The sequence below is a fragment of the Vibrio sp. Y42_MX_L11 genome (assembly GCF_024181785.1).
In the GTDB taxonomy this organism is placed as follows: domain Bacteria; phylum Pseudomonadota; class Gammaproteobacteria; order Enterobacterales; family Vibrionaceae; genus Vibrio; species Vibrio diabolicus.
The window spans coordinates 1-56,807 of sequence record NZ_JAMZAP010000020.1; the positions used below are offsets into that span (position 1 = coordinate 1).

The window sequence follows — 56,807 nt, forward strand, 5'->3', positions numbered from 1 at the left end:
TGAGTGAAATCATCACGGCTGTTGTGACGAAGAGACCGTACCCAAACGTTTTTGATCTATAAACTGCATATGTTTCTTCAGATCTGGTAAGTCAAGATACCTCGGTGAACGCTTACGATTTAGGTCTTGATGTCAATGCGATGGGCGTTTCAGTTAATGATTTGCTTCGCAATACTGAAAGTGTAGTTAAGCAGTTAGATGAGAGTGGTGATGCTGCAACAAAAGCATTAGCGACTAAACTGGTTGCTACAGCGAATGTAGTTTCAGATGTCATTAAAGCGAACCCTACGGCTTCTCCGAAAGCAATTTCAGTAGCAGCCAAAGCTGTAACTGAAGAGGTAATTAAGAAGAACCCAAATTACCCTAAAAATGATTCTGGTGATGTTATTTACGTAGAGGTATCTGAAGAAGATACTAAAGATGTTGTTAACCAGGTTGAAAAAGAGATCGAAGCAGGAAAACCTGTAGATGATTTCAAACCGGTAGTGCCACCGATTCCAGATGCGAAGCCAGGCAAACCAGTTGATCCTGTTGATCCGCCATCAGGTGGTTCAGGCGGTAACTAATTAACTGTACTGATAATTAAAAGGCCTCTTCAGAGGCCTTTTTTGATCCTATTGTACTGTGTTCATCACCTTTTAGTGAGCCCTTTACTGTTTAAGTAAGGCAGGATGTGCGGACGTGATTCGCCAGCTAGTTTACTGGTGACTTCTTGTGACCAAGTGCTTTGTTTTTGATTGCTCGAACGGTTTGCATAGTAGTTTTGCATGGTTTGGTCATAAGCCTGAATATCATCCAAATTTAGGTCTTGATACTGATTTTCATGCACTACGACATGAGCAGGTAGACGTGGCTTAACTTCAGGGGCTTGATCTGGATGACCAAGACACATACCAAATAAAATGGCTGTATTTTTAGGTAAGCCTAGTAACTCGTCGACTTTTTGAGCATTGTTTCGTAAGCCACCAATATACACGCCTCCTAGTCCCATAGACTCTGCCGCAAGTAAGCAGTTTTGTGCCATGATGCCAGAATCAACAGCACCGATAAGTGTTAACTCGGTGAAATCAGCTTGCACATCAGGATTGATACTGGCGTGGCGCTGGTAATCAATGCAAAACACCAAAAACTCAGCAGCGCTTTCAACGTACCCTTGATTCCCCGCATATTGTGCCAATAGCGTACGCTTTTCTTTATCAGTCACGCGGATAATTGAGACGACTTGCAACATACTTGATGAAGACGCCGCAAGGCCAGCTTGTAGAATCGTTTCTAATTGTTCGCTCTCAATAGGTTGTGAGGTGAACTTTCGAATTGATCGGTGATTGAGAATTGTTTGTATCGTATTGTTCATGGTGACTTAACATCCCCTGTACATGTAAAGGCTGAAGCCTCACCTTAGCGATATTTGATGAGTCGGTAAACTATCTCAAAAGAAAAACAATGCTTAGCGCATAAGTGTGAAGATGAATAGAGAATACATCACTCGTTCTGCTTGAGAGCGTATATACTGTTTTTAGAATCAACAATTTAACTGCAGTGGAAAATATGAAAGAACTCATCGTTCATACAGTCACGGTGTTTATGGGCTTCTTTGCGATCATGAACCCCATCGCCAATATTCCTATCTTTTTGAGTTTAACGGCTGATGAGGATAGGGAAACCGTACGTTCCATGGCGCTTCGTTCGGTTTTTATTGCATTTGTCATCATTGCGATATTTTCGATCGCCGGTAAATTAATTTTTGATTTGTTTGGTATCACGCTGTACGCCTTGCGAATAACGGGCGGTATCTTGGTGTTTTTGATCGGTTTTAATATGCTTCAAGGTGATTCGACGCATCAGAAAACTAAAGAGAAAGCGTATTCTCCAGCGCAGCAGCAGGCGGCGTTGAGCATTGCCGTTTCTCCACTTGCAATGCCGATATTAGCAGGGCCTGGAACGATTGCTACCGCGATGAACTTTGCTACGGCGGGTGGTTTTGATCAAACCATTATTACCATCGTTTCTTTTGCTGTGTTGTGTGTTATTACCTATATACTGTTTTTATTTGGAGACAAATTGGTCAAAGCAGTTGGACCGAGTGCTCTGAACGTCGTGACGAAAATGATGGGCTTAATCCTAGCGGTTATCGGTACTCAAATGTTTATTGATGGCGCGGGCGAAGCCTATAAAACAGTTTTCTCATAGGCGTCTCCATCTCGTCTAAATCCACACCTACATTTCTAGCTGGTGTGGATTTTTTGAACTTTAGTTTTCACTTTCTAAGAAAGAAATAAATAGACTTCACCTATTTCAATAATAAGAATATTCAATTGTTTTGATTGCACGAATTTCATTACTCTTTTGGCAAGAATAATGGGGGAAATATGGCAACAAAAGCAATTGTAGTGGAAGGTGGCGCGATGCGAGGTGTCTTCGCAAGCGGAGTGCTAGATGCGTTTTTAGAGCAGAGTTATAAACCGTTTGATTTTGCCATTGGTGTATCTGCTGGCGCATCAAACTTGATTGGTTATTTGACCGACTATCCGCATCGCAGCATTAATGTCATTACTAAGCTGGCAACGAGTAAACGCTTTTTTGATCCGACTCGATTCGTTAAAGGTGGGGATCTCATTGATGTGAAGTGGCTGTTTGAAGAGTCTAATCGTTTGTATCCCGTCGATGAAAATAAACTGTTTAATGGTATTCCTTTTCTGGCAGCGACGACGAATGTAGATACAGGACAGGCAGATTATTATCGCGTGACGCGTGATAATTTTCATCATGCGATTGAAGCGACAACAGCGTTACCCATTGCATACAAGCATACCCCTTGCTTTTCTGGAGGCTGCTATACCGATGGTGGGGTTGCAGATTCTATCCCAGTGCGTGAGGCTTATCGTCGCGGGGCTCGCGACATAACCGTTGTGCTTTCTCACCCGCTGAATTATGCCAAGAAGCCAGTAAAAACCACATGGCTGATGAAGAAGTTATTTGCCGAACATCCTAAAATGGCGGACGCGATGTTAAGACGTGCAGATAACTACAATCAATCGTTGGAATTTATTCGTAACCCTCCACCGGGAACGCATGTCAGAGTGATTGCACCACCAGATAATTTTCCTGTTCAGCGCTTATCAATGCGACAAACCGTTCTATTGGAAGGTTATGAAATGGGGCTGATTGAAGGGCGGGCTCATTTGGCCAATTTGTCAGGTGTTCATGGTTTAGATCGGGAAAACTGCCATTTTTGCGTTTGATAATGAAAGAGCCTCATAGCGAGGCTCTTTTTACTTAACGTTCAAAGGGCGATTTAGTTGACTTTATCCCAAGCCATTTCCCAATGTGAACCAGTTCCTGGTTCGTATTGGTTTGCGCTTTCTTTCCACTGTACACAGTAACCAGAGTATGGGAAAGGTTTACATTGGTAAATGGCACCGTCGCTTGCAAGCACTTTTGTGCCCGCTGTGTAGCTAGATAGCCCTTCAGGGAAGACAAAATCGTACTCGCCAGATGGTGGTGGCGTTACTGACTCTTCTTTTAAGTGAAAGTCGAGCGTTTGCTGATCCACCAAGTTGCCATCTTTGTCTTTAATACGAGTCACGAGCATATGGTGACCAGGCTCTGATTTGGTTAAAGCGAGCGATACAGCCTCCACCGAGCCGTCTTTCATTTCGTCTGCCCAGCTTGCAAGTGGCTCACGGTGGTGATTGTACACGGTGAGTTCTGCGTTTAAATCGCCTTCAGCAGTTAGTGTCAGATCCAACGTTGTCGGTGTTGACTCAATGATATACTCGTCTGCTAAGCCATCTACTGTGAGTGAGTACTCTGGAGCGGGAGTTTCTATCTTGTAGCCGATTTCTACACGCTCAAGGCCGCTATTAGCTTGCAGATACACCGGATTAGTACCATAAACAGGAGTGAATTTATCCTCGGCATACTGTCCAGCTTGCAGTTTAGTTTGCTCTTGGTTGATCTTCGTTGCTAGAGCGTAAGACCAGTTTTTCGCTTTGCCCATGACTGCATCGGTAATTTCTAGCTCGGTTCGATAAGCTATGTTTTCACCCGCCTGATCAAATACGCGCGTATAAACCGAATCTCCAACATTTAAATCCATCGTCGGAATAATTTGACCGCCTTGCGTCCAATCTGGAATGACTGGACTGTCGCCATCAAATTTCACATCGATCACGTTATAAAATGAAGCCGCTGTGTCGCCAACATCCCATACCGCCAGAATGACGTGATACCCCTCGCGCGTAGGCACATTACATTGATGGCTCACCTGTTTTGGAGGTTGAACCATATTGCCGTCGACTACACAGAAAGGAGTCAGATCAAACGAGTCGCGTGATAGTGAGGCATTTGGGTTCCAATCAGGTTTGGTGATGTAATATTTCCAGTCACGCGTCACATGGTTAGCGGTAAATGTCCATTCAAAAGTCTGTGTACCTGATTGAATAGGACGTTTAACCCAGCGGTCGGCAGTTTGTTCATCAAGAGCGGCAGCTAGAGCGGTTTCGGCACTTGCTATTTTTCCATCGCGAGGCCCTGTTTGTGGAAAACCATCAGGGCCTTCAACACTTTGTGGCTCGTATTGAATGGCACCGCAGTTATTATTTTTTTCGTTAGTATCAGGTGTTGGATACTTACATAGTGCCGCGCGACTTGCAGCGACACCATCATTGGTTTCTGATACGTAGCCGTGAGCCGCAGCACTTGAGCTAATGCTTGCAAGTGCTAATGCAAGTACGGATTTGGTTGGGAAGGATTTCATCACATGTCCTCTGTTATGGCTGACAAATTAATGTCACACCTCGGCGCATGCTGAGCACGAAGCAACGCTGCATGAATCCATACTTTGGATAATGTAGTGTTGCAACATGGCAACCCCGCTATCATGAGCATTACTTTTGATGATGGAATGCTGACAGACCGGAAGCTTTGCGTCCCACCCTTTCGAATGGTTTGCCGAAATGTGATTGAGCAGCCAAAATTTAGCTCAAGAATTTACATGTGGAAAAGTAAACGACACTGACATGGAATCATGCTCTCAAATTGAAAGGTAATGGTACGCCAACCTCATTCATATTGTGCTGTTTTGTTTCTAAGGTATTGGTTTCAATGTTGTTTTTGTCTTTTTTATAGTTGGAGTGAATGGGTTGTTAGTTGTTGGGTTGAAGGTGGGAAGGGGCAGTATTAAGGATAGAAGAAGCACCGTTTAAAGGGCGGAATATACCGCCCTCTTAGTCATTTTATTTAGGCATAATGACGGTATCAATAACATGAATGACGCCGTTTTTAGCTTTCACATCGGTTGCCATTACATTTGCATCGTTGACCATGACTTTATCACCCATGGTTTTAATCATCACCTCTTGGCCCTGAACTGTAGCCGCTTTGTCCAGCTTAACAACATCGGCAGCCATCACTTTCCCTGGGACGACGTGATAAGTCAAAATGGATACTAACTTGTCTTTGTTTTCCGGCATTAAGAGCATATCGATTGTACCGTCAGGCAGTTTTGCAAAAGCGTCATCCGTTGGTGCAAAAACAGTAAATGGGCCTTCTCCTTTGAGTGTATCGACTAGATCAGCCGCTTTCACTGCAGCGACAAGTGTATTGAAAGAGCCGTTTTCAGTGGCAACGTCGACAATATCAGCCTTCATCATGCCATGCTCATGAGCCTTGACGGGAAGCATAAAAGATAAAGTCGCCATCAATGTAGCCGTGATAACCAAGATACGTTTAAACATAATGTGTTCCTTACGAGTTGGGGGTACAACGGTTTCCCTAGAGAATGTCTTCGTTTGTACGCATCTAAATGAAAAGATGATCAACGAGCCCTGCTTTCTTTCGATGGCCTCACGTGTCGCGTTAAAATCCGTTTGCCTTCTTGTTTTACATCGGCCCGTTTCCGCCATGCCCATAGACGCTCCCTTGCGTCTTTAGCTGCGCTATTTAGGTCGACAATAGGCGCTAGGTAACGGCTATCCGGTTTCAAGTGGTACATGACGGTTTCCATCTGTGTCATTTTCCAGGGCTCGAACAATAGTGGGGTGGGGACCATTTGCAATTCAGGCACCCATTTATAGATGAACGCGCCATCAGGGTCATGTTCTTGGGCTTGCTTAACCGGGTTGTAAATCCGGATTGTATTGGTCCCAGTTACCCCGGCTTGCATTTGGAATTGTGGGTAATGAATACCAGGCTCAAAGTCGAGGAATAGTTGCGCTAAATGCGTCACGCCAGTTCGCCAATCCATGTTCATGTGATGAGTGAGAAAACTAACCAGCATGGCGCGCATGCGAAAGTTTATATAGCCAGTCTGATGCAAACAGCGCATACAGGCATCGATCAAAGGTATGCCAGTATATCCAGATTTCCATGCTGCTAACTTTTCTTCATCGAAAGTGCTACTTTGTTTAATCAACGATTCGTAAGCCCGGTTAACACAGTAAAACTCCATGTCGTATTCCGACTCGAATTTCTGTATGAAATGGCAGTGCCAATGCAGCCGTGAAGACAACGCAATTAAGCTGCGACGAAACCCAGCAACTTGCCAGTGTTTCAATAGGTACTGATAAACTTCACGCAAGGATATATTACCCCAAGCGAGGTATGGAGAAAGGCGAGTACAGGCTGTACGTGAGGCTGTGGGACTAGAAATGCTTCGATAGTAATCACGACCTCGACGATTGAAAAAATCCTCCAGTGTTTTCCAAGCGAGTTGGCTTCCTCCCGTTTGCATTCCTTTGCATTTTGATAGCCAGGATGAAGGTGGCGAAAACGCGCAGCCGAGTGATTCTGCATCCAATGAATGCAACAAGTTGGTTTGCAGCTCAAGAGGGCTTATGGAGGCTCTCATGACCAAATCCCAATGTTTGTCCCAACCCTGCCGGTCTTTTGCTCCTCTAATAACAGCACCGTGCTCGAACTCAAACCACGTGATGTTCTGCTCATGCAGCCAGTCGGCAATTTGCTTATCGCGCTCAAAGGTGCAATTGAGCCCTATTTCCTGATGAGAAAACACAGCGTTGATTTGATATTGCATTTGAATTGATTGAAAACATGCTAAGGCATCGCCAAACAGAACCGTGATGCGGTGTCCATAGGCTTTGAGCGTCTCATTCATGTCTTGCAATGATTGCCAAATAAATCGCCAGTGACGCTCAGAATAGTGAGGGTTGTTTAACAGCAACGGTTCAACAATATATAAAAGTACCGTTGGGTGCTTTGACGACAATGCTTGTGTTAAGGGCTGGTGGTCAGTCAGTCTTAAATCTCGTTTTAACCACACGACATTGATTGTTTGCATCGGAATCCTCTTTGTTTCCGATGTTGTACGCAAATGATCCGAAGAGATCTCACCTAATGATCGGTTTTGTTCATTAAAACGTAGAGGTTGCTCACAAGGAGGTGAGATATGTCGATACCACTGAGTAAGTTAGAAAAGTTCTTCTACGTAGATAAATTGATCATTCACTCGCTTGATCTCGCATTGTATCAAGCATCTGTCGTAGTTGATGGGAAAGCGCAATTCATCACTGATGACAACGGTATCTTTTTGAGGGCTCATTCCCTTATCGAGATGCAAAAGAAGTGCAAGAATATCAAAGCAAATAAGCAGGTTTTAGTACATCAAAGTGCTTATGATGAGATGGTGGGGCTACCCGAAGGCAAAAGAGACAATCAACTAGAGGTTTTGGTGAGGGATACAAAACTGTATTGAAAGAGTGTTGGTGCATAGTAAAAGCGAGCCACCTTACGGCAGCTCGCTTAAAATAGAATTAGAGTCGAGCTTAGTCTTGTTTACGCTGAGCTTCTTTTTGTGCGTACTTAGCGGCACGTCGAGCTTCTCTTTGCTTGGCACTTTCGCCACCAACATGCTGCTCGCCTCGTTGTTCTGCAAGAACAATTTGTTTTTCACGTTCGCGGAATCGAGCAATTTGTTCTTCTGAGTGCGTGCCGTGACATTTCGGGCAGCTCACGCCTTGCTCGAACAAATTAGACTGTTTGTCTTCTTCAGTGATCGGTAGACGACAAGCGTTACATAAATCGTAATCTGCTTTTTCTAGCTGGTGGTTGACTGCAACACGACCGTCAAACACGTAACAATCGCCTTCCCACATGCTCTCTTCTTGAGGAACTTCTTCAAGATATTTAAGAATGCCGCCTTCTAGATGGTAGACCTCATCAAAGCCCTGTTCTTTCATGTAAGCAGTTGATTTTTCGCAGCGGATACCACCGGTACAGAACATCGCCACTTTCTTATGCTTTTCCGGGTCCATGTTTTCTTTTACATAGTCTGGGAATTCACGAAAGGTTTCAGTATTTGGGTTTACAGCGCCTTTGAATGTGCCGATCTCGATTTCGTAATCATTACGTGTATCGACAACAAACACTTCAGGATCAGCAATAAGATCGTTCCACTCTTGAGGTTTCACGTAAGTACCCACTACGTGGCGAGGGTCGATGCCTTCGACACCCAATGTTACGATCTCTTTTTTCAATTTTACTTTGGTGCGATTGAATGGCTGGGTCTCAGAATACGACTCTTTGTATACGGTGCCTGTCAAACGAGGCTCGTTGTTTAGCCACTCCAGTAGCGTATCAATACCTGCACGATCAGAGGCAACAGTGCCGTTGATGCCCTCACTTGCCAGCAGTAATGTTCCGCGAATATGGTGTTTTTCCATCAACGCAAGTAATGGCTCGCGTAGTTCTTGATAGTTATTCAGCTCAACAAACTTGTACAGCGCACAAACTACATACTGACTCATGAGGTTTCCTTTAAAAATACAGGTGGTCAACGACCTTAAAATTTTAGCGGCACGAAGTATACCTGACTAAATGAGTCGGAAATACGGACAAATTATGCGGATATTATGGCTAGGCAGGATGTAGCGGTGTTTTGATGCGGCAAAGCGTCACGCGGGTAAAATCGCTATGTGTTCAAATTATAAGCATAAATTGTAGAGAACAAGGTAAGTTGAACTCGACACTTTTGGTTTAAATTTGTACTGTGATTCCTTCTTCGGCTCTTCATTAAAGTTGTGCGCAAGAGCTACAAAATAATAATCGGATCAGTTGGCAAGGAAAGGACATGCAGCAGTTTTATATCAGGCGGCTGAGGGAAGAAGATGCTCCCTTGCTCAAACAATTACTCGTTGAACTCGATACATCGCATTATGAAGCTGAACCGAACTTCTATCGTCCACCCAAGGAATTGGCGCAACTAAGAGAATCATATAGCACCTTCGAAAAGTATTTTGACGGGAGCGTGAGCGCTTTTATTGCTTGCTCGCAAAGAAAGGTCGTCGGTTTTATCTCTGGTTCGGTTCGTAACGTTCAGTCGCTGATTTCACCAGAAAAACGCGTTGGCTTTATTAATGAGCTTATTGTTTCAGAGAACCATCGAAACTTAGGAATAGGTTTATCGCTGATGGATAAGATGGAAAGTGATTTGTGTGCTCAAGGAATAGAAGAAATCGGCTTAACCGTGGCGTCATTTAACCATGAAGGTGAGGATTTCTATCATAAAATGGGCTACCGGGTGATGACGAAACGTATGACCAAGCGCGTAAGAGATTCGTAAAAACAAGATGGTAGGAATGAAACGCCTCTTACCTCTAGAAGAGGCGTTTTTATAGTATTTATTTCAAATTAGCGGCGGTTTGATTCCCCATCGCAATTAACTTATCTAAAACGCGCTCACCGTCGGCACGTAAACCGTTGTGCTCGTACTCGTTAGTGATCCACGCTTTTGAGTTTGGGATTAACGCGAGCGTTTCTCGGCTGATATCCATTTCCACAAACATATCATCGGCGTAAACGGCGCAACTGACAGGCACTTTGTTTTGAGCCAGTTGTGTTTGATCGTACAGCGCAGTCCAATCTTCTTTCGCGGCCAATATTTCAGCGGCATCTTTTAGTGGCTTGAGGTTGACGTATTGATCGAACATCCATGGGAAGACCATTTCCCCCGTAAAGTAAAATGGCTTGCCAGGTTCATAATTAAACTCTGAACGGCTTTGGCGAACACGGTGAGCACTCCAATTCGACGCAAAGCCTTGGCAATAAATCGATTCATGCAAAATGGCGTAAATCGGGTTGGTTTGGAAGTTTTGCTGTGCCAACATATCGTTCAAGAGCTCATAACGAAGTTGTTGTTTGCCGTTCACTTCAATCAATGCACTTTCTAGCCAATAGTAAGTTGGCAAGAAAGTATCACTCACACCAAAGTTGATGCCGATTTGCTGAAATTGCTCCACCGTGAAGCGTTGACCATTTGGTAGGTACTCTTCGTTTTCCAGCAAGTGATTCGCAATGTTTTGGCAGAGTTGTTGCGCTTTTGGAAATTGCTGGAAGAACGCTTGGTTTTTCTCCATGGTGCGTTTGAAGGTGGCTTCATACACATCGTCGGCATGACGCGAGACTGATGGCACTCCACCCGTAATATAGCTTTGTAGCAAGCTGTCTGGGAACAAAGACAAATAGGTGAGGGAGCAAAAACCACCAAAGCTTTGACCTAAGATCGCCCATTTTTCGACGCCAAATTGCTCACGAATGTACTCCGCGTCGCGCACGATGTTATCCGCTCGGAAGTGGCTTAAGTACTCGGCCTGCTTCTGCGGCGTGAAATGAGCCAGAGTCTGATGATTAACCATCGAACTATTGCCCGTACCGCGCTGGTCGAGAAGCAAAACTCGGTACTCTTGCAGCGCGCGTTTTACCCAGCCGTTATTGCCGTTTTGACGCGGAGAGGGAAAGCCCGGTCCGCCCTGAAAGTAAACCAACCAAGGTTTGGTCGATTCTTCATCGCCAACTAGGCAAACCGCACGGGCGAAGACTTCAATGGTGCCTTTACTCACGTCTTGGTAATCCAGAGGAACGGTAAAACTGTGGGGAGTGTAATGCAATCCTGCGTCGATAAATGATTGAGCGTTCATTGTTATCTTTATTTCCTTATTGAGGGGTAGCGCTACTTTACTGCGAATGGCGTGAAGAACCAATGCTATTTCCAAATCGCTTCGTCAGTTCTATACCTTGGTCAAATCAATGTAAGTTCAAGAAAATGAAACGATTAGCGACTGGTGCAACTGGTTGAGTGAGCTATGCTCAATAGAGTTGCGACAAAGTGAGAGCATGGAGGAAGTCGGATGAAAGTGTCACTGGCTCGATGGATTATTGTGACTTGTTTAATAAGCGTACCTACTTTTGCCGTTGTTACGCCCAACCCACCTCAATTAAAGGCGAAAGGTTACGTATTAATGGACTTTCAATCCGGTGCCATTATTGCCGAGCATAACGGGCGAGCAGGCCTTGCTCCGGCTAGTTTAACCAAGTTGATGACCGCTTACGTCGTTGGACAAGAAATCAAAGCGGGGCGTTTGAAATGGGATGATGTTGTCACCGTGAGCGAAAACGCGTGGTCGGCCAAGTTTCCCGGATCTTCTAAAATGTTCATCAAACCGAAAGATGAAATTAGTGTTGCGAACTTAATGCGCGGTGTGATCATCCAATCGGGTAATGACGCGTGCGTTGCACTGGCTGAGCACGTTGCTGGCAGTGAACGCGGCTTTGTCGCCTTGATGAATGGTTGGGCTGAGAAGTTAGGGCTGCAAGACACTTATTTTGTAAACTCCCATGGTCTCGATAGCGAAGGCATCCAAACCTCACCCACCGATATGGCAAAACTCATGCAGTCGATCATCAACGATGTTCCCGCTGTGTATGCGCTATATAGTGAGAAAGTCTTCAAGTGGAACGACATTACGCAGTACAACCGCAATAAATTACTGTGGGACAATTCCATTGATGTCGACGGGGGCAAAACCGGTTACACCAGCAATGCGGGATACAGTTTGGTGAGCTCGGCCAAAGAAGGGAAAATGCGGTTGATTTCGGTAGTGATGGGCACGCCAAGTAAACAGGCTCGAACGAGCCAATCCAAGAATTTGCTCAGTTATGGTTTTCGTTTTTATGACACCAAACAAGTTGCCAAACAAGGGCAGGTTGAGTCTAAAGTTCGCGTTTGGAAGGGAAATGCCAATCAAGTTGAGGCTATCTTCGCCAAAGATGCCTATCTCACTCTGCCTCGTTCTATGACGGCTGGGCTTGATAAGAGTGTGGTGTTAAATGAACCGTTGATTGCGCCGATCGCGCAAGGGGATGAGATTGGTAAGGTCGTTTGGAAAAGCGATGACAGTACCGTGGCGAGTTATCCCTTGGTCAGCAGCCAAGCGGTGGAAGAGGGCTCGTGGTTTGGTCAGCTTTGGGACAGTTTGGTGCTGTGGGTGAAATCATTCTTTAGCTAGAATAAAAACGAGCAGAAGTGTCTTTCTGCATTCTTTTGTTGATGACCGCCCAGTCATAACGCTGGGCGGTGTCTTATTTAACGGTTTATTCCGACAAGGTGATGATTGGTAAATCGTCCCAAATCTTACTTTCATCCGATGCGCCGCCTGAGAAGTTCCAAGGGCCTTTGTCTTGTTCTAGCGGACGGTAAGTTGCCGAAAGGCCGTCTAAGTCCCAAGTCGTGACATAGAAGCGGATACCATCGAGCGAATCTGGGCGGCCTAGTGCATCGCTAGCAAAGTCCATCGAAATGGTGTTGTTGGCTTTGTCTACCGTGACCATTGGTGCTGGCGTTACGGCTTCTCCCCATGTCGTCGCATTTGCTCCTTTGGTGTTGTAAATCGAGCTTTGCCAGCCAAAAACAACCGCATTGCGACTCCAGGTTCCGCTCGGCATAGAAGCGTTGATCTTCGGTAGCTCAGACAAGTTGGTTGCCGCTTCTTCCGGTAAATCAATAAAGATGGTGAAACCCACGTGGTCGAAGCCGTTTGGTGGCAACCAAGTGTCGGTGATCTTGTCCATGGTGAAGGTCAAACGTACGTTACTGCCAACGGTAAACACTTCTGCTTTGTTGATCGCGAGCTGGCTGCTGTCTTTGTCGAACGTTGGATCGGTTGGTAGCGAGTAGTTACCGTTGGGACCGCCCATGCCATCTTGCGCATCACCCGCGTCATCAATAGTGTCGTCTGGCGAGCTTGACCAGCTTAGGTTCGAGACAAAATTCACGTCCTCGATGCCTGCTTTTTTCTCGGTGGAATAAATCGCGAAGCGGTGCTGTTGTTCGCCAATAGCAAAGTGACGAGTCGACAGCGTGACGCTAAACTGACCATCAGCGCCTACAGTAATGGCTTGCGCTGTTTCCAAGTTACCATCGACGACAAGGTTCAACTTCTCGTTGGCGTTCGCACTACCCGCGATAACAATATCACCAGTGATGGTTTGTCCTTCCCAATCTTGCGCCAATTGGATGTTGAGGTCTGGCGTATCTACAGATTGGTTGCTGCTTGTTTTTGAGTAAATCACTGCAGACTTGGCTGGTAGCTCAAGGGTTACGTGACCATTTTCATCTGCTATTAACTGTTCTGGAGCTTCTGCCCAGTTCGACATGATTTGTTGTTGGAAGACGGTGCCGCCAACTTGTTCTACATCGAGTTGGTTCATCAACATCGGCGAGTTGGATGTATTCATCACAACCAAGACTTCGTCGTTATCCAACGTTCGAGTAAAGGCGAACACGCCCGCGCCCGCTTTATCGCTGCCAATCACTTTCATTTCGCCGCGTGTCATGACTTTGTTTTCAGTGCGTAGCTTGGCAAGTTCTTGAATAAACAAGTACATCTCACTGTTTTGGTCGAATGAGTCTACGTAGTTGCCATCTTCACGGTAACCGCCAGCAAACATCGCATCACGCGCCGCTGACATCGCTTGCTCTGTACCTTGGTAAATCACAGGAATGCCCGGTACGCTCATCATAGTGATCAGTGCTTGTTTCATGTCATTCACGCTACCTTGCGACAGAAAGCGCGGCATGTCGTGATTATCAATGAAGTTCGGCATGATGTATGGATTCGGGAACATCTCCATCATTTTCTCAAGACGGAAACGCAAATAGTCGGTCGGTTGCCCTGCTGCAAATACGCGCGTCATGGTCGCTTGCAATGGGAAGTTCAGTACCGAGGTTAGCTGTTTCGGCGAGCCACTTTCACCGATGTAAGTCAGCATCTTCTCTTCGCCTTCGGTGTGGTAAGGCGTAGATGTTTCGAATACTTCACCAAAAGTGAGGAAGTTGTTACGACCGGTATCAACCGCTTGCGTCATCACACCATCGTCGGCGTGTAGGAAATCGTTCCAGAAATCGTGTTCAACAAACTTCACCGTATCGATACGGAATCCGTCGACGCCGACTTCGCGAATCCATTTTCGGTAGCTCTCTTTTAGATAAGCGCGTACTTCAGGATCGGACGTATTAAGGTCATCCAAATCAGAGAGCTGCCAGGTTTTTTCTTGTACCGGATCGTTGTGGTCGGTGATGGTTGGCGTCCAGTGGTAGCTGCCTGTGCCCTCTGTTTTACACTCGTTCATGTTGAGTGGGTACGGCAGCTCTTGCCCGGCAGGTAGCGCATTTTTAATCAAACGGAAGCCTTGGCAAGGTAGGCTTGGATCATAACTGTAAGGATCATCGTAGGTAAAGAAGTTGCCTACGTGGTTGGTCACGATGTCCTGAATTAAGAACATGTTACGCGCATGCACTTCGCGTGCTAACGCTTGGTAGCTTTCCATGTCACCAAAGTGTTCATCCACTTTTTGGAAATCGCGCGCCCAGTACCCGTGGTAGCCGCCGTAGTTTTGCTCTGCATCCCACCATTGGTTAGCAACTGGAGGAGTAATCCAGATCGAGGTGGCACCGAGATTTTCGATGTAGCTTAACTTATCGCTCACACCAACGAGGTCGCCGCCGCTGAATTTTTTATCCGACGTCGGATCGAATTCGTTTTGCCCTTGATCATTGAGAGCGCTGTCGCCGTCGTTAAAACGGTCGATCATCAGGAAGTAAATGATTTGATCTTGCCAATCAGGAGATGCCACGTGGCTGCCTGTTTCGACTGGTGTGGTTTCGTCGCTTCCACAGCCAGAAAGAGCAAGAGCGATCGCTAAAGGAAGTATTTTTATTTTATTCATTGGGTTAGGTAGAGTTTCAAACACAGTTTTTGCCTCCGTTATGCAGCAATGCAGAAACGATAAAGCAAAGGTTTGAAATTGAGAGTGTCATTTCACGCCAAAAAAGACGTGAAATGATGTCACGAAGCGGCGATTTTGATCTGACCGACAGTTTTAATTGAGCGGTTGCACAATAGGATATTGTATCGGGTAATGCTCTTTCGCGAGCTCGTTGCCGGATTCATCATAAAGGCGGAAACGGCACTGCTTTGCAGTTTGAGTGAGCGATAATTGCAGCACCCAACACGCATAATGTAGCGAGTGTTTGGTTAAGCGCATTGCGTGAGGTGTGGGGTCATCATCGGCGTAACAGTCAATTCTCGCAACGTTTTCAAGTCGGCATGCCAGTTCGATAAAGAGCGTGTATTGCGCCCCAATATTAATAAGCTGCCGAGTCGGGACAATGTATTCCGTTGCGCCAATTAAAAGCCCTTTAGAAACCACATAGTCACGCTGGTGGTTATTCTCAATGTAACGTTCCCCATCGACTTCATAACACAGGCGAAAGGTAAGGGGATGCGCTACCGGAAGTTCGGTCGTTGCCCAGAGTTCGGTGCCATGACTTAAAAAACGCTCGAAGAAGGCGGGGTAGCGCCGCCATGCGCCATCACGGTCACGGCATTCTACCGAGACCACTTTTTCAAACGCAATATTGTCCACTTCCATCCAGATTTTGCCGACAGGTTGGTCGATGTGGTTATCGTCGAAGGTATTGGCTTTGGCGTAGTACAAGCGGATCGGTTGTTGATTTAGTTGAGTTCGGTTATCCAAACATTGTTGGCGATACTGCATGGGGGAAAACGGATACCAACGACGAAAAGTGCGGTGAAAGTTCGATGGTTCTTCGTAACCAAGTTGATAGGCGATTTGCTGCGTTGTGAGTTGGGTGTCGGCAAGCAAAGTGAGTGCTTGCTTTCTTTTAGCGAAATCAACGCATTGAGAGTAGCTCATTTGCTTTTCTTGCAGTCGACGTTGCAAGGTGCGTTTGGAGACGCCCAGTTGCCTTGCCGCTTGCTCTAACTTGAGCGCGTAATTACTGTTTTTGATGAACAAGGCGTTCAAAACACTCAGTAATTCTGGTTGCTCAATTGGCTGGTGAGAAAGCAGCAAATAAACATGTTTCACCAAATCAAACACGCTTGAACTCGTTTTAGAATCTCGCGTTTCCTCTAGAAAAATATCGGCCGCGAGTGGATTGTTGGCGTGAACTTGTACCTGTATTGATTCGCTTAGCTCAAGCATTTCCAATTGCATTTTGAGCAAGCCAAACACCGACTCCGCCCAATTTGGCATATCGGCCGCTCTACATTCGACTTGCAGATGGATTTGGGCATCACCATGTTGAAATGTGACGTACAAACGGCGGTCGAATAATGAGACACTTTTACTCCACCAAAGCAGCCCTTCTTGGAGGTTAGGCGCTTCTTTCAACATCATGCATTGCAAGGCCACCAACTTCTCAATGTGCCAATATTCGCCGGCAATTCGAAGGTGATTGTGACCGAGCTTTTTGCACAGAAAGGATGTAATAACGTTCTCTTGAGGCAGCATGAGTTGAGTTTGATTGCGAGCAAACATGCATTATTGCTGAAAAGATGAAGAAGTTCAGTGAGAACGCTCAAAGCCTTTCTTATCGTTTTATTTTCAAATTTATTTTGAAAATGTTTTTAATCGAAATCGGTTTTTCCCTTTATCTCATGAGGTTATGCTGTTACACAGCTTAAATTCATTAATTGGAGAACCTCATGGATATCGTACAAGCTGCAAAATCTCGTTACTCAACGAAAGTGTTTGACCCAACGCGCAAGCTACCTCAAGAAAAAATCGATGCAGTTAAAGAGCTGATTCGTTTTAGTCCATCGAGTGTGAACTCTCAACCTTGGCATTTCATTCTGGCAAGCACAGAAGAAGGCAAACAGCGCATCGCTAAAGCGGCGCAAGAGAATTACGCGTTTAACGCGGCGAAGATTCTCAACGCTTCTCACGTATTGGTGTTTTGTGCAAAAACAGGCATCGATAACGACTACATTGAAGCGCTAATGGTGCAAGAAGAAAAAGATGGCCGATTCCCAACTGAAGAAGCGAAAGCGGCTGTGCGCGGTGGTCGTAGCTACTTTGTAAACATGCACCGTTTTGATCTGAAAGATGCGAACCATTGGATGGAGAAACAAGTTTACCTCAACGTGGGTACGTTGCTACTGGGAGCTTCGACGCTAGAAATTGATGCAGTGCCAATTGAAGGGTTTGATCCCAAAGTACTGGATGAAGAATTTGGCTTGCGCGAAAAAGGTTACACCAGCGTTGTGATCGTGCCGCTTGGCTACCACGCGGAAGATGACTTCAACGCGAAAACGCCAAAGTCTCGCTGGGACGCAGAAACCGTATTCACCGAGATCTAATTCGAGCTTACTTGCAGGTGACGTAGGACCCTGTAATCAATATATAAATCGCAAAAGAGTGATAAAACGATGATCCACTTAGTTGCAGAAGTGAAAGCCTATCCAGACAGTAAGGATCAGGTGTCGAATTTGCTTTCTGGTTTACTAGAGCCAACTCGCAAAGAAGAAGGCTGTTGCCAATACGAGTTGTATCTCGACGAAAAAGTTGAAGGCCTATTTATGTTCCAAGAAATTTGGGCATCGCAAGAGGCATTGGATAAGCACTTGCAAAGCCCGCACATGGCGGCGTTTCTTGAAACATTGGAAGAGAACGATTGGGTTGAATATACCCAGATTCGTCCTCTTCGATTTATCGCCTAATGACAGAAGGTTGCCAGCACGTTGGCGCGTTGCTGGCAGCATTTTTGTTGGATAAAGTCGCGGAAAGTCCGAATCGTTGGCGTCAGTAAGCGACGATCGGCGCACACCATGTAGAGCGGCACTGGGCCGCAATCCCACTCTGGTAACACTCGCACTAATCTTCCCTCGATTAAGTCTCGGCTGATGTCCATCAACGATTTATTCGCAATGCCTTTGCCTTTGAGCGCTAACCGATGTGGCAAGTCACTATCGTTGCTCATCAAGTTACCGTTGACCACGACTTGTTCTTTCTCGCCGTCACGCGTGAGCGTCCATTTGTTGTAGACCGAATCCGCGACCATGTAGCACAAGCAGTTGTGTTGCATTAAATCGGCAGGAGAAGTGAGTTCTGGATGTGTAGCTACGTACTCTGGCGATGCACATAAGATCCGTTCGTTTGACCCACACAAAGCCAACACGACCAGATTGGAGTCGGCCGGCTCGCCGTAGCGAATCGCAATATCGACAGGCTTGGTGTACATATCCGTCAAGCTATCGGACAGCTCTAGTTTGATGGAAACATTTGGGTAGAGATCGATGAACTCATCCACCCAATCGAGCAACATATTGCGACCAAAATCGGAGGGCGCAGTAATGTGCAGTTGACCAGATAACTCACCACGCGCACTTGAGATCTGATCCAACCCCTCTTGCAATGTTGCCAATGCTTGCGTGGTTTTGTCTAAAAACAGTTCGCCCTCTGAGGTTAAACGCAGGCTTCGGGTGGAACGCACAAACAGCGGGAAACCGATTTGCCCTTCAAGACGCTTAATCGATGCGCTAATGGCGGCAGGTGTCATGTCCATGCTGTTAGCGGCTTTTGAAAAGCTGCCTTGGCGCGCTGTTTCGACAAAAATATTGAGGTCGTTGAGGGCTTTCATCGTGAAAAGGATGTTTGTGAAGTTTGAGCTACTATAGGGGAGATGAGTAAAGTAATTCAAGCTAAACGCCTTTGAAGGTGAAAACATTAGGTTAAGTGGTCACTTTGAGTTAGATTAGCCCGCCACTTACATCGTTACTGGATCAACAACATGAGCAACGAACAGCCGAATAACCCTCTGCATGGGTTGAGTTTAGAAAAAATCGTCACCCGACTAGTTGAACACTTTGGTTGGAATGGCCTGTATGAGCGCGTTCGAGTGAACTGTTTTAAGAAAGATCCGTCGATCAAATCTTCGCTGAAGTTTTTGCGTAAAACGCAATGGGCAAGAGATAAGGTGGAAGCGCTATATATCGAGACGTTCTGCTGATCACTCTATGGTCTGCAGCAAGCGTTATGTAGATTCTTAGTCTCGCCTTGGCTCGCTATAATGACGTCACTTTTCTTATCGTGTGGGCTTTAAGAGTGGCTCTGCTGTTACGTCTAAAGCGTGATTCAGAATCTACCCTCAGATTGTATTGAGTTTATTCATCGCTCTAGGGTCTGCAGCAAGCGGTAAGTAGATTCTTAGTCTCGCTTTGGCTCGCTAGAATGACGCAGCTTTTCTTATCGCGTAGGCTGGAAGAGTAGCTCTGCTGATACGTCTAAAGCGAGATTCTGGATGACTCGCTTGTGCTCGTCCGGGATGTTTTTTTAGATAGTGTTTTAGAGTCAGAACCTAAACGAGGTTCGTCATTCTGAACAGAGAGGAACGAGCGTGATTCAGAATCTACTCTCAGAATATATTGAGTCCATTCATTGCTCTATGGTCTGCAGCAAGCGGTATGTAGATTCTTCGTCGCGCTTTGGCTTGCTAGAATGACGCAGCTTTTCTTATCGCGTAGGCAGGAAGAGTAGCTCTGCTGTTACATTTAAGGCGAGATTCCGGATGGTCACTTAGGCTTGTCTGGAATAGCTTTTTAGATGGTTTTATAGAGGTCAGAGCTAAACTCGAACCGTCATTCTGAACAGCGAGGAACGAGCGTGATTCAGAATCTACTCTCAGATTGTATTGAGTTTATTCATCGCTCTAGGGTCTGCAGCAAGCGGTAAGTAGATTCTTAGTCTCGCTATGGCTCGCTAGAATGACGCAGCTTTTCTTATCGCGTAAGTTGGAATGGTACCTCAGCATCATTCCCGATAGCGATGAAGAAGCGCTGTCGGGAACCTCGCCTTTAATCTCTCGTTTCTTGCTACTCCAAATGATGCGTACTACCCACGGTTCCTTCCAAGTCTAAAATCGACTGGCGAACGTGATCTGGAATCGCAGCTTTAACGTTGTTCTTAAAATCGAACATCACACCAGTGGCGGTCGCGATGGTCGCAATTTTACCCCACTTCTTACTCAGCACTTGGTACTCCATCGTGATGCGATCTTCTTGCATGTCGATCACGCGCGAGCCGACTAATAACGTGTCTGGGTAAGTGACAGGCAGCTTGTAGCGGCATTGCGTCTCGCTCAGTACTGGTCCAATTTGCGAGGTTTGCAGGTCGACTAGCAGATTAATTTTGTTGAAGTAATCTAAACGCGCCGTCTCGAAGTAGCGAAAATAGACCACGTTATTGACGTGTTGCAGAGCATCCATTTCACCCCATGCGACTTTGATCTCTGTGATAACGGGAAAGTCTTTTAACAGTGTGTCCATTTTTAGTGCTCCTTTTTCATCTGCTTTGCCACAAATTGCGACGCGACTTATCACTTTGAGCATTTATTCTAGATGTAATCATTTAATATGTAATAAAATTGTTTTTAAAATGTGAAATGAAATGGCAGTCTTATTATGTAAACTAGAAACTTTACATAATCGAGTTGAAGGCGTAAGTTTAACTAAGAGTAACCAAATAGGAGGTGTCTCATGACTGAGCTGAAAGGTTTCAATCTAGCCAAGGTGGAAAAACGCATTGACTGGACTGGCGAGCTGTTCAGTTTAAGGGTCTCAGGCGCGCCTCTTACCTTTAAAGCCGGCCAGTTCACCAAGCTTGCTTTGCTTGATGATGAAGGCAAGCTGATAAGTCGTGCTTACTCTGTGGTTAATGCGCCAAGCGAACAGTTCGATTGGTTGGAGTTCCTAATAGTAGCCGACCCTCAAGGACAACTTTCCCCAAGGCTTCAAAAGCTTAAATCTGGTGATAGCATTTATGTCGGTGAGACCGCACATGGTGACTTAATCCTCGACTCTATTCCTAAACAGGCTCATGATCTGTGGCTGCTATCTACAGGTACAGGTATTGGACCGTTTTTATCGCTACTGGATGATATAAACTTACCACCTCATAATGAGCGAATTGTGCTTGTTCATGCGGTTCGCTACGAAAAAGATTTGGTCTACAAATATCTGATTGAGCAACTACAGCAACGATATGAAGGCAGATTAAAGTACATCCCGATAGTCAGTAGGGAAGTGGTGGATGGTCAGTTACAAGGTCGAATTCCTGAACTCATCGAATCGGGTAGACTGTCCAACGCTGCTGATGTGCCATTCTCTGCTCAAAGTAGTTTTGTCATGATGTGTGGGAACCCGCAGATGATCAAAGATACCTTGCCAGTCTTACAAGGGCTTGGGTTGGAAAAGTATCGTCCTAAAACAGGAGGCAATATCATCTATGAGCGTTATTGGTAGCGTTTGGTTAAATTGATATAACCATATTGAAGACATGATGATCACCAATACCAAAGTCGCTCAAGCGTCCTAGCTTGTTCGATCAAAAAAGCCACATGAAGTGGCCTTTTAATATCGATAGAGTTAATCAGACTTATTGTTGATTAACGTACGCTTTAAAGCGAGCTTTGGTTTCTGCGTCTGCTTTTTGGTACCAGAAGTGCAGCATCTCTTCTGCTGTCGAATCTGATTTAACCGCAGTCGCTCTCGCTTGTTTCATATCTTCAGGAATCTTTGCTGGCAGTGTGACTGGTTGAGCAACGGCTGCACCAGCAACAGCGATAGCAGCAACGCCGCCTGTTTTGTTGTAGCTTTCCACTTCACGCACGTAATCACGACCGATTTGCATACCCGGTTTGATCAATTTGTCTTGCTCAACGGCGACGGTGTTGCCTGAATCATCAACCAGTTTCCAATCTAAGTCCTTGATCTTTTCTTCCGCATCGCGAAGGTTGCGGTATTCAGGCATTTGTAGTGTCAGTTCGGCATTGGCAGCGTCAAATCGTGTAACGATAACATCGCTTTCAACACTTAAACGGTCATTACCTTGGTTAAAGTAAGGGGCGAAGCGAAATACGACTTGGTTAACGCCATCAGGTAACGTTAATGTTCTTTCCGAGGCGAAAAAACCACCCGAAAGGTCTGCTTTTTCACCGTTAGCCGCTAATACTGAAACGTTGTCAGGAACACTCACGGTTACATCTGCGAATGCCATGCCACTCATTGCGAGAGCAAGCGCACAAGTTAAAGGCTTGATCAATTTCATTGTTTTTATCCTAAGCAAATTAGTGGTCATCGAGAGTGCATCGTTCATTGCCCGATTGCAACTCCCAAGTGTAAGAAGTATGAAAATTTAACAAGAACGTCATTTTTATCGCATTTATTACGGGGAAACTGTGATCCAAATAGAATCAAACCGCTGCAATAGAGCGGTTTGATATCATAAGTTATAGATTAAATTTCTTTCTAACTTATTGATTTATTATATGCCTGCACAGTGTCCAGGCTCTGATTGGTCATCAGAAGCGTCTTGTTGTTCTGCCATTTCTTCTTGCTGTTGTGCTTTCTCAATGCTCAACCACCAAACAAATAACTCATACCAAATCGCCAGGATAACGGCACCTAAGAACAGACCAACGATGCCGTAGAAAAGCATACCACCGATGGCACCGAGCAGAATCACAGGCATTGGCACGTCGACGCCACGTCCCATTAACATTGGTTTGAACAGGTTTTCAGAAAGAGCTGCAACTACTACCCAGACAGTAAACATGGTGGCTGTCGTTGTATCTTGAGTCATGTACATGAAGCCAATCACTGGTAGTACGGCAAGCAGCGCTGGTAGCTGAGCGATACACAAGATCATCAGAATCAGAGTGAGCAAACCAGCTGCCGGAACGCCAAATACAAAGAAACCAGCACCGATCAACAGGGCTTGAATCGCCGCCACACCGACTACGCCAAGCAGTACGCTTTTAATGGTTGCTGCAATAAGCGTGGTCCAGCTTTTAGCGTTTTCACCAGCGGTACGAATAGCGATGGTTCTTAGCCCTGATGCTGCAGATTCAGAGTACGTCATAAAACCTGCTGCAATCGCAAGTGACAAGATTGAAAGCAGTAAACTGCCCAATACACCGCCAAGTGTGCCTAGCAAAGAAGTGAGAGCGGACTTTATCTGCGGCATAAAGGTTTGAATCGCTTGTTCAAGGTTAGTCGCGAATAGGGTCCACACCTCATAGAGCTTATCACCTACGACAGGCCAATCCGCAACGGAAGGTTTTGGACCTGGGATCTTCACTTGTCCGTTTTGCAATACTTCAAGCGCATGCGTTGCACCATCCACAATAGAACCTGACACCATAACAAGTGGTGTGACTAAGAGTGCAATACCAAGTAAAGCAATCGTCGTGGCTGCCAGCCCTCTGCGACCGCCATATGCACGCTCCAGCTTTTTTGTAAGTGGCATTAAAGCGACGGCTATAATTGCACCCCAAATAACGGGAAGAATGAAGGGTTTGATGATGTCGTACGTAAACATCAGCAAGACGAAGATCAAGCCAATGCGTATTGCTGATTCCACCATATTACTGATGAAAAGCTTACTGTCGATTTTTACCGATTGTTTATCCATTTTTGTTTACCTGATGATCAATGTTAGAACTGACGAGACTTGAAACAACAATCGCCATATAGAACACACCTGTAATGGCCTCTAAATACACCACGACTTGAGCCAATGGCGTTAGAGGGCTGATATCGCCATAACCAAGCGTGGTTAAGGTGACGAAACTAAAATACGCCGCATTAGAGAAATTCTGCCCCCAAGAAATGGCTTCCATCCCAGTGAATGAGGTTGGCGAGAACTCTAGAAGAATGAGATAGGCAATTGCCCACATCAGACCAAGCAGTAAGAAAAGCGCGACTGAGCCAATGACTTTGTTGCTATTGACGTGGCCAGTGAAAAGAATCTGCCTTGCGATGGATTTAAAAGTGCCGAAAAAGAATGCGAAGGTGAGGGCAAGCATCACTACATTCATCTCTCGGATGTTGAAAACGGTCTTGATAACAATCACAAGAACCCAAACGCCAAACAGGGTATAGAGGAAACGAGACCACATTTTGTCGAAGCGAAGGCTGGCAAAACAGACAATGAACGTGAGAACCGTGAACGCCTGCAGTATGTGTTCAATCGTCCCTTCACCTACCACTTGTGCCATTGCACTCCCTAGCAACAAAATCACCAGCGCTAAAGTTAGATAGAAGAAGTTGTTTTCTTCATTAATGTTTTTGAGTTTTTTACCAATGACCATGGTTCTTCTCACTTAGTTACTGTTCATTTTCTGCCGATGAATCTTTCATCACCATGATGGACGCAGAAAGCCCGAATCGAAGATCAACATCTTCTGGAAGTTCTTGGATTGAGATTCGCACCGGAATACGTTGTGCTAAGCGAATCCACTGAAATACAGGGTTCACGTTTGGAAGAAGGTTGTAGCCGACCGTGCCGTCTTTCGGCGCAATACCCCAACCGATAGAGTCAACCGTTGCGTCAATTGGCGTGTCTGGGTGAGACATCAAAGTGACACGTGCTTGGCTACCCGGTTCGATTTGCGCGAGTTGGTTTTCACGGAAGAAACCAAACACCCAGAAACTGTTCTTGTCGATCAGCGCCAGCAGTGGCTGGTTTGCGACCGCTTGCGTACCGTTTCGAATATCGAGGTTAGACACAAAACCATCGACGGTCGCATAAACTTTGGTAAAGCTGAGGTTAAGGCGCGCTGATTTTAATTGCTCTTCTGCAGATTTGATTTGCAGTAGCGATTCTTCGTAAGCGATTTCACGACGAATCAGATCCTTGTGAGAAACCGCGCCGCGGTCTTTGGCGCGAATATCTTTAAGGCGGTCGTATTCGATTTTTTTACCGCGAGAGCTAACAATGGCGCGTTCTAGTGCCACTTCGGCTTGAGACAAAGCAACTTCGTAAGTCGCAGGGTCGATTTCAAACAGTAAATCGCCTGTTTTCACTTCTTGGTTGTCTTGCACCGCGACATTTACAATTGGGCCTGATACACGAGGAGCTACTTTGATGACGTTCGCGCGCACTTGGCCGTCGCGTGTCCAAGGGTTATTAAAATACTCTTCAAATTTTTGATAGCCGAGCCAAGCTGCGCCACCAAGAATGACAAGATTGAGTGCGATTACGAATAGTTTTTTCATCTTGTTTGGCACCTAAAATTGAATATAAAAGCTGTCGATGGCCACCACATAACCGACCATGATGGCAATAAACGTCAGAGACGGAAAAGCAATGAAGCGAGACAGACGTGTCTTGTTCAATATCATCACCGTTATCCACGTTGCCGTGACGGCGAGAAAGAGCACCAGTAACGTGGGAGAAAAGTAAATGTCTCCCCAAGAGAGTTCATGAGGCATTAGAGATCCTCCGTTTTGTTCTCATCACTGGTCTCATCCGGAGTTTCGAGGCGCAAAGGCGGCAATACGCGGTTTTCTTCATTTAAATAACCATCCCAGTCAGTTCGTTCTGTCATTTGCTTGGCAATAGATTCACTGAGGAAGGGTTTGCCTGTTTGGGTTTGCCAGCCGCCGCCCAACGCTTTGTACAGCGCGATCACTTGGTTCGCGACATTGCCTTTAATTTGCGCGTAACTGTCTTCCGCACGGGTCATTTTCTCTACCGAGTTGAGCAGACGTTCAAAAGAGATTTGGCCGTTTTCGTACTGCGTCATGGAGATGTTGAATGCACGAATGGAAGAGTTGACTGATTGCAAACGTAAATCTTTTTGCTGCAAATACAGGTCATACGCTTCGATTGCATTGGTCACTTCATTAACGGCTTGCAGCACTTTTTTGTTGTAGTTGGTCAGCGTTTCTTGGAAGCGAGCATCTTCGAAACGAGTGTTATTTTTCACGCGTCCGTATTGGAAAATATTCCAACTGAACGTTGGGCCAACCACCATGGTGAGCGAATCGCTAAAACTGAAACTGCTGCCATCGGGAACCGTACTGTCGATACCGATGGAACCGAACAGTGAAAAGCTTGGGTAAAGAGCGGTTTCCGCCACGCCAATTTGCGCACTCTGCGCGCGAGCTTGCATCTCAGAGACTTGCAAATCCGGGCGTCGCATCACTAAGTTTGCGTCCACTTGGGTATCCAACAGAGGTGGACGCGGCACAATGGAGCGCTCGTCGGTGCCCGATAACGCCGATTTTCTGCCTGTCGATTTGAACTGCGCTTCATAATCAGAAATTTGCTTATGCATTCCATCTGATTGCAGCAGCTCGTCTACTTCTTCCGGTAATGCACCTAGCAATAACGCCAACGCGGTACGTGATTGTTTCATCGCGACTTCGAGACTCGGTAATGCCGCTTTGGTAGTATAGAGTTGGTTTTTCGCCTGTTGAACGTCCAATTCTGTAACGTTGCCAGAGTCAAACTGAACCTGTGTAATGCGGACGACACGCTCTTGAATTTCGATGTTGCGACGAGACAGCAAAATGCGCTCTTGGAACGTGCGATAGTTAATGTAGTTACGCGCCACTTCGGCGGTGATGGTGACCATGATGTCGTGATACGACGCGATGGATGCGTAATAACCAGCTTCTGCTGATTCGATGCTACGAGCGTATTTTCCCCAAATATCCATTTCCCACGCAGCATCAAACGACAGAGCGGCGTTGTTTACACCCTGATCATTCACGTAGGCACGCGCTAGATTTCCTGACACGGTTTGAACTTGCGGGTATTGCAAGCCAGTCGAAATGCCAAGTAATGAACGCGCTTGAACAATGCGCAGCCCCGCGGCTTCTATGTCTAGGTTTTGCTCATTCGCCAACTCGACTAATTGATTGAGCGTCGGGTCGTTAAACTGCTGCCACCACTGTTGTAATTGTTGCTCGGATTGCTGCGTATCTTTGGCTGCTTTTTGCACCGACCAATCGCTTGGTAATGGCGTTTGCGGTGGGTGGACATAGTCTGGCCCCACAGTGGTACACGCACTGAGCCCGAGCAGGGAAAGTATGGCGAGGCTTGGTTTGGTTAGTTTTGGAAGCATCATATCCCCCACCTTTAAAACCGCTTCTGTTGTAAGTTCACCCAATCGATATCCTCGTAGGTTTGCTTGCAATGCTTGATTGCTTCGAACACGTTCCGTTTTAAATTCAGCAAGATATAAAAACCGGCTATCTCAGAATAAGCGTAGTCAGATAAATCCAACTCACTAAAAAAATCTTCCAGTTTATCTTCGAATGTTTGGTAATCCTGACTGTATTGGTCGAATACGGAGTCGAGTTCTTGTGTTGCTTGGTGGCTGGCTAAAGCGCCCGCCATCAAAGGAATGATGGAATCGCGGTGTTGTTGGCGAAGCTGAGTAATCAGCGGATTGGTCATCAACTTTTTCTCGGCGGCCATTAAGATGTTGATGTGATTACTGAGTACATCACACGCTTTGCTAAACGCGCCAATCGCTTCTGGCGTGGTTTTGTCAAAGTGTTTGTGGTTGATTTTCGAACCCCAGACTTTGAGCTTTTTCGATGAGACATTGAGCGTCACCAAGTGCAAGGCCCGTTTGAGCGGCGTAATAACCGAGCTAGACTGCTGTTGATAGGTAGTGAACAGCTCTCGGGTATGTCGGAAGTAGCGTTCTTTTATGGTCAAAAAGAGGTGTTCTGGTCGTGAGCTAAACGGGAAGTAGTGCGCGAAAATAATCATGAACACCACCATGTAGAACAACAGCATGATCGTCATGAGGATCCCGAAGTGATAAAACATGTTGTTGTCTAAACCGAGAACAAACAAGCCAATCATATAGAAAATCGTCACTGGCCCGTTAAACAGATAAAAGCCGATAAAGGTGTAGATAAAGATAAACAGGCCAAGTTCTAATCCGAGATCCAATTGCGGAAGAATGAAGACGTAAGAAGGCACCGCGAACAAGAAGCCGAAAGTGAACAGCACAAGCAACAAAATCGGGTGCACAGGCACGAACGACAGCAAAGACATAAACATGGTCGAGAAGACCACGAACGAGTAGCCGCCTGGTGGATTGAAATAAATCCAAATCAGCCCTGCAACCCAATAAGTGACAAAGGTTTTGACCGCGGTTTTAAAGTTTTCTGCGTCCCACCATAGAAACTTGCCTTTCGGTTTCGGCAGTGGCACGTCAAAGGAGACATTGTTCGTCACAGAGTCAATGCAGCTAATGCTCTCCGCTAAACGTGACAAGTTTTGATGCATGAGCCCCAAGAGGTGCCCCAGCATAAGCGCAGAGCCTTTCTCTAGGTGCGCTGCGTCTTCAAGCAACGTCTGGTTGTATTCGACTTTGAACTCTTGAGCACGAAAAGCGGGCTCTTTTTCGTCCCAGACTTGTTGGCAGGTATCAAATAGCGCGTCAATTTCCGCAACGGCTTGATCAAAGTTGCTGATGCTTTCACGGTCTTGCTGGTGGCTAAAGTGGCTGTGCGCCGCGACGGTCAATTGTTGCGTTACCTGCTTGTTCAAATGAACCGCCAAGCGCCACTCTTTCATGTAGGCTGACACGTCGCTGCATTCCACACTGACTGTGGCAAAACGCTGTTCGAGCGCATTTTGGGCGGCAAACATCTGCTCGATAAGAGAATCTACGCTAGGTTGTGGCTCTCCTGCTTCTGGATTTTCTTCTCTTTTTTCTTGAGGAGAGACTTGCCCTGCCGATTTTTGCTCGAAATTTTGCAAGATAGCGGTGAACAACGCGCGTTGTGCTTGGTTGAGTTGTTCGATGAGTTGTCTTAGGTTTTGTTCTGTTTTGGTCGGGAATAAGAAAGTCCCCACGAGTGTGTAAACCACCACCCCAAACACCGTCATATAAGCGCGGTCAACGCCATAAAGAAACGCGCCTTCTGCGTCACCGCCATTGGACATCATCAGCGTCATCACACCGGTCAGCATGAGTAACGTTGGATCTTTTTGATAGGCATTACGGAAGTAAAAAATGAAAGAGACCACAACCGACACGCTCAGCATGTACAGCAAGCGGTCTTGAGCAAACAATCCCACCAGTAACAAGCCAACGACGGCGCCAACCAACGTACCGAACACGCGTAAGGTACCTTTGGCGAGTGATTCACGACGACTGCCTGTGGATGCAATCAGCATCACTGTGGTTGCAGCCGTCGATGCTTGCGGCCAACCCATGGCAAACGGGATCAGATAAGCCAGAGTCAGGCTAAGCGATACTTTAATAGCGAATTTTATTTTGTCGTTCATAGTGTCAAAGTTTGCTCAGGCTTATCGTTATAAGTTGATGAATTTCTTATGTGAATAATCAGAATCTTGTTCTGAATAAATTCGGGGGGCGGAATATAGCGGGTGAAAAAGTGTGCTTTGTAAACCCTTTGTCAAAACACAAAGTGCGTATTTGGCTCGATCTCGCGCTAACCCTTGGCGTTATTGACGAAACGGCTAAAACGAGCAAAATCTCGATCTGTGACGATTCTCACTTTTGAAACAAAATCGTCGTGTTGTGTGAGCCAATTCTCACCTTATATCCTTCGCCTGATACTAAAGCAGGCCATTCGTACCATCTGCAATGAGCTTTGCTGCTTTAAAAAGCATAGATGATGAATGGGTATTTGAGAGGGAAAGTTATTATTTTTTATCGGCTTGCCGATTGTTCGCTTGTTTTTTGGATCGAGATAAAAAAACCAAAGCGATACCACCAAGAATGATGCCACTGGTTAAAAGTGTATGCAGTGAAAGAGACTCGTGGAGTACGACGGTACCTAACAGCAAAGCAATGGCTGGCACGGAAAGTTGGCTGACGGCGGCTTGAAGTAAAGAGAGCTTACGCATGACTTGATACCAAAGTGTATAACCAAGGCCAGATGCAATGGCGCCAGACGTGATAGCGAGCAAAATTCCGCTCAGAGAGAGATGGATTGAGGACAGCATCAACGGTGATAGGAGTATGCCAATTATAGATGCAGCGATAAACCCCCATGTGATGCCACTACTTGGAGAAGGCGCTTGCTTGCCGAGCGCAGTAAACGCAGCCCAACAAATGCCAGAAATCAACATGAGAAGTGCAGAACTGATATCGGGGCGAGTGGCAGATGGCAACATTAACCAAACAAAGCCAACAATCGAAAGGCCGATACCGATGATTTCGAGAAACTGAAAGCGCTCACCTTGCCACCAATAGATTGCCAGTAATGTAAGTTGCACGGCACCAAACAAAAGCAAAGCACCGGTTCCTGTCGCCAGTTGTAAGTACGCGAAAGAGAAAAGGGCAGCATAACCAAATAACGCCACGCCAGCAAAAAAGCGAAAGCGAGAAGTTGGCCGATCGGTTTTCCACTGACCTCTCACGACAAGCAATGTGATTAAGGTAATCGCGCCAGATATCAATCGGACGAGAGTGAAGCTTCCTGCATCAATCAACCCTTCGGCCAATGCAAGTCGGCACAATAATGAATTGGCGGCGAACGCCAGCATCGTAATAGCAGTGAGTAAAAAGGTCGACATCCTTGCCCCTTAACGCAGAAATATGGATTGAGTGTAGCGTCAAACGGCCTTTTTCATTAGTTGATAAAGTGATTAGTTATAGCTGTCAGAGCGAGAAAACCATCAAAAATCACCAAAGAAAACCTGACCTTAGCCTGAGTGTTACTGTGGTAGGGATGGTTGTTTGTACAATGACTTGATGGTGTTTTTCAACCATAGCAATTTGGGATTGTACGCATTGCGTTTATGCCAAATCATGGTAAATGGAATCAGTAACTTGTCTTGTTGAGTTTGGTCTAACGGAATTGGCAAGCACACCAAATCGAGATGCAGCTTTTCTGTGTAGCTTTTGCAATAGTGCGGCGCGGTGGTGATCATGTCATGCGTCGGCTGCGCTGCCATAAAAAGGGATTGCTCAAAGTTGGACATCGTCAGCCCGATAGAGCGCTGTAGCCCTAGTTCCGTTAACACTTCATCCAACGCCCAAGTTTCACTTTTTTCCCAAACAATATTGATGTGTTGGTAGCTCAGAAAGGTCTCGAGATTCCACTCTTGCTGTAATGCCGGATGATCTTTATGTAAATACACCATCGGCAGGTCATAAAATAGAATCTCAAAATCCAAGAAATACGGCAGAAGATCCAACGACTCTTTCGATCTCGGGTGACTTTCTCGGCCGGTAAAACCGATATCCGCCTCGCCTCGAATGATGGCGTCGAGTGAATCGTAATCCCAGTTACTGGTTTTTACTTTCGCTTCAGGGTATCGCTGGTGGATAGCGACGATGAGTCTGTCCAGTACCGTGAGCACTAATGGCGACTCAATCGTGATATCAAAACGCACTCCTTTAGGCGTAATATCGCTGCGTTTTTCTGCAATCTGGCTGCCAATTTGCAGCCATTCTGCAAGATCTTGCTCCATGCTTTGCGCCAAGGGCGTTGGCGCAAGACCTTTAGGTGTTTTGACAAACAAAGGATCATCGAACCAATGACGAAGTTTGTTGAGCGACTTACTTACGGTAGAGGGCGTAACGTTCAGCTTTTTCGAGGCTTTCGAGACGCTTTGCTCTTGCAGCAATAATTGCAGAGTGAACAGTAAGTTTAAATCAAGTCGCGCTAGGGATTTCTTCATAATGGGTATCGTGAACAGGCTTTGGAATCAATAGTATTAGAGCAAGGCTGATTACGCTACCTAACACTAAGATAAACACCAACATATTCAGTGCACTAACGCCGATGAAACCCATAAACCAAATATAGAACGCTGAACTACAAACTTGAGCAATGCCCAGTAACGAGCTCGCCACGCCAGCTTGTTGAGAGAATGGGCTGAGCGCTTGGCTCATGGCCACGCCAAAGCCACAAGCGAAACCAGCGCAAATCAGCCCAAGTCCGAATACATAGTAAAGAGATTGTCCATCATGGAAATGGGCAGCACTGAGCACGATGCCTGCACAAGCGAGCAATACTTGAGAGGTGATCATTAAGGTTCGCTGCTTAAAAATCCCCAATGCCAATGGCGCCGAGAACGAAATCAACATACTGATCGTCGCAGTCCCTGCCATGATGGAAGAATAGCCGCCGCGATCAAAACCAAGCATGCTCATCACGACAATTGGTGAAGCGTTAACAAAGGTCAGAATGGTGGTCACTCCAAGTGCAGTAATGATCAGCCTACTGATAAAAAATCGCTCGAAGAAAGTCTCTTGATGGCTCTCTGGCGCTGTCTGTTCTTCACGTTGTTGGCTGGGTAGTGATTCCTTGAGAACAAAAATGGCCAATACACTGACGAGAATGCCCATTCCTGCCATTGTGGTAAACAAACTCGGCCAAGGAAATTTCAGCATAATCAAGTGACCAATCACGGGTGCGATCACTGGGATGATACAGGTGATGCCATTGAGCATCGACAATACTTTCGCGCGGCGTTCATCGTCTAGCGTGTCGCGTAAAATCGCGAACGCGACGACATAGCAAGATCCAGCTCCGATGCCTTGGCAAAAGCGAGCAATCAAGAAAGCGTTTGGTTGCTCAGCCATCCCGCCGAGAAAAGACGCGAGCACGAAGATCATCGCGCCGACGACGGCAACAGGCTTTCGTCCCACAGAGTCTGCAATTTTCCCCGCGAATAACATGGTGGTAGCCATGCCAGCTAAATAGATCGAAAACGCAATATGCAACTGAGATTCACTGGCGTTGAGATCTGACGCAATTTGAGGCAAACCAACAAGATACAAATCAATGGCAGTAGGGTAGAGTAAAACGAGTGCAAAACTACAAAGTAAAAAACGGGACATGGAAACCTCTCTATCGAATGGCGAGGATAATAGAGTGCTAAACGTTTGCCTGCGAGTGGGAAATACGACACTAGGTATTTCTATTTACGACATACCCTGTATGAATTGAGCATAAAAACAACAAGGAAGATTATGATTACTATTGAAAAGTATTCGCCTGAGCGACATGAACAAACTTGCGAACTTAGCGTGCTAGAAGAGCAATCGCAGTTTACGGTCGCGGATGTGGGTGAAATGCTGACACGTCTTGAACCTACAGAACTTCCGCATCTGATTTTGGCAGACGATGACGTGGTTGGTTTTTTTCTGTTCGATGCTGCTTACAGCGAGAAATACGATTTTTGCCCGAAAAACAGCTTAGGCGTGCGTGCTTTGCTGGTGGATCACCGTCATCAAGGCAAAGGCATCGCCAAGCAAGCCATTCAACAGTTTGCCGATTTCGCCAAACGCCATTATCCCGAGTTTGATGCGCTTTATCTCACCGTGAATTGCCGCAACATACCCGCTTATCAGTGTTACTTAAAATCAGGGTTTGAAGATACCAATGAGCTTTACCACGGCGGCCCCGTTGGACCGCAGCACATTATGAGACAACCGCTTTAACTAGAAAAACACCAAGGATGGAAATATGAGAATTGAAATCGACAATTTAGAACGGCCGCAGGTGATTGCGTTGTTGGAAGAGCATTTACAGGACATGTACGCTACATCGCCACCAGAGAGCGTGCATGCGTTAGATGTAAGCAAGTTGAAGTTGCCTTCAATCACGTTTTGGACGGGCTGGGATGGTGAGCAGCTATTGGGATGTGTGGCAATGAGCCAACTAGAAGATGGTCACGCAGAGTTGAAATCGATGCGTACGACGCCGTCGGCGAGAAAACAGGGCGTGGCATCCCGCTTACTCAATCACGTGATTGAGCAAGCGAAACATCAGGGGATACAACGTCTAAGTTTGGAAACTGGGTCGATGGCATTTTTTGAACCCGCGCATCGCCTATATGAAAAACATGGCTTCGCGCACTGCGAGCCGTTTGGCGACTATCAACCTGATCCAAACAGCCGCTTTATGACCCTAACGTTGTAGCCCATCGTGACTAAAAGTTAAAGTAGTAATTAGCTCCTGGCGAGATGAGTGATGCACGCTCACGCGCCAGTTGTTTTCTTCTCTCTCTAATACGCTTCGCGTTGTCTTTATCTAAGTTTGCATCCAATTGATGATCAAGGCGTGATATCTCCGCATCTAACGCATTAATGCGTTGTTGACGCTGATATTCTTGATGGCCTAACTGATAGTTTTTAAGGAAAAGATCGTTAGAGCAAACGCCATAGTAGGTTTTTCCTTCTACACCCACCGTGTAACCATTGTCTGGCGAACAGTAAAGAATGGTGCCTTTATCAAAACCGTCTTGCCACTCAACGTGATTTGGCGTTACGCCTGCTTCGCGACAGTCTTTAATGTATTCGTACAAAATGTTTGGGTTGTTGCCTGAGCGGCCATCTTGGTAGCCGACGCGATACCAATCTGCGGTTTGGCATTGTTCTGGCGACATGCTGCTACAACCAGAAAGTAATGCAAACATGGCAAAGAGAAGCGCAATGCGTTTCATGAAGTGGATTCCTTGTTACTGCGTTAGGTTCGCTGATTATAAATGAACAGTGTTCATTTCCAATAGATAAAATTAATAATTACCGACTTATTGATGCGTTGCGATTGTGAGTTTGTCGGCTTGAAGCAAAAATTTTTTGCTTGTGGAACGAGCGTTGTTCGTCAGTAGTGATGTTACGAATAGAGTGCTTTGCCGTGAAGGTAGAGGCGAGATTAGTGGGGTGGGAATCTCTTCGTAAGCCGCATCTATAAACAGTTGCCTGCGCGAATGTTACTTTTTCTCAGAGATTCCCATATCAAAAGCCCCTCGATCGAGGAGGAACGGGACTTTCGATAATTTTATGCTTAACTTTCAAATGAAAGTTTGTTGCCAAACGCGGATTTCCAGTCTTTATCAAATTGATCGACAGCCGGCTGAACTGCTGGATGAGAAAACATCTGCGCGGCCACATCGACAGGCAAGGTGATCGCTTCAATGCCTAACTTCATCACTTCCATCGCTTGTTGGGTATTCTTAAAACTCGCTGCCAAAATTTTTGCAGGCAGTTGGTTTTGATCCAGTAGCAATTGCAGGTCTGCGACCACTTCTACACCGTTTCCGTTCATCGCATCAATACGGTTCACATAAGGCGCAAGATAGTCAGCGCCGCACAATGCCGCAAGGAAACCTTGCTGAGCAGAGTAAATAGCGGTGGCGAGTACTTGAATTCCCTCTTTTTTCATTAACTTAATTGCCGATAAGCCCGCTTCGGTCGCTGGCACTTTGACGACCATATCATAAGGTAATTCATGGATTTGGCGCGCTTCTTCTACCATGCCTTCTACAGTTGTGCTCACCACTTGAGCATGGAAACGGGGTGTGCCCCCTAACGCTTCTTGCATGCCAGCTAAGGTTTGGTTCAAGCCTTGTTTTGATTTCGCCAAAATACTTGGATTTGTTGTTACCCCTTTCAGAGGTAGGCATTGGTCAAAGCGTTTTACTTCTGCCACGTCAGCAGTATCTAAATAGAGTTCGATCATGGGTTCTACCTTATACAAAATCTTCGTTTTGATGATGGGATCACTATAGATCTGACAATCCGCTGAGATCTTGATTTTGATCAATTGTAATTTCAATTGAAACTATAATAATTTCATAAAGTGAAAAGTTAAGTGCCAATATTTCATCATCAAGTGAAGCTTTCAGCAAAAGAAAAGCGTGAAAAGTAGAAGAGCAAACCAAGAGGCGGACAGTAATGTATTTCAATATTCAGAGGTTCTCGACCCACGATGGTGATGGTATTCGCACCATTCTGTTTCTGAAGGGATGCAGTCTGTCCTGTCCTTGGTGCCAAAACCCAGAAAGCCGCAGTGAAAAGCACTCTCTGCTGTTTGATGAACGCAGTTGTATGGCGGACTGCCAGCTTTGTGTGTCGGCTTATAAGCAAACCGTAAACGGCGACATGGCAAGCGATGGTATCCGACGCATTGACGATCAAATCATCATCAATCGAAAAGCCATGAGCGAAGCGCAGATCATTGCGCTGCGAAACGTATGTCCAACACAAGCGCTCAGCATATGTGGAGAAGAGGCGAAATCGGACGACCTGTTTGAAGTGTTGATGAAAGACAAGCCTTTCTACGATCAAAGCCAAGGTGGCGTGACATTTTCTGGTGGCGAGCCGCTGATGCAGCCAAGTCTTGTGGCAGAACTTGCCGAACGTTTGCATCAAAACCATGTGTCTACGGCGGTGGAGTCGTGCATGCATGTTCCGTGGAAAAACGTAGAAAAAGTCGCGCCGTATATTGATTGCTGGTTAGCGGATCTTAAACACACCGACGAAGAAAAGTTTCTCCGCTGGGCGAAGGGATCGTTAAAACGCATCAAAGACAATTTTAGAAAATTGGCACCAATTGCCAAACGTATTGTTATTCGCGTGCCGGTTGTGCCGGGCTTCAATGACACCATTGATGAGCTCAAAGCGATCATTGACTTCGCTGCTTCTTTAGAAAGCTGTCAAGAACTCCACTTGTTGCCGTATCACACCCTCGGCATCAATAAATACCGTTTGCTCGATATGCCTTACGAGTGTTCTGACAAACCATTAAATAATCCAGAACTGCTAGAAAACGCAATGCAATACGCAAGCGAACATACTCAACTTAACGTGATTGTTAGAGGTTAACCATGGACCTACATACCCTTCCAGAGCGAATCAAAGCCCACAAATCGGCACTGGTCAACATCGTAACGCCGCCTATCTGTACCGAGCGCGCAGAGGCTTACACTCGGGCGTATCAGGCAAATGAAGACAAACCTGTGATTGTGCAACGAGCGCTGGCGCTACAAGAGCACTTACGCACTCGTACCATTTGGATTAAGCACGACGAGCTGATTGTAGGCAACCAAGCGAGCAAAGTACGCGCTGCGCCGATCTTCCCTGAATACACGGTGCGTTGGATTGAAGCGGAAATCGACGAACTGGCCGACCGACCTGGGGCTGGTTTTGCGGTAAGTGAAGAAGACAAACAAAGCATTCACGCCATTACGCCATACTGGCGTGGTAAAACGGTTCAAGATCGCTGTTATGGACTCTTTACCGACGAGCAGCAAGAGATCTTAGCCAGCACCATCATTAAAGCCGAAGGCAACATGACTTCGGGCGACGCGCACCTTGCAGTGGATAACGAAAAAATCCTGAAGATCGGTATGAACGGGCTGCTGGATGAGGTTCGTCAGCATCACGCTAGTAACGACGTGTCGACGTATGAAGGGTTGAAGAAAGAGCAGTTTTATAAGTCCGTCGAAATTGTCTTGCTTGCGATTCAGGAGCACATGGTGAGTTACGCCGATCTCGCTCTGGAAATGGCACAAAACGAAACTCGACCAGAGAGGAAAGCAGAACTGGAGACAATCGCAGAAAACTGTCGTCATGTGGCTTTCCATGCGCCAACCAACTTCTGGCAAGCTCTGCAACTGAGCTATTTTGTGCAGTTGATGCTGCAAATTGAATCGAATGGCCACTCTGTTTCATTCGGTCGGATGGACCAGTTCCTAAACGACTACTATGTGCATGATCTTGAAAGTGGCGCAATGAACAAAGCGTTCGCCCTTGAGCTATTGCAAAGCTGTTGGTTGAAATTGCTTGAAGTAAACAAGATTCGCTCTGGTGCGCACTCAAAAGCGTCGGCAGGTTCTCCGCTGTATCAAAATGTCTGTATCGGTGGCCAAAAGCTGAATGAGAATGGAGAACCTGAAGACGCCGTAAACCCGCTATCTTGGGCGATTTTAGAGTCTTGTGGTCAGCTACGTTCCACGCAACCGAACTTGAGTGTTCGCTATCATGAAGGTCTGAATCAAGAGTTCTTGATGGGCTGTATTGAAGTGATCAAATGTGGATTCGGTATGCCTGCATTCAACAACGATGAAATCGTCATTCCAGAATTCATCAAGCTTGGCGTTGAGAAAGAAGACGCTTACAACTATGCGTCTATTGGCTGTATTGAAACCGCTGTTCCAGGCAAATGGGGTTACCGTTGCACGGGCATGAGCTTCATTAACTTTGCGCGTATTTTACTGGCTGCGCTTAACGAAGGTGTGGATGCAACGACGGGCAAAGCCTTCTTGCCGCATGATAAGTCGTTGGCAAAAGGCAACTTCGAGAGCTTTGAGCAAGTCACCGCTTCTTGGGCGAAGCAAATTCGCTACTACACACGTAAATCGATAGAGATCGATACCGTAGTCGACAGTGTGCTTGAGCAGCAAGCGCAAGATATTTTCTGCTCATCGCTGGTGGATGACTGTTTGGCGCGTGGTAAAACAGTAAAAGAAGGCGGAGCGAAATACGATTGGGTATCTGGCCTGCAAGTGGGCATCGCCAATTTAGGTAACAGTTTGGCGGCGATCAAACATTTGGTGTTTGAAGAAGCGCAAATCAGCCAAACGGAACTGGCAAAAGCATTAGAAGAAGACTTCGATGGTATTGAGAACGAACAACTTCGCCAACGCTTAATCAACTTCGCGCCAAAATACGGCAATGACGACGATTATGTCGACCAATTGCTGGCTGATGCTTACCAAGTTTATATCGATGAGTTGGCGCAATTTGTCAACACACGTCATGGGCGTGGACCAATTGGTGGTGGCTACTACGCGGGAACATCGAGCATCTCTGCCAACGTGCCATTTGGCGCATCCACGATGGCAACACCAGATGGTCGAAAAGCGAAAACGCCACTGGCGGAAGGCGCAAGTCCAGCATCGGGCTCTGACCGTTTGGGACCAACGGCGGTGTACAACTCAGTCGGTAAAATTCAAGCCAATAAAATCTTGGGTGGTGTGCTGCTTAACCAGAAGTTAAGCCCAGCGGCTGTCGCTTCAGAAGGAGATAAGCTCAAGCTATCGATGCTGATTCGCACCTTCTTTAATCACCACAAAGGTTGGCACGTACAGTACAACATTGTCTCTCGTGAAACCTTGCTGGCAGCGAAGAAGAACCCTGAGCAATATCGTGACCTTGTCGTGCGAGTTGCGGGCTATTCAGCTTTCTTTACCGCGCTGTCATCAGACGCGCAGGATGACATCATCGCTCGTACCGAACACGAGTTGTGATGATCTCAACCCCTGTTAATGCAGAAGGCACCGATAGGTGCCTTTTTGTTTACTCTTCAATGGTTATGTCACTAGAACCGGGAAGTTGCGACACAAAACTGGAGCCCATGAGCTTAGAGGGTGTGTATACACCGGCTTCAGGCTTCGTATGTAGCAGGTGTTCTACAATCGCCAGAGATCCCGTTACGGTTAAGCTATAGCCATTGGCCGTTTGTACTCGTGCGGTTTTGCTTTGTCCGAGCTTGTTGCTTGCTTTACCCCATACGTATGTGGGTAATTGGTTTCTTTGCTCCTCATTCGGTCCTTTTACGGTTCTTTCAATACGGCTTTTTATGAGACTTTGTACCCAGGTTATGCCGAGAAGGGGGCGAACCCAATTCGCTCGTTTAGCGTTTTTTATCATGTTTGGCGATCCGGGAATAAAAACATCAATATTCTCAATCCCCGTGGTGTAATAGGCGGTTGAAACATCGCCCCACGGAATGGTCATAGCAAGTTTTTCGCCGTCACCAAAATCAATGTTGCGAACTTTATACGCTAGCGGAACGGTGGTGATTTTTCCGTTAAGCCGCACTTTACCGCCTTGAGCCAAACCTTCGACAGACGTTTTCGCCGTGCCCGGAGAAAAACCAGAGCGAGAGTCAAAACCGAGAGACAGGTGTGTTGCATCTGGTAGCGCAGCTTTCAATGTGGCTGCAATGCAATCCGTTGGAATAACATCAAAACCAACACCGGAGCACAATACGACACCAGCTTCCTTTGCTTGTGATTGCAGCGTTTGTGCAAACTCAAATACAGAGATCTCACCTGTAATATCGAGATAATGTGCGCCTGCTTCTAGGCACGCTTTCATCATCGGTTTTGCTGTCGAAGAAAAGGGGCCTGCGCAGTTTAATACCAGTGAGGAGCCCGAAATATGTTGGATCGCGCTGCTTTTATCCTCAAGAGAAAAAGCAAGACTTTGCAGCCCTAGTTCAGCCGCTAGGCTTTGTACTTTCTCTAAACTTCTACCTGCAAGGATTGGGTGGTGACCCCGTTTTACGGCCTCTCTCGCAATCAGCGCGCCTGTATAACCATTGGCTCCGTATATGATCCAACGATCTGGGGATGATGCCGGTGTGTTATCTTTCATCAAACAGCTCCTATCAATGCCTGCTTAAAGAGGTTTCTGGTCATTGGCTTTTTCTTGTTGAATGGTGGTCAAGCCTTGTTCGAATGTGGTGATTTTAAAATCTGGAAAACGAGTCTGAAACTTATCCGAAACAAAAAGGTTGTCAGATTCGTAGCGAGGCAAAAGCTCGGCTGCATCTCGAATGGTTTGATTAAATCGCCCAGCTAGCCACAATTGCCAGTGCTTGATGACTTTGTATTTCGGTTGAACGTTAAAAACCTTTGCTGCAACAGCGATAAACTCCCGATACGTCAGTCGACGATCATCGCAAGGCAAATGCCAAGTTTGTCCGTAAGCATCGGGCGTATTCCCAATTAGCGCCATCGCTCGGCTTGCGTCTGGCGTATAAATTAAGCTGCGTTTGGTGTCATCATGTAAAAACACTTTTGCGCTCTTTTGGTTAAGTAGATTATCTATAATGGCGGAATTAGTGATGCTTTGTGTTTTCCCCGGGCCGTAAAATTCCGGAGCACGACAGATAACGGCTTCGATTTCTCCTTTATTCATCGATTCTAGCAGCATGTCAGTAATGACCGCACGAATTCGACCTTTTTCTCCATTGGGCTGAAATGGTGCATCTTCTTGTTGAGGCGTATCCGTTTGCGGGTACATGTAGGTATTATCAAAGTAAACAAGCTTTGCTTGATGAGCTTTACATGCGGCGATGACATTACGTATCATTGTTGGCCACTGTTCCACCCACAGTTGGGTATCCATTGGTAGCCCTGCAGTAAGGTAAACGATACTAGAACCTTTTACGGCATCTGATGTTTGTTTCGCGTCGAGCAAGTCCGCTTTTACCAGTTGATCCGTCTCGTTGACTCGATGTGGATTGCGGCTCACCAATCGGATGTCGCTCGTAAAGTCTCGTTTTAGGCTTAATGCCAGCTCACGGCCAATTTGCCCACTTGCACCCAATATCGTTTGCATTCACCAATCTCCTGCTGTGTTGCTTTGATATTCATCCTAAGATTAAAGTTAGGTTTAAGGTCAACCCGCATTTTGAAGATAAATCAGATTAATTTTTATTGAATATAGAAATAAGGAGATGGCAGACCTGAGCTAAGAGCGAATGGTTTTGACAAACTCAATTTAGTGGCAGGTAGGGAACTTGCGAATCTTTAACTCAACATCAAGAGTAAAGCTTCGCTTGTTAACGTTGCTTTGCTTTGGTGACGGCTTTATTTCTATTTGAAGGGTTTTCTTTGGTCAGAATCGTTTGACCAAGCTGAGACATGACGCGTTTTGCATTCATTGCACAGTCCATGTCATCTGGCTTAGCTTCAATCTCTTTAAGTACTTCTTTTAACTTGCTTTTACTCTGCGCAATTTTTCGCTCAAGCTCGTCTAGCTCTTGGACTTTTTGCTGCAAGGTTGTCAACAACTGATGATGATCCCAGTTAGAAAGGTCGGATGGCAGTAACGCACTTAGTTCATCCAAACTGAATCCAGCTTGCTGACCCGTTGTGATCATGTCCAGAATCATTAACGCTTCTTGCGGATACTCGCGGTACCCATTGGCTTTACGGGTCACGGTTTTTAGCAGCCCGATGCGCTCGTAAAATCGAATACGCGAGGGAGCAAGGCCAGTTTTTTGCGCCAGTTCGCCAATTTTCATATCAAGCGTGTCTCATTAGGTGGATAAAATAACCTTACCATTTCTGAATATTCTCGCCAGTTTGGTGCTCGGTCGATTCGTTTCTTGCTTTCTTACCGTTACAGCTTATGCAAAATTTCCACGCATTTCTTTGTGACGTCGTCGTACTCTTTTGTCATGTAAGCGGTGGTGATGGCACCTTCTTTCATGATGCAAATGGCATCGAGTAATGATGTGTTGTCTGATTTGAGATAGCGTTGAATTAGCTCTCGAACCTGTTGTTTATGGTAGCGGCAATACGTTGCGATCTCGCCGCTGTCGTCACTGAATTCGGCGGACGTGTTGATGAAGAAACAGCCGCGAAACTCGCCCAATTTTTCCTCAAAACCATGAAACCAGCCGTTAAGTGCGGTAAACAACTGGTCGATCACGTCTGTGCTCGATTGTGCTGGTGATAGTTTCTCCTCTAGCCACGCCATGAAGATTTGGTGGCGTTGTTCTAGTGCGGCGAGGATGAGCGCTTCTTTGCTTTCAAAATGGCTGTACAGCGTGCGTTTAGCCACGCCAGATACTTTAAGGACTTCATTGATGCCAATGGAGTTGATGCCCTGTTTGTAAAACAGCGACAACGCGGTGTCGATCAATAACTGTTTCTTTTTGTTCATAACTACGTCCTCAAAAAGTTCTACAAACACATATTGACAAAGGTAGACAGGTTTGTCTATTTTAATTTGTAGACAATTCGGTCTACTTTGAGGTGTTTATGAATAATTTAATTTTATCGTTGGTCGCGGGGCTTGGTGCGACATTGGCTATTGGTGTGTTGTCTTACGCCGAGGTGTCTCTTACTGAGGTTGTACTTCTCATGGCGCCATTTGGTGCTACGGCGGTGTTGGTGTTTGGGGTGCCTAGCAGCCCTCTCGCTCAACCAAAAAATGTGATCATTGGTCACTGCATTACGGCATCTATCGGTATTGCGTTTAGCCAATATGTTGAGATCACGCCAATCACCCTCGCGATTGCGACTGGGTTAGGAGTGTCAGCAATGCTGATTACGAAGACAACGCATCCACCTGCGGGCGCAAATCCAATCTTGATCATGGCATCTGGGCAGGGGTGGAGTTTTCTGTTCACGCCCGTATTGATTGGCGCGGTGGTGATTGTGCTGGTTGGTAAGGCGTTGCAGTTGCTACAGAGTCAGTACTTAAACCCTCGTTTGAACGGTCAAAAGACCTAATTGGGTTGCAAGTAAGGCCGCATTAGGGGATGACCTCTTTTGCGGCTTTTTCTTTTCGTGGATGCTTAAAAATAAAATCTGATTCTCTCTTGGTATTCAGTCGTATACATAAAGATGCTAGTTAAATTGGTATACCACTATGAATAAAATTCACCCCAAGAAGCTATTGCACAGCAAATGGACGGCGACGTCACCTAAAAATAAAGAGAAGCACTTTGTCGTAACTGAAATGGAACTGGATGAAGACGGCAATGTTGTGAAATGTGTCATTGAGGCGGTTATGAGTAAACGTGAGCAAGAGATGAACTGGCAAGAGCTGAAAGACCCAGAGCTATGGCGGCAGGGCTGGAAGTAATGCACTTTGTTGAATTTTTTCCTAGGTTTGAAATCGAAAGATGGTACTTAGCTGATAGGCAACGGTTTGTGTATCTGCTACGTTGAGTTTGTTCGCTATCAACTAAAAAGGAATGACTATGATCGATTTCGACAATTCATCAGTGTTTAAGCTTAAGCCCATTGAGGTATCAAAAGTTAGGGAAGATTTTCACAAGTTTCTTATTGATGGCGAGTGGGTATTTGCGGGCTTTAAAACGGTTCGCGACCAAGTGGTGTTTACCAACAAGCGAGTGATTGCGGCGAATGTGCAAGGGAAGACGGGCTCAAAAGTGGATTATACGTCGCTGCCTTATAGCAAGATCAATGCATTTTCTATCGAGACGTCTGGTACTTTTGACTTAGATTGTGAAATTGAGTTCTTCATGAGTGAGGTGGGAAGAGTTCGTTTTGAAATTAAAGGCTCGTTTGATCTGATTTCTTTCAACCGTATGGTTAGTGAGTATGTACTAGCTTAAGGGAATAGAAATGAGAGCTTCATTGAGAGACAAAATAATAGAGGTCTGTGACAAAAAGATCGCAAGCAAAGGTGAGCAGGTTGGGCTCTCATTTTATGCGTTTTTCGCCAACAAAAATGATGATCCAGAACGGTTGATGGAGGCGGCTACGTGGTGGATTCAGACCCATCGGCTCGACCACTTCGAAAAAGCAGTAAAAATCAAATCAATGGTGGAGTCAGGTATCTAAATTAAAAAAAAGAAATAAAGAAAGCAGACAAATGCCAACAACGTCGCGGATAAAACAGGGTAGATAATATAAGAGTCCTGTTTATTGGTTCTTTGAAAGCACAGAGAAACGAGTAAGACGTTGTAGACGACGAGCAGCATACTGATCATGGTCCCACTGTTAAGCGTTAAACTGGACAGCTGAGTTAAGAAAAACGCCAATAAAAGGTAGTCGAAGACAATTAACCATAAAAAGGCTTTCTTCAACAGATCGCGTTTTTTGTTTTCGGAAGGTGTTATGTGCATATAGAACTCAACTAAAAAGTCACAGTAACAGAGGTTTCAGTTAGAAAGGTCACCATCAGGCGAGGTGACCTTTTGAGGTTATAATTCTTGAATATTTACTTCGTTGGTGGCCGTATCACCCGAGTAATTGATGACTTCTTGTCGAATGACTGGTTGGTTAAATTCGGCTTTATCTTTCGCTTTTTGCAGTTCACTTTCTTGGTGGTTACCAAAAAGAGTTTCGAGTACTTTGGCTGCTGGCGTCGTTAAAATGAACAGCTCGATACGGCGGTTTTCGCTTGAATCTGGTTCATCAGGGTTAAGCAGTGCTCTATCCGACATGCCTGTGACCTGCATGACTCGATCATCCGGCATGCCACCTTCAACCAGCGTATTTCTTGCGACATCAGCTCGAGATGCAGATAGCGCCCAGTTTGATTGACGACCAAAGCGTTTTTTAAATGGAATCGCATCCGTATGTCCGCTGATGATCAGTGGGTTGTTCACACGCTGAAATACAGGCGCAAGTGCAAGTAATAAGTCTTCGAAGAAAGGGGTCAGCTCTGCGCCACCACGACTGAACATATGCTGTTTGTAATCATCTTGAAGGACGATTCGTAGGCCTTGTGGGGTCACGGTGACGTTGACATTTCCTTGTGCGTTAATCTGAGCGGTCATTCGTTCAATGACTTTCGCCAACGCTGCAAGTTGCTCCTGAGTATCGAAGTTACCAGGAATCAACGAGTCGATTTCTGGCCCATCGCCGTCACCTCGAAAGTATGAGCTTACCACGTGGTTGGAATTGTGTTTACTTGGCACAGAAGAGTCCTGTGCCAAGTCAATAGGAGAGATACTTTGTGAAGTATCAAATGGATTACCGTAACTCTTGTCGAATACGCTTGAGCTATGTAAGTGGGCGACAATTGCTTTACGCTCTTCTTTGTCTACCACCTGCATAACCCAAAGCACAAGAAACAGCGCCATTAGGGCGATCATGAAGTCAGCAAACGCGACTTTCCACGCGCCGCCATGAGGTTCATCATGGCTGTGTGCTTTGGCACGTTTGAACACTACATGCTCTTGTTTTTGCATTATCCCTCCTGTTCAGCTAACCACTTCTCCATTTGGTTGAATGTTGGTTTGATGTCTAGCTGAATATGTTTACGACCAGCGTCAATGGCGAGCAATGTCGGCTTCTTCGCTACGTAGGCAACCAAGGTTGCGCGTACGCATTCAAAAGCAGTCATATTACGTTTTACTCGCTGAGCCATGGCGTTACTTAGTGGGTCTAAACCACAGTAACAACCGAAAATACCAATGAATGTACCTACGAGAGCTGCTGCAACGTGATAACCAATCATAGCGATTGAGCCATCAATGGCCTGCATGGTGATAATGATGCCACCAACTGCTGCAAGAATACCGAAGCCAGGTAGTGCTTCTGCTGTACGCTGTAGTGAGCGTGAAGGCAAAAGCATTTCGTTTTGGATAGCTTCAATTTCTTGCTCTAGCAGTCCCTCTAATTCATGAGGCGACATTTGTCCCATTGCCATTAAACGTAAATTATCAGTAATGAAAGAAATTAGGCGATGATCCTCAGCAATCGTCGGGTAAGCGAGAAACATAGAGCTCTGTTCTGGCGACTCAATGTGAGAGTCGAGAAACTTATAACCACGGTTGCGCGCTGTCTCAAGCAAGTTATTGAGTAGCGCCATTAATTCCATGTAGTACTCATGCTCTTCTGTCGGGCCTTTGATGGTCGCAGGCACTTGGCGACGCATTTCTTTCAGTACGTGAGGTGGGTTACCGATGATCAAAGAACCAGCAGCAGCGCCAATGATGATAAGGAATTCGGCTGGTTGCCAGATAGCGCCTAAGTTACCGCCGGCCCACATGTATCCACCGAAGACGCACACCAGGATAGTGAGGACTCCAAAAAACTTTTGCATCTTGTGACTCCTAAGAGGACATTAATTGGTTGAGTTGTTTCAGCGCTTGTTTGTGAAGCTGACATATACGAGGTGGTGTCAGATCCAATACCAGAGCTATTTCGTGTAAGTTGAGTTCGTGTTGATAGAACAGAGTAAGCAGCAATTGATCACGCTTCGGCAATTTGCCTAAAGCGCTATCTAAACTGCGACGAATATGTTCATGTTCCATGCCATCATATTGCCCGCCAATATAACTATCACCACTGCTTTCCATCAGTTGGTCAAGGCTTTGCATCTCTCCCGCAAGGGCGGCATTTTGGCGGTTGTAATAGTCCTGCTCATTCGTCCCCAAGGCTTGGATGATTTCTGCATCCGTAGGCATCCGACCTAAAGATCGTGTGAGATCTCGAGTCACGTCGTTGAGTTCGTGAGCCTGTTGGCGAGTTTTACGTGAGCGCCAATCTAACCGGCGTAATTCGTCTAAAATTGCACCTCGAACGCGACACACGGCAAAGGCAGGGAAATGAGGATCGTCAACATCGCCGTATCGGCGTCCAGCTTCAACTAGAGCGATAAGGCCAATTTGCTGCATATCTTCAATACTACAGTGAGAAGTGGCATGAACACGTAGCTGGTTAACGACGCGTTTCACCATAACTTGATGACGTTGCAGCAGTGCATTTTCGTCAATTGGGCGTGATGGCGTCGTCACTTCCTCTTCTGTGGTATAGGTGTCTTGTATATTCATGTCTAACATGGTTGTGCTCCGTTATTGCACAACATATTTAGTCAACAAAACATCGTCGATTTCGCGAACGATGTCTGTCTTAGCAAAAGCCAGTAAAAGCGTTTGTTTTACTTCGTTTTGCAGAATATCGATGGCACCCGCTTGCTGTAACTCATCAAATGTTTTGTCGCTAAACAATTTTAATAATGAGTTTTGTACCATTGGCATGTACTCATCAATGTCTTTGATGCGCTCAGGACGGCGTGTTTCAATTGCTAGTTCTAGCATGACAAAGTGAGTCTGTTTTTTACCTTTCACGGTCAAAACGACTTTGTCTAAAGGATGGAAGCTAGGACCTTTGCTTGTCGGTTCTTCTGTGACTAAAAATGACAATGGAGAATCATCGATCAAGGAACCAGAGTCAGGTGACTCTTGAGCGTGTTTGTTTAAGTACCAGATTCCGCCCATAATCGTGGCGGCCGAAACGAGGGCGCTGGTGATGATCATGGCGATAAACAGGGCGATCATTTGTTGTTTGGTCATAACCTTTTTCCTCGAGGATTAACTAGGCTTGAGTGTTCAGCCAGTGTTCTGAATAGTTTGTTGTTGTAGTTTGGAATGCACCAGATTCTCGTGCTGCGAAAATAGTGGCGTCTTCTTCATTTGTATGTTGGTCATTGCGACTCTGGCTTTGATCAGAGCCCACGTTGACATCGACATGGACGAAGTTCTGCTCTTGCAGTTCTGTGCGTAGACGCTCAGACACTTGCATTAAAGCTTCCCGTGTTGCGGCTGCATTGGCATTGATGTGCACGCTTAGTCGGTCGCCTTCAACACGTACAAGTAAATCCAGCTTACCTAAATCCGGTGGGTCGAGGCGGATTTTGGCTTCTTGTACATTTTGTTGCGCTTGAAGAGTCACACGGTCATGCAGAACTTGCATCATTTGCTCTCCCCATTTCCCAGCACTGGTGTCAACGCGCACAGCCGCCCACTCAGAGCCTTGAGTTTGAATATGACTCGTGGCAACGGCGGTGTTCGGGGCTTGTGGCGTTGGTGTTTGTCCTTGGAGTGGTGAGGCCGTTGGTTGCCCTTGAGCTGGTTGACTCAATAGGGTCTGAAAGTCGGCACTGGAGATTGATAGACGCGAGTTCGATGACATCGGTTGGCTTTGTTGCACCTCTTGTTGCTTTGGAGAGGTGTTTAGAAAGGCGTTATTTGAGTCTTGTATTGTAGACTTAACATCGTTAGCTACCGATAAAGGCGGAGTTTTTCCGAACTGACCCGACTGCTTTTCTGCCATAGTGAGCATACGCTGGGTTAGAGCCTGAGCTTGCATAGCAAGATCAGGTGATTCTGTTGAACCCAGTGTACTTGTCAGGTGAGCATCTGCTTCAGAAGCCGAGTGTTCGTCAGTATCCAAACCATGAGCATGCGCCTTTTCTTCGCTGTCCAAAGCTGGAGCGGTAAGATGAAAACTCGGCACGGTTGAAGCTGAGGCGAAACCTTGGCCGTCATACTGGCTATGCTCCGACATAGGGTTATGAGAAAAACCGTGTACAGCTCTTGCTTGTTTTATGTTGCCTTCATGGCCAGGTGATGCATTGCCGGATATTTGAGTTGAAGGAGATACGATCATTGAGTTAGCTCCATGGTCATCGCTAATTGATAGGCCATAGCGCGCTCTTGATGGTCATTGACCATGTTCATCTCTTTTTCTAACTCGTTCTTCGACTTTTCTAATCTAGCGAATGCATCAGCATGAACGGTTTTGGCACGTTGAATTTCAGGTGCAAGCTTAGGATCCTTCAAAAAAGGTTTGTGACTGATCAATAGCTCTCGCAACTGCAAGTCATAGCGCTTAAGCGCATGCCAATCTGCTGTTTTTGTAGCGAATTGGATGAGCTGAGATAAATGACGAAATCGCTCTGGCGACACTTTATGCTTGTTGTCCAAAATTCATCCAACCTTCACGAATATTACCCATTACACGCTCGACATTAACCAAGCGATTCGCATCGTTCTGCACGCTGGCGTAATAAAGCTCAACTTGGCAGAAGTCATACAGCTGGCGTAAATTTTCAGCAATTTCGCCACCATTCTCATCATCTAGAGCGCTTGTGAGCCCAATTAAGATGTTCATACATTTGTTGATTCCGTTACCTTTCTCCGCCAAGCGATTCGCAGCCAAATGGCCACGAATACGTTCAACTTCATCAAGTAAGCCATCGATCAACATAATGACTAATTGGTGTGGGTTTGCTGCTGCCGCTTGCGCGTTGAGGTCTACTTGCTGGTACGAGTCATAGCCAGAGTCCATAAGCATGAGTTTTTTCTCCTAAAGGCTTAGCCAAACATCGACATGGTTTGGTTCATTTGGGTCATTAACGCGCTCATTTGTGTGAACTGTTTGATGTAGCGTTTGTACGACATATCGTATTTACGCTCTAATGTAGATTGTTTATCTTCTATGCGATCCAAGTTAGCTTGAAGCGCATTTTTACGGGATTTGAATGCGCCTGATGAAAACTTCAGAAATGGATCAATCATCGCGTCCATTGAGTCAAGTAAGGCATCGTCGCCATTAAACATTGCTTCCAAGCCCACGCTGTTATTCTTTTGAACTTCGGCGAATTTTTCGTGGTCGACTTTCATTTTCCCATCACGATCCAAGCTCACACCGATTTCACTCAGACGCATACCACCGTGTTCCCCTCGAACCAAATTAGTTAATTGGCTCTCAATGGAGCGAAGTGTTGGATCACTTGCTAACACTCCACGTTTTTTGTCTTCACTACCTATTTGGGTGTGCTGGTTCATTGCGCCAATAAGAGTGTTATATGCGTCAACAAACTTATCCAATTGCTCTTTAGTTGCTTCGCTGTCAGAGCCTATATCAAGGCCAACAGGTGTTTCACCAGAAGCTTGAGCTTTGGTTAGAGTAATATCTACACCGTCGATTACACCTTCAAATGTATTGCTTGCGTTCGTCAGTTTGAGACCAGAGTCTTTAGCTCCCAACCACATTACAGCATCTTGCGGGGCGCTAATTTGGTTTAGATTTGTGAATGCATCTTCAAACCAGGCTTGGCCAGTACCAGACGCCGATACGTTGATTTGGTTAGCAACACCAGTTTCAGTGCTTGATAACATAAAGTGAGTTTGACCATTTGAGCGAACTAAGGTGGCGTTTACTCCAGGGTTATCGCTGTTGTTGTTGATTGCTTTTGCTAAGTCACTGACTGTTGCTGTGCCATCACCGTCTGAATCAACAGTCGATAGATCTAGCGTCATTGTTTCGCCATTGATCGTGAACTCGAGAGAGCCAGTTGTTGGGACTTCAGTTGTTGCTTCTAGATCAGCAGGCATCCCTGTAGAGACTTGATGAGACGTGGCAACTTGCTCAACAAAAATTTGGTAGTTGCCTGTGAGGGCCTTAGCATCTGCACTGGCTGTAAAGTAACCTTCCTGAGATAGGGTTGCACTGTTCTTAATGATGGTGTTTGTGCTGCTGTTCATTTCGTTTAACGAATTACGAAAGTCTCGTAATGCCGTTTCAACTTTACCTAGAGCGGAAAGTTGCGCTTGATATTTGCTGGCTTGTAGCTGATAGCGCTGTTGAAACGGTTGAACGTCAAAAGTGGCAAATTTAGTAGCCATTGTAATTGGATCTAATGAACTCATGAGGTTACTCCCTCTCTCATATATACGGCTTAAATAGCTTATCTGCTATGCCTTGGTTTAACAGTTCATCGCAAGATGTGTGCCGTATATAAATAGCTATATATAACAATGCTTTGCGATGTATTATTTCATAGAGAGGAAGCTGTGGTTCCACCTTTTGTGTTCCGCTTTCCTCTAGAAAACAAGTAGCGTTTTCCTATAAGACAAGGCGACTCAAGACTCGTAAATGTTTAATAGAATTTCTAAGTGGAGTTGAAAGGGAGGAAGGGACTCAGAATAGATATTTCGGTGTTTACTTCTAATGAATTAAGATAATTCTTACATCGTATTTATATGCTTCCTGTTATCTTTTCATCAAATTGGAGTATCGGAAAGAAAAACAACAATTATGAACGAATTTGCCTTACGACTAATGAAGTGTGCTCGCGAATATGAGCGCTTTATTCACGCTAAATTACTTAGCAAGCAGAGTCTTAATTCTGACGAGTTGGCAAGTATCCAAAAAGAGGCCATATCAAAATTTCCTGAGTTAAAACGCTATCAGTTCGATAATAGTCCTGAGCCAGTGGAACTAGAGTTATTTAACAAAGTGTTAAGGAATATTATGCTGAAAGTAGGTTTTAGATTGCCAGACTCTCATTGGGATAATAATAGTTCTATTTACATCAGGCGATAAAAAAGCCTCAATGATGAGGCTTTCTAGAGCTAATAGCGTTCACTCAACGCTTTTATGTTAGGCGCAATTTCATACCTTAGAATATCTGCAAGTGCAGTGAAGTCATGAACTTCTCGGGCGGTATTTATTCGCGAAAGTATTTCGAGAACAGACGTGCGCTCTGACTGAACGGTGAATAATTTTGTTAGGAGATTTAGACATCTCCCTAACATTAAGTCGCCTGTCAAGTGGTCACCGTATGAGTAAACCTCTGAAGTTTTAATAAAAGTGTCATAAACAGAGTTAATCTCGGTTGCCATATAGTTCCTCCACATTGAAATATTCAGCACCAATAATTTTTGCACCAATACGGCTCTAATTGTAAAACTTGGTCTGTGGTGATGCTGCTATTAGGTTCTCAACACCGCTTCCAAACATGCGGTAGGCTGGTGAGGTTTTGATCATCTCACCATAACCATTCTCTACTCGTGCTGTCATCGTCGCGTTCGGGTCGTCTGGTCTGTTTTCGCGTCCTGAATGGATGATATCTCCAGGGAAACCAAAATCGCATCCGATTAGTGATACTTGGGTAGCACCTTGTAAAAGGGTGAAGTGGATTAGAGGATGGATTACCGAACCAAACGAGTAAGGGCGATATTTAACCGGTAGTTTGCTTGCAAATCTGTCGTATGTGAAGTCACCCAAGTGTAAGTAATACTTCTCGCCATGCCAGTTTTGGAAAATACGGCTAGGCATATGGCTACCAAACACCAAAATAGTATTTTTGGCGATCTCATATGGAATATGTTCGTCACCTAAATTTAAATCTACAGCAAATACGACATCTGGTTTGATGTTATTTTCAATTAAGCACTTGCATGCAGTTGATGCAGCAATAAGCTTGGGACGATTTGGTCGGTTATAGACTGTTTTTAACTCTTCAATATGATGCTGGAGTGATGGGCCAGCACCAATACAAATAGCGTCGTCTACTTGATACATAAGATAATGATCAGAAGAGTTTAGGCGTTTTAAAAGAGGTTCGTTTTCTTTCTCTCTTGTGAGCAGTTCTTCATCGCTATGTCTATAGCTAGCGTTTGCATAGCCGATCAAAACACGGTTTTCTAAGCGGAAATAAAGCCATTGATGAGTATGACGCGAAATGGCTCTGTCGGCATTGAGAATGATACAATCATCCCAAGTAAGGCTCGCGAGTTTTCTACCTATATCGCTTTGGTCTTCTGAGACGATGATCAACGAAACACGAGGATCGGATATCCATTGTTGTGGAACGAGAGAAAGCACCAATTTTGCTAACGGTAGGTTATAAAGATAAACACGAATTGATCGAGCATTTTTATCTTGTGTTAACAGGGATGGGACATTGCCCATACCGATGCCCCAAATATGATAATCGTCGCTAGACGTTAGGCTTCGGTACTGGAAGGCTTCTTCGACCGGGTCATAAGCACTGCTAAGTTGAACTCCGTTGACTTTTAGGGTCATCGCTGCTTTTTCAACTACTTCAAAGTGTAAGTCGCTAAAGTCTGCACTGTCTAAGGCTTTTGCTACGTCAGGCCAACGAGAGCGAATGATATCAATATGTTGAGAATAAACTGGTGTCATAATATTCAGATAGTAAAAAACCCCACCGGATGGGTGGGGTTATAAGCTTCAATGATTAGCGTAGTAGAGACATTGCCATGCCAGGAAGCTGGTTAGTCTTAGAAAGAACTGTTGTACCTGCTTGCATAAGCATTTGGTTCTTAGTCATGTTTGAAGACTCTGTAGCGAAGTCTGCATCAGTGATACGGCCTTTTGCTGCAGAAGTGTTTTCAGTCATGTTACCAAGGTTAGTCATTGTGTGCTCTAGACGGTTGATGTTAGCACCAAACTGAGCACGTGCTGTACCTAGATCTGCTAGCATACCGCCAGAGCTTGAAAGGTTTGCAAGAGCTGTAGAAGCTGCAGCAGCAGTGCTGATGCTTGTCAGGCCTGCAATTGCTGTCGAGATCTCGTTTAGCTGTGTTTTTGCATTTACAGCTAGTTTCTCTGCACCAGTCGCACCAATTTGGTAAGTAACGCTGCTTGCACCAAAACCGCCGCCTTCAGCTAGAAGTTTTTGACCACCAAATGAAGTGTTTTCCATGATGTTGCCTAGCTCAGATGCTAGCTGTTTGAACTCTGCATCCAAAGCTGCACGGTCTTCTTGACTGTTTGAGCCGTTCAAAGATTGTGTTGCTAGGTCGTTCATGCGGTATGTGATGTTTGTCATCTCATCCATTGCACCTTCAGCAGTCTGCATCATAGAGATGCCGTCCTGTGCGTTACGCATCGCTACATTCATACCACGAGTCTGAGCTTCCAGACGAGTTGCAATTTGTAGACCCGCAGCGTCGTCTGCTGCTGAGTTGATGCGGTAACCCGTGCTTAGACGCTCCATCGCAGTGTTTAGAAGACCGCTTGTGTTGTTCAGAGTGTTTTGAGTTACAAGCGATGCGTAGTTAGTGTGCATTGATAAAGCCATCTTAGTCTCCTTAGTTAGTCACTATATCTTTCAGGCCTCGGGATATTCCCTAGTCACTAACTAGAGGCGGTCGGTCAGCTTTAATGATTAATTTGAAAATTAAAAAATTCCTAAAAAAGATCAAAATTGATGATTTTTAGTGACTTGTATTCCATGAAAATACAGATATAACATCAAATAACCTGAATAAGCCTGACTTAATCAGGGAAGCAGTCATCTATCAATATTGTCGTTCTTCGTTATAAATAAAAAAACAGCGCGAATAATTCGCGCTGTTTTATAAAGATTAATAGTTAGGATTCTGTCATTCCTCACCAAAAGATTGAAAAGAGAGGGAGGTCGGGATGTCACTGAAATAACCAAAGTAATAATTGGCCCCTAACAAGCGATAGCGGTTTAGCTCTGTTTGGCTCGCTACCCGCCCGGCTACCCAAGGGTATTTGTGCTTTCTTAAGAACTTAGCAATCGGTAGGAAAGCATGTCTTTCTTCTTTATCCTCTAATGTGACTGATAGTTTGATCATATCGGGACTAAAGTCAGCGACTCGTTCGAAGTTCACTTGTGATGTCGCGACTTCAAACCAAAGTGAGTAGGCGTTTTCTCTTAACTTCTCAATCAGCGCTGAGACTTTATCATAGGCGCATAGCGTTTTGTCTGCTTGAAGAGAAGGAATCACATGTTGAAAAGCGCAAGAGTGAAACTGAATCATCTGTTCGAGAAAGTATATGCCTGGTTCCCATAGTAATGCGTCAATTCTTATCGGCACGACGACGTTACTGATTAAGTCGGGGTGAAAGGCTTCTAGCTGAAACTGTGTTTGTCGCAATGCGAGATAAAGGCTGAACAAATCTAGGCAGTACTGCATTTGTTCAGAGAGTTCGAATTGATAGACGCTTTGTTCGCCACGCGTGCCAAATCTCAACGTCAGGTGTTGGAATTCTACCTCTCCTGATTGAGTCTCGCGAATGGCTTGGCACGCGTGTTGAATGTCATTGTGCTTTAAAGCATCAAATACTAATTGATCGTCATCCGTGACGATATGTTGTACTGCGAGACCAACCAAATGTTCGTACATCGCATGTGTTGAAATAAGATTAACCAAGGTTTCCTACCACATTGATTTGTTTGTTTTCTGGAATTTCGTTGTAAGACAATACTGCCAGTCCTTGCGTAAATGTGCGTGCGTAACGAGCCAGAAGTGGACGTAACTGAGGCATAACGAGAAGAATCGGAGGTAATCCCTGTTGTTTGAGCTGTTGTCTTATCAGTGGCAAGTTTTGTTGGAACTGACCAAGAATATTTGGCTCAATTGGGAAGCTGTCTAACATTACTGTACCAGAAGATTGTGCTTGTTGTAGCGAAGTCAGTAGCATTTGTTCTAGTTCATCAGAGAGAGCATAGACATTTAATTCGTTTTTCTGTCCCGCAATCAGGTTTACGAGCGTGCGTTTTAGTGCGCAACGCACATCAGATGCCAGTAAAATCGGGTCTTTAGTGTTTTCTGCGGATTCCAACATCGTGTTAGCAATCGTGCGAATATCTTTTAGTGGCACTTGGTCTAGTAACAACTGGCGATATACTTTGAGTTGCTGCGCAGGGTTAAGTGCCGCGGCTAGGGCTTCGGCTAACTTCGGTGCTTGCTGTGTCAAACGTTGCGTCATGGCTTCAACATCGTCGTGCGTAAACAACTCAGCAAGGTTTGTTTTCATTATCTTGCTAATATGAGTCGCGATGACCGTGCCATCATCGACCACTTGATAACCCATGTTCAGCGCTTTCGCTTTGTCTTGATGTTCAATCCACACTGCTGGTAATTGGTAAGCAGGATCACTGCCCAAAATACCATCTACTTCACCGTACGTTTCGCCGACTGCAATCGCCATCAAACGTTCTGGCTCGATAAAGCCTTGTTCGATCACTTCGCCATTGAGAGAAATTGTATACTGATTCGGCTTAAGGCTTAGGTTGTCTCGAATACGCACCTCTGGTAATAAAAAGCCGACTTGTTCAGATAGGTTACGGCGCACACCGCGAATACGCTGTGATAAAGGTGCACCTTGTTCTTTGTTGACTAGGTGAACGAGACGGTAACCCAGGGAAAGCGACAACGTTTGAACATGAGGAATATCTTCCCACGTAAGTGGTGTATCGTCCTCTTGCATGGCTTGTGAAAGTGCTTCGACCTCCTCGATTTGGGAGTCTAGCACGGGCTTTTTCGTTTGACGCCAACCCGCGAAAGCTAAAGCACCCGCGAAAGCAAAAAAGGCCAAATGTGGCATGCCTGGTACCATGCCTATCACAGCCATGATGCCTGCGACGGTAAACAGTGTCGCCGGGGTTGCCAGCAATTGTTTTTGCATGGTTTCCGACATGCCATTATCGCTATCATTAATTCGCGTAACGATAATCGCTGCAGCCGTTGCCAATAGAAGTGACGGAATTTGAGCTACTAAGCCATCACCGATTGTAAGTAGTGCGTAGGTTTTAAAGGCGTCAGATGCTGCGAGTCCATGCTCAAAGACGCCGATGCTGATACCACCAATGATGTTGATAAACAGAATCAGCAAACCAGCGATAGCATCGCCTCGCACAAACTTTGAGGCACCGTCCATCGAGCCGTGGAAATCGGCTTCGTTAGCGACTTCTTTACGACGCAATCGAGCGGTTTCCTGATCGATAAGACCGGCATTTAAGTCGGCATCAATCGCCATCTGTTTGCCCGGTAAGGCATCCAAAGTAAAGCGCGCTGACACCTCAGAGATACGTTCGCCACCTTTGGTAATTACGACGAAGTTGATGATCATCAAGATAACAAACACCATCATACCAACGACGTAGTTACCGCCAATAACGACTTCACCGAACGCTTGGATGACTTTACCTGCCGCATCCCCCCCATTATGTCCTTCTAGGAGTACGATTCGTGTGGAAGCGACGTTTAGTGTAAGACGTAATAATGTCGCGACTAACAAAATCGTTGGAAAAACTGAGAAGTCTAATGGTCGCT

The 56,807-nt window shown here is 45.7% G+C and carries 58 protein-coding genes and 1 riboswitch (1 of these 59 running past the window's edge); of the genes, 19 read left to right on the forward strand and 39 right to left on the reverse strand.

Annotation, left to right across the window (positions count from 1 at the left end):
• Positions 1–104: 104 nt before the first annotated feature.
• On the forward strand, positions 105–566 hold the full coding sequence (locus NL643_RS17820) for a hypothetical protein (protein WP_253644899.1): 462 nt from the start codon (positions 105–107) through the stop codon (positions 564–566).
• 65 nt (positions 567–631) lie between these two features.
• Here the strand turns inward: NL643_RS17820 and nfsA are convergent, their stop codons facing one another.
• On the reverse strand, positions 632–1,354 hold the full coding sequence (gene nfsA / locus NL643_RS17825; protein WP_253644900.1) for an oxygen-insensitive NADPH nitroreductase: 723 nt from the start codon (positions 1,352–1,354) through the stop codon (positions 632–634).
• Between the two features lie 194 nt (positions 1,355–1,548).
• Between nfsA and NL643_RS17830 the strand changes: the two genes are divergently transcribed.
• Positions 1,549–2,190, forward strand: a complete 642-nt coding sequence (locus NL643_RS17830; RefSeq protein WP_046875716.1) for a MarC family protein — start codon at positions 1,549–1,551, stop codon at positions 2,188–2,190.
• Positions 2,191–2,369: 179 nt separating this feature from the next.
• The gene (locus tag NL643_RS17835; RefSeq protein ID WP_005397800.1) at positions 2,370–3,242 is read left to right on the forward strand and encodes a patatin family protein; all 873 of its coding nucleotides are present in this window, start codon (positions 2,370–2,372) and stop codon (positions 3,240–3,242) included.
• A gap of 53 nt (positions 3,243–3,295) precedes the next feature.
• Here the strand turns inward: NL643_RS17835 and gbpA are convergent, their stop codons facing one another.
• From gbpA to NL643_RS17850, 3 genes are all read right to left on the reverse strand, one after another.
• A complete protein-coding gene (gene gbpA, locus NL643_RS17840) occupies positions 3,296–4,759 on the reverse strand; it encodes an N-acetylglucosamine-binding protein GbpA (protein ID WP_134646148.1) in 1,464 nt (487 codons plus the stop codon).
• Between the two features lie 105 nt (positions 4,760–4,864).
• Positions 4,865–4,965: riboswitch (cyclic di-GMP riboswitch) on the reverse strand.
• A gap of 272 nt (positions 4,966–5,237) precedes the next feature.
• Positions 5,238–5,738 carry a fasciclin domain-containing protein gene (locus tag NL643_RS17845; RefSeq protein ID WP_253644901.1) on the reverse strand — a complete coding sequence of 167 codons (501 nt, stop codon included), beginning with the start codon at positions 5,736–5,738 and terminating at the stop codon, positions 5,238–5,240.
• 80 nt (positions 5,739–5,818) lie between these two features.
• Positions 5,819–7,300, reverse strand: coding sequence for a cryptochrome/deoxyribodipyrimidine photo-lyase family protein (locus NL643_RS17850; protein WP_253644902.1), 1,482 nt, complete (start codon positions 7,298–7,300; stop codon positions 5,819–5,821).
• Positions 7,301–7,408: 108 nt separating this feature from the next.
• On the opposite strand from NL643_RS17850, the gene NL643_RS17855 reads away from it, so the two are divergent.
• Positions 7,409–7,714 carry a DUF6482 family protein gene (locus NL643_RS17855; RefSeq protein ID WP_006740792.1) on the forward strand — a complete coding sequence of 102 codons (306 nt, stop codon included), beginning with the start codon at positions 7,409–7,411 and terminating at the stop codon, positions 7,712–7,714.
• Positions 7,715–7,784: 70 nt separating this feature from the next.
• Here the strand turns inward: NL643_RS17855 and NL643_RS17860 are convergent, their stop codons facing one another.
• Positions 7,785–8,765 (reverse strand): rhodanese-related sulfurtransferase, encoded by a 981-nt coding sequence (locus NL643_RS17860; protein ID WP_253644903.1) that lies wholly within the window; start codon positions 8,763–8,765, stop codon positions 7,785–7,787.
• A gap of 323 nt (positions 8,766–9,088) precedes the next feature.
• On the opposite strand from NL643_RS17860, the gene NL643_RS17865 reads away from it, so the two are divergent.
• Positions 9,089–9,580: a GNAT family N-acetyltransferase gene (locus tag NL643_RS17865; protein ID WP_006740790.1), complete on the forward strand. Its 492-nt coding sequence runs from the start codon at positions 9,089–9,091 to the stop codon at positions 9,578–9,580.
• A 58-nt stretch (positions 9,581–9,638) separates the two neighbouring features.
• On the opposite strand, the gene NL643_RS17870 is transcribed toward NL643_RS17865, so the two are convergent.
• On the reverse strand, positions 9,639–10,934 hold the full coding sequence (locus tag NL643_RS17870) for an alpha/beta fold hydrolase (RefSeq protein WP_253644904.1): 1,296 nt from the start codon (positions 10,932–10,934) through the stop codon (positions 9,639–9,641).
• 210 nt (positions 10,935–11,144) lie between these two features.
• On the opposite strand from NL643_RS17870, the gene NL643_RS17875 reads away from it, so the two are divergent.
• Positions 11,145–12,302 (forward strand): D-alanyl-D-alanine carboxypeptidase family protein, encoded by a 1,158-nt coding sequence (locus NL643_RS17875; protein ID WP_253644905.1) that lies wholly within the window; start codon positions 11,145–11,147, stop codon positions 12,300–12,302.
• 85 nt (positions 12,303–12,387) lie between these two features.
• On the opposite strand, the gene NL643_RS17880 is transcribed toward NL643_RS17875, so the two are convergent.
• Both NL643_RS17880 and NL643_RS17885 read right to left on the reverse strand, forming a co-directional pair.
• Positions 12,388–15,045, reverse strand: coding sequence for an alpha-amylase family glycosyl hydrolase (locus tag NL643_RS17880; RefSeq protein ID WP_253644906.1), 2,658 nt, complete (start codon positions 15,043–15,045; stop codon positions 12,388–12,390).
• 129 nt (positions 15,046–15,174) lie between these two features.
• On the reverse strand, positions 15,175–16,638 hold the full coding sequence (locus tag NL643_RS17885; RefSeq protein WP_253644907.1) for a helix-turn-helix transcriptional regulator: 1,464 nt from the start codon (positions 16,636–16,638) through the stop codon (positions 15,175–15,177).
• A gap of 167 nt (positions 16,639–16,805) precedes the next feature.
• Between NL643_RS17885 and NL643_RS17890 the strand changes: the two genes are divergently transcribed.
• Both NL643_RS17890 and NL643_RS17895 read left to right on the forward strand, forming a co-directional pair.
• Positions 16,806–17,459 carry an oxygen-insensitive NAD(P)H-dependent nitroreductase NfsB gene (locus tag NL643_RS17890; protein WP_005374924.1) on the forward strand — a complete coding sequence of 218 codons (654 nt, stop codon included), beginning with the start codon at positions 16,806–16,808 and terminating at the stop codon, positions 17,457–17,459.
• Positions 17,460–17,528: 69 nt separating this feature from the next.
• Positions 17,529–17,819, forward strand: a complete 291-nt coding sequence (locus NL643_RS17895) for a putative quinol monooxygenase (RefSeq protein WP_029803150.1) — start codon at positions 17,529–17,531, stop codon at positions 17,817–17,819.
• Here NL643_RS17895 and NL643_RS17900 read toward each other — a convergent pair.
• The gene (locus NL643_RS17900; protein ID WP_054866814.1) at positions 17,816–18,739 is read right to left on the reverse strand and encodes a LysR family transcriptional regulator; all 924 of its coding nucleotides are present in this window, start codon (positions 18,737–18,739) and stop codon (positions 17,816–17,818) included. The two genes, NL643_RS17895 and NL643_RS17900, sit on opposite strands and share 4 nt — an antisense overlap.
• A 150-nt stretch (positions 18,740–18,889) precedes the next feature.
• Between NL643_RS17900 and NL643_RS17905 the strand changes: the two genes are divergently transcribed.
• Positions 18,890–19,108, forward strand: a complete 219-nt coding sequence (locus tag NL643_RS17905; protein WP_005396617.1) for a VF530 family DNA-binding protein — start codon at positions 18,890–18,892, stop codon at positions 19,106–19,108.
• An 862-nt stretch (positions 19,109–19,970) separates the two neighbouring features.
• Here NL643_RS17905 and NL643_RS17910 read toward each other — a convergent pair.
• The gene (locus NL643_RS17910) at positions 19,971–20,423 is read right to left on the reverse strand and encodes a thioesterase family protein (protein ID WP_005374933.1); all 453 of its coding nucleotides are present in this window, start codon (positions 20,421–20,423) and stop codon (positions 19,971–19,973) included.
• Positions 20,424–20,633: 210 nt separating this feature from the next.
• Here NL643_RS17910 and NL643_RS17915 point away from each other — a divergent pair, with 210 nt between their 5' ends.
• Entirely contained in the window at positions 20,634–21,398 is a 765-nt protein-coding gene (locus NL643_RS17915; RefSeq protein WP_237309133.1) for a ferredoxin--NADP reductase, read from the forward strand.
• Between the two features lie 133 nt (positions 21,399–21,531).
• On the opposite strand, the gene NL643_RS17920 is transcribed toward NL643_RS17915, so the two are convergent.
• The 10 genes from NL643_RS17920 to NL643_RS17965 form a co-directional block, all read right to left on the reverse strand.
• Entirely contained in the window at positions 21,532–22,203 is a 672-nt protein-coding gene (locus tag NL643_RS17920; protein ID WP_054866817.1) for a DUF2057 domain-containing protein, read from the reverse strand.
• Between the two features lie 216 nt (positions 22,204–22,419).
• On the reverse strand, positions 22,420–23,568 hold the full coding sequence (locus NL643_RS17925; protein WP_253644908.1) for an AI-2E family transporter: 1,149 nt from the start codon (positions 23,566–23,568) through the stop codon (positions 22,420–22,422).
• The gene (locus tag NL643_RS17930) at positions 23,561–24,247 is read right to left on the reverse strand and encodes a potassium channel family protein (protein WP_005396612.1); all 687 of its coding nucleotides are present in this window, start codon (positions 24,245–24,247) and stop codon (positions 23,561–23,563) included. The genes NL643_RS17925 and NL643_RS17930 overlap by 8 nt, the downstream gene beginning before the upstream one ends.
• 16 nt (positions 24,248–24,263) lie before the next feature.
• Positions 24,264–25,154 (reverse strand): HlyD family secretion protein, encoded by an 891-nt coding sequence (locus NL643_RS17935; protein ID WP_006740779.1) that lies wholly within the window; start codon positions 25,152–25,154, stop codon positions 24,264–24,266.
• Between the two features lie 12 nt (positions 25,155–25,166).
• A complete protein-coding gene (locus tag NL643_RS17940; RefSeq protein ID WP_005462724.1) occupies positions 25,167–25,370 on the reverse strand; it encodes a DUF1656 domain-containing protein in 204 nt (67 codons plus the stop codon).
• On the reverse strand, positions 25,370–27,013 hold the full coding sequence (locus NL643_RS17945; RefSeq protein ID WP_253644909.1) for a TolC family protein: 1,644 nt from the start codon (positions 27,011–27,013) through the stop codon (positions 25,370–25,372). Before NL643_RS17945 ends, NL643_RS17940 begins: the two co-directional genes overlap by 1 nt.
• Positions 27,014–27,024: 11 nt before the next feature.
• Positions 27,025–29,199, reverse strand: coding sequence for an FUSC family protein (locus NL643_RS17950; protein WP_253644910.1), 2,175 nt, complete (start codon positions 29,197–29,199; stop codon positions 27,025–27,027).
• Between the two features lie 381 nt (positions 29,200–29,580).
• Positions 29,581–30,456, reverse strand: a complete 876-nt coding sequence (locus NL643_RS17955) for a DMT family transporter (RefSeq protein ID WP_253644911.1) — start codon at positions 30,454–30,456, stop codon at positions 29,581–29,583.
• A gap of 141 nt (positions 30,457–30,597) precedes the next feature.
• Positions 30,598–31,566 carry an HTH-type transcriptional regulator YidZ gene (gene yidZ / locus NL643_RS17960; RefSeq protein WP_253644912.1) on the reverse strand — a complete coding sequence of 323 codons (969 nt, stop codon included), beginning with the start codon at positions 31,564–31,566 and terminating at the stop codon, positions 30,598–30,600.
• A complete protein-coding gene (locus NL643_RS17965; RefSeq protein ID WP_253644913.1) occupies positions 31,541–32,731 on the reverse strand; it encodes an MFS transporter in 1,191 nt (396 codons plus the stop codon). Before NL643_RS17965 ends, yidZ begins: the two co-directional genes overlap by 26 nt.
• A 132-nt stretch (positions 32,732–32,863) precedes the next feature.
• On the opposite strand from NL643_RS17965, the gene NL643_RS17970 reads away from it, so the two are divergent.
• Together NL643_RS17970 and NL643_RS17975 are read left to right on the forward strand one after the other, a co-directional pair.
• Positions 32,864–33,334: a GNAT family N-acetyltransferase gene (locus NL643_RS17970; protein ID WP_005499894.1), complete on the forward strand. Its 471-nt coding sequence runs from the start codon at positions 32,864–32,866 to the stop codon at positions 33,332–33,334.
• A 25-nt stretch (positions 33,335–33,359) separates the two neighbouring features.
• Entirely contained in the window at positions 33,360–33,815 is a 456-nt protein-coding gene (locus tag NL643_RS17975; protein WP_253644914.1) for a GNAT family N-acetyltransferase, read from the forward strand.
• A gap of 10 nt (positions 33,816–33,825) precedes the next feature.
• On the opposite strand, the gene NL643_RS17980 is transcribed toward NL643_RS17975, so the two are convergent.
• Entirely contained in the window at positions 33,826–34,338 is a 513-nt protein-coding gene (locus NL643_RS17980) for a DUF2799 domain-containing protein (RefSeq protein ID WP_005484189.1), read from the reverse strand.
• 344 nt (positions 34,339–34,682) lie between these two features.
• A complete protein-coding gene (locus NL643_RS17985; RefSeq protein WP_253644915.1) occupies positions 34,683–35,357 on the reverse strand; it encodes a fructose-6-phosphate aldolase in 675 nt (224 codons plus the stop codon).
• A gap of 215 nt (positions 35,358–35,572) precedes the next feature.
• Here NL643_RS17985 and NL643_RS17990 point away from each other — a divergent pair, with 215 nt between their 5' ends.
• Positions 35,573–36,502: a glycyl-radical enzyme activating protein gene (locus NL643_RS17990; RefSeq protein WP_253644916.1), complete on the forward strand. Its 930-nt coding sequence runs from the start codon at positions 35,573–35,575 to the stop codon at positions 36,500–36,502.
• 2 nt (positions 36,503–36,504) lie between these two features.
• Positions 36,505–38,928 (forward strand): formate C-acetyltransferase/glycerol dehydratase family glycyl radical enzyme, encoded by a 2,424-nt coding sequence (locus tag NL643_RS17995; RefSeq protein ID WP_253644917.1) that lies wholly within the window; start codon positions 36,505–36,507, stop codon positions 38,926–38,928.
• A gap of 49 nt (positions 38,929–38,977) precedes the next feature.
• Here the strand turns inward: NL643_RS17995 and NL643_RS18000 are convergent, their stop codons facing one another.
• From NL643_RS18000 to NL643_RS18015, 4 genes are all read right to left on the reverse strand, one after another.
• A complete protein-coding gene (locus tag NL643_RS18000; protein ID WP_253644918.1) occupies positions 38,978–40,060 on the reverse strand; it encodes a trans-acting enoyl reductase family protein in 1,083 nt (360 codons plus the stop codon).
• Positions 40,061–40,084: 24 nt separating this feature from the next.
• Positions 40,085–41,029, reverse strand: a complete 945-nt coding sequence (locus NL643_RS18005; protein WP_253644919.1) for an SDR family oxidoreductase — start codon at positions 41,027–41,029, stop codon at positions 40,085–40,087.
• A 223-nt stretch (positions 41,030–41,252) separates the two neighbouring features.
• On the reverse strand, positions 41,253–41,717 hold the full coding sequence (locus tag NL643_RS18010; RefSeq protein ID WP_253644920.1) for a MerR family DNA-binding transcriptional regulator: 465 nt from the start codon (positions 41,715–41,717) through the stop codon (positions 41,253–41,255).
• A 98-nt stretch (positions 41,718–41,815) separates the two neighbouring features.
• On the reverse strand, positions 41,816–42,361 hold the full coding sequence (locus NL643_RS18015) for a TetR/AcrR family transcriptional regulator (RefSeq protein ID WP_253644921.1): 546 nt from the start codon (positions 42,359–42,361) through the stop codon (positions 41,816–41,818).
• 98 nt (positions 42,362–42,459) lie between these two features.
• On the opposite strand from NL643_RS18015, the gene NL643_RS18020 reads away from it, so the two are divergent.
• The 4 genes from NL643_RS18020 to NL643_RS18035 all read left to right on the forward strand — a co-directional run bounded on the left by NL643_RS18020 (position 42,460) and on the right by NL643_RS18035 (position 44,013).
• Positions 42,460–42,933 carry an HPP family protein gene (locus NL643_RS18020; protein WP_005396586.1) on the forward strand — a complete coding sequence of 158 codons (474 nt, stop codon included), beginning with the start codon at positions 42,460–42,462 and terminating at the stop codon, positions 42,931–42,933.
• A 139-nt stretch (positions 42,934–43,072) separates the two neighbouring features.
• On the forward strand, positions 43,073–43,288 hold the full coding sequence (locus tag NL643_RS18025) for a TIGR02450 family Trp-rich protein (protein WP_046875742.1): 216 nt from the start codon (positions 43,073–43,075) through the stop codon (positions 43,286–43,288).
• 118 nt (positions 43,289–43,406) lie between these two features.
• Positions 43,407–43,784 (forward strand): PH domain-containing protein, encoded by a 378-nt coding sequence (locus tag NL643_RS18030; protein WP_253644922.1) that lies wholly within the window; start codon positions 43,407–43,409, stop codon positions 43,782–43,784.
• A gap of 10 nt (positions 43,785–43,794) precedes the next feature.
• Complete coding sequence (locus NL643_RS18035; protein ID WP_109169235.1) at positions 43,795–44,013, forward strand: DUF6500 family protein; 219 nt, start codon at positions 43,795–43,797, stop codon at positions 44,011–44,013.
• Here NL643_RS18035 and NL643_RS18040 read toward each other — a convergent pair.
• The 9 genes from NL643_RS18040 to fliD form a co-directional block, all read right to left on the reverse strand.
• Positions 44,010–44,297 (reverse strand): hypothetical protein, encoded by a 288-nt coding sequence (locus NL643_RS18040; RefSeq protein WP_031780567.1) that lies wholly within the window; start codon positions 44,295–44,297, stop codon positions 44,010–44,012. The two genes, NL643_RS18035 and NL643_RS18040, sit on opposite strands and share 4 nt — an antisense overlap.
• A gap of 78 nt (positions 44,298–44,375) precedes the next feature.
• On the reverse strand, positions 44,376–45,368 hold the full coding sequence (locus NL643_RS18045; RefSeq protein WP_047009612.1) for a flagellar motor protein MotB: 993 nt from the start codon (positions 45,366–45,368) through the stop codon (positions 44,376–44,378).
• A complete protein-coding gene (gene motA, locus NL643_RS18050; RefSeq protein WP_005396580.1) occupies positions 45,368–46,225 on the reverse strand; it encodes a flagellar motor stator protein MotA in 858 nt (285 codons plus the stop codon). Before motA ends, NL643_RS18045 begins: the two co-directional genes overlap by 1 nt.
• 10 nt (positions 46,226–46,235) lie before the next feature.
• On the reverse strand, positions 46,236–46,964 hold the full coding sequence (locus NL643_RS18055; protein ID WP_005396579.1) for a FliA/WhiG family RNA polymerase sigma factor: 729 nt from the start codon (positions 46,962–46,964) through the stop codon (positions 46,236–46,238).
• Positions 46,965–46,976: 12 nt separating this feature from the next.
• On the reverse strand, positions 46,977–47,477 hold the full coding sequence (gene fliL / locus NL643_RS18060) for a flagellar basal body-associated protein FliL (RefSeq protein WP_005398533.1): 501 nt from the start codon (positions 47,475–47,477) through the stop codon (positions 46,977–46,979).
• Positions 47,478–47,499: 22 nt separating this feature from the next.
• Positions 47,500–48,573, reverse strand: a complete 1,074-nt coding sequence (locus NL643_RS18065) for a flagellar hook-length control protein FliK (protein ID WP_053808277.1) — start codon at positions 48,571–48,573, stop codon at positions 47,500–47,502.
• Positions 48,570–48,890, reverse strand: coding sequence for a hypothetical protein (locus NL643_RS18070; protein WP_005398525.1), 321 nt, complete (start codon positions 48,888–48,890; stop codon positions 48,570–48,572). The genes NL643_RS18065 and NL643_RS18070 overlap by 4 nt, the downstream gene beginning before the upstream one ends.
• Complete coding sequence (fliS, locus tag NL643_RS18075; RefSeq protein WP_005398523.1) at positions 48,874–49,260, reverse strand: flagellar export chaperone FliS; 387 nt, start codon at positions 49,258–49,260, stop codon at positions 48,874–48,876. Before fliS ends, NL643_RS18070 begins: the two co-directional genes overlap by 17 nt.
• Before the next feature lie 20 nt (positions 49,261–49,280).
• Positions 49,281–50,618: a flagellar filament capping protein FliD gene (gene fliD, locus NL643_RS18080; protein WP_253644923.1), complete on the reverse strand. Its 1,338-nt coding sequence runs from the start codon at positions 50,616–50,618 to the stop codon at positions 49,281–49,283.
• A gap of 388 nt (positions 50,619–51,006) precedes the next feature.
• Here fliD and NL643_RS18085 point away from each other — a divergent pair, with 388 nt between their 5' ends.
• Positions 51,007–51,294 carry a hypothetical protein gene (locus tag NL643_RS18085; protein ID WP_041853112.1) on the forward strand — a complete coding sequence of 96 codons (288 nt, stop codon included), beginning with the start codon at positions 51,007–51,009 and terminating at the stop codon, positions 51,292–51,294.
• A 354-nt stretch (positions 51,295–51,648) separates the two neighbouring features.
• On the opposite strand, the gene NL643_RS18090 is transcribed toward NL643_RS18085, so the two are convergent.
• The 4 genes from NL643_RS18090 to flhA form a co-directional block, all read right to left on the reverse strand.
• Positions 51,649–52,899 carry a 6-hydroxymethylpterin diphosphokinase MptE-like protein gene (locus NL643_RS18090; RefSeq protein WP_253644924.1) on the reverse strand — a complete coding sequence of 417 codons (1,251 nt, stop codon included), beginning with the start codon at positions 52,897–52,899 and terminating at the stop codon, positions 51,649–51,651.
• 55 nt (positions 52,900–52,954) lie between these two features.
• Positions 52,955–53,800: a lateral flagellin LafA gene (gene lafA / locus NL643_RS18095; RefSeq protein WP_054866831.1), complete on the reverse strand. Its 846-nt coding sequence runs from the start codon at positions 53,798–53,800 to the stop codon at positions 52,955–52,957.
• 304 nt (positions 53,801–54,104) lie between these two features.
• Positions 54,105–54,875 carry an EAL domain-containing protein gene (locus NL643_RS18100; RefSeq protein ID WP_047009608.1) on the reverse strand — a complete coding sequence of 257 codons (771 nt, stop codon included), beginning with the start codon at positions 54,873–54,875 and terminating at the stop codon, positions 54,105–54,107.
• Positions 54,876–54,894: 19 nt separating this feature from the next.
• Positions 54,895–56,807, reverse strand: the 3' portion of a protein-coding gene (gene flhA, locus NL643_RS18105) for a flagellar biosynthesis protein FlhA (protein WP_253644925.1). The gene runs 178 nt beyond the window's last position; the window shows 1,913 of its 2,091 coding nt (coding positions 179–2,091); the start codon falls outside the window, past its right edge; the stop codon is at positions 54,895–54,897.

Bases quoted from the DNA above. Each gene is read 5' to 3' on its own strand.
- nfsA (WP_253644900.1), bottom strand. From the start codon at position 1,354: ATGAACAATACGATACAAACAATTCTCAATCACCGATCAATTCGAAAG.
- NL643_RS17830 (WP_046875716.1), top strand. From the start codon at position 1,549: ATGAAAGAACTCATCGTTCATACAGTCACGGTGTTTATGGGCTTCTTT.
- NL643_RS17835 (WP_005397800.1), top strand. From the start codon at position 2,370: ATGGCAACAAAAGCAATTGTAGTGGAAGGTGGCGCGATGCGAGGTGTC.
- gbpA (WP_134646148.1), bottom strand. From the start codon at position 4,759: ATGAAATCCTTCCCAACCAAATCCGTACTTGCATTAGCACTTGCAAGC.
- NL643_RS17845 (WP_253644901.1), bottom strand. From the start codon at position 5,738: ATGTTTAAACGTATCTTGGTTATCACGGCTACATTGATGGCGACTTTA.
- NL643_RS17850 (WP_253644902.1), bottom strand. From the start codon at position 7,300: ATGCAAACAATCAATGTCGTGTGGTTAAAACGAGATTTAAGACTGACT.
- NL643_RS17855 (WP_006740792.1), top strand. From the start codon at position 7,409: ATGTCGATACCACTGAGTAAGTTAGAAAAGTTCTTCTACGTAGATAAA.
- NL643_RS17860 (WP_253644903.1), bottom strand. From the start codon at position 8,765: ATGAGTCAGTATGTAGTTTGTGCGCTGTACAAGTTTGTTGAGCTGAAT.
- NL643_RS17865 (WP_006740790.1), top strand. From the start codon at position 9,089: ATGCAGCAGTTTTATATCAGGCGGCTGAGGGAAGAAGATGCTCCCTTG.
- NL643_RS17870 (WP_253644904.1), bottom strand. From the start codon at position 10,934: ATGAACGCTCAATCATTTATCGACGCAGGATTGCATTACACTCCCCAC.
- NL643_RS17875 (WP_253644905.1), top strand. From the start codon at position 11,145: ATGAAAGTGTCACTGGCTCGATGGATTATTGTGACTTGTTTAATAAGC.
- NL643_RS17885 (WP_253644907.1), bottom strand. From the start codon at position 16,638: ATGTTTGCTCGCAATCAAACTCAACTCATGCTGCCTCAAGAGAACGTT.
- NL643_RS17890 (WP_005374924.1), top strand. From the start codon at position 16,806: ATGGATATCGTACAAGCTGCAAAATCTCGTTACTCAACGAAAGTGTTT.
- NL643_RS17895 (WP_029803150.1), top strand. From the start codon at position 17,529: ATGATCCACTTAGTTGCAGAAGTGAAAGCCTATCCAGACAGTAAGGAT.
- NL643_RS17900 (WP_054866814.1), bottom strand. From the start codon at position 18,739: ATGAAAGCCCTCAACGACCTCAATATTTTTGTCGAAACAGCGCGCCAA.
- NL643_RS17905 (WP_005396617.1), top strand. From the start codon at position 18,890: ATGAGCAACGAACAGCCGAATAACCCTCTGCATGGGTTGAGTTTAGAA.
- NL643_RS17910 (WP_005374933.1), bottom strand. From the start codon at position 20,423: ATGGACACACTGTTAAAAGACTTTCCCGTTATCACAGAGATCAAAGTC.
- NL643_RS17915 (WP_237309133.1), top strand. From the start codon at position 20,634: ATGACTGAGCTGAAAGGTTTCAATCTAGCCAAGGTGGAAAAACGCATT.
- NL643_RS17920 (WP_054866817.1), bottom strand. From the start codon at position 22,203: ATGAAATTGATCAAGCCTTTAACTTGTGCGCTTGCTCTCGCAATGAGT.
- NL643_RS17925 (WP_253644908.1), bottom strand. From the start codon at position 23,568: ATGGATAAACAATCGGTAAAAATCGACAGTAAGCTTTTCATCAGTAAT.
- NL643_RS17930 (WP_005396612.1), bottom strand. From the start codon at position 24,247: ATGGTCATTGGTAAAAAACTCAAAAACATTAATGAAGAAAACAACTTC.
- NL643_RS17935 (WP_006740779.1), bottom strand. From the start codon at position 25,154: ATGAAAAAACTATTCGTAATCGCACTCAATCTTGTCATTCTTGGTGGC.
- NL643_RS17940 (WP_005462724.1), bottom strand. From the start codon at position 25,370: ATGCCTCATGAACTCTCTTGGGGAGACATTTACTTTTCTCCCACGTTA.
- NL643_RS17945 (WP_253644909.1), bottom strand. From the start codon at position 27,013: ATGATGCTTCCAAAACTAACCAAACCAAGCCTCGCCATACTTTCCCTG.
- NL643_RS17950 (WP_253644910.1), bottom strand. From the start codon at position 29,199: ATGAACGACAAAATAAAATTCGCTATTAAAGTATCGCTTAGCCTGACT.
- NL643_RS17955 (WP_253644911.1), bottom strand. From the start codon at position 30,456: ATGTCGACCTTTTTACTCACTGCTATTACGATGCTGGCGTTCGCCGCC.
- yidZ (WP_253644912.1), bottom strand. From the start codon at position 31,566: ATGAAGAAATCCCTAGCGCGACTTGATTTAAACTTACTGTTCACTCTG.
- NL643_RS17965 (WP_253644913.1), bottom strand. From the start codon at position 32,731: ATGTCCCGTTTTTTACTTTGTAGTTTTGCACTCGTTTTACTCTACCCT.
- NL643_RS17970 (WP_005499894.1), top strand. From the start codon at position 32,864: ATGATTACTATTGAAAAGTATTCGCCTGAGCGACATGAACAAACTTGC.
- NL643_RS17975 (WP_253644914.1), top strand. From the start codon at position 33,360: ATGAGAATTGAAATCGACAATTTAGAACGGCCGCAGGTGATTGCGTTG.
- NL643_RS17980 (WP_005484189.1), bottom strand. From the start codon at position 34,338: ATGAAACGCATTGCGCTTCTCTTTGCCATGTTTGCATTACTTTCTGGT.
- NL643_RS17985 (WP_253644915.1), bottom strand. From the start codon at position 35,357: ATGATCGAACTCTATTTAGATACTGCTGACGTGGCAGAAGTAAAACGC.
- NL643_RS17990 (WP_253644916.1), top strand. From the start codon at position 35,573: ATGTATTTCAATATTCAGAGGTTCTCGACCCACGATGGTGATGGTATT.
- NL643_RS17995 (WP_253644917.1), top strand. From the start codon at position 36,505: ATGGACCTACATACCCTTCCAGAGCGAATCAAAGCCCACAAATCGGCA.
- NL643_RS18000 (WP_253644918.1), bottom strand. From the start codon at position 40,060: ATGAAAGATAACACACCGGCATCATCCCCAGATCGTTGGATCATATAC.
- NL643_RS18005 (WP_253644919.1), bottom strand. From the start codon at position 41,029: ATGCAAACGATATTGGGTGCAAGTGGGCAAATTGGCCGTGAGCTGGCA.
- NL643_RS18010 (WP_253644920.1), bottom strand. From the start codon at position 41,717: ATGAAAATTGGCGAACTGGCGCAAAAAACTGGCCTTGCTCCCTCGCGT.
- NL643_RS18015 (WP_253644921.1), bottom strand. From the start codon at position 42,361: ATGAACAAAAAGAAACAGTTATTGATCGACACCGCGTTGTCGCTGTTT.
- NL643_RS18020 (WP_005396586.1), top strand. From the start codon at position 42,460: ATGAATAATTTAATTTTATCGTTGGTCGCGGGGCTTGGTGCGACATTG.
- NL643_RS18025 (WP_046875742.1), top strand. From the start codon at position 43,073: ATGAATAAAATTCACCCCAAGAAGCTATTGCACAGCAAATGGACGGCG.
- NL643_RS18030 (WP_253644922.1), top strand. From the start codon at position 43,407: ATGATCGATTTCGACAATTCATCAGTGTTTAAGCTTAAGCCCATTGAG.
- NL643_RS18035 (WP_109169235.1), top strand. From the start codon at position 43,795: ATGAGAGCTTCATTGAGAGACAAAATAATAGAGGTCTGTGACAAAAAG.
- NL643_RS18040 (WP_031780567.1), bottom strand. From the start codon at position 44,297: ATGCACATAACACCTTCCGAAAACAAAAAACGCGATCTGTTGAAGAAA.
- NL643_RS18045 (WP_047009612.1), bottom strand. From the start codon at position 45,368: ATGCAAAAACAAGAGCATGTAGTGTTCAAACGTGCCAAAGCACACAGC.
- motA (WP_005396580.1), bottom strand. From the start codon at position 46,225: ATGCAAAAGTTTTTTGGAGTCCTCACTATCCTGGTGTGCGTCTTCGGT.
- NL643_RS18055 (WP_005396579.1), bottom strand. From the start codon at position 46,964: ATGTTAGACATGAATATACAAGACACCTATACCACAGAAGAGGAAGTG.
- fliL (WP_005398533.1), bottom strand. From the start codon at position 47,477: ATGACCAAACAACAAATGATCGCCCTGTTTATCGCCATGATCATCACC.
- NL643_RS18065 (WP_053808277.1), bottom strand. From the start codon at position 48,573: ATGATCGTATCTCCTTCAACTCAAATATCCGGCAATGCATCACCTGGC.
- fliS (WP_005398523.1), bottom strand. From the start codon at position 49,260: ATGCTTATGGACTCTGGCTATGACTCGTACCAGCAAGTAGACCTCAAC.
- fliD (WP_253644923.1), bottom strand. From the start codon at position 50,618: ATGAGTTCATTAGATCCAATTACAATGGCTACTAAATTTGCCACTTTT.
- NL643_RS18085 (WP_041853112.1), top strand. From the start codon at position 51,007: ATGAACGAATTTGCCTTACGACTAATGAAGTGTGCTCGCGAATATGAG.
- NL643_RS18090 (WP_253644924.1), bottom strand. From the start codon at position 52,899: ATGACACCAGTTTATTCTCAACATATTGATATCATTCGCTCTCGTTGG.
- lafA (WP_054866831.1), bottom strand. From the start codon at position 53,800: ATGGCTTTATCAATGCACACTAACTACGCATCGCTTGTAACTCAAAAC.
- NL643_RS18100 (WP_047009608.1), bottom strand. From the start codon at position 54,875: ATGTACGAACATTTGGTTGGTCTCGCAGTACAACATATCGTCACGGAT.